A 57,671-nucleotide genomic window follows, 5' to 3' on the forward strand; every position below is an offset into this window, starting at 1 on the left:
ACGTCTTCATAATAAACATCACCAGGAACCTCTTCTAGGTATATGGTATCAGTTAGATTGGAACTTTCTTCTACCGTCTCCACAGTGGGATTTGTTTCGGCAGCATATGTATTTGTTGCAAATGGAAATAAAAATAGAGCTGCAGCAGCTAAGCCGCTTAAAAAAGATAATTTTTTCTTCATTTTCTAGATTTCTACTTACTTAGAAATCTATACACCCCCGATTAAAAAATTTGATATAGGCCTTATTAACTTAATTTAAGCACTATGTTAATAATAATAAGGTCTTTTGGCATATATGTCCAGATGAAATTACATTAATTAACCAAAATTTCCAATCTACCAACCACTTTTGTGAGATCTTTGTAGTTTGGCAGATTATCGTGGAGAATTTTGCTGGATTTTTCTATTTCCCCTATTTTTTCAAATGAAATAATTTGCAACGCAATAAGGGTAAGCTTCATATTCTTATTCTTGTTATTTTTCTTTGAATACTCGATAGCTTTGCGAAAGTCTTTCTTTAAAAAGTAAGCAAGGGAAATAAAGTCTTTAGTGGCAGGAGTGATATGAAAGTCCCGACTGTTAAAGGCTTTACCTGCATTTGTTTTATTTACTTGTGCGTTCCAGTATATTTCCTTTTTGTAATCTTCTAAAGCAGAAGATATCAGTTTATCAGCTTTAGATCTATTCTGATTCTCTATATTTTTCATAGCTGTATTCACTTTTAGGGCGATACTATCTTGATAGAGTTTTGCATTAAAATGATCAACACTTAACCCCATATTATAATAGGATAAAGCATCGTCATATAGGCCTGCCTTTTCAGATAATTTTGCTGCATGAAAAAGGACAGTTGAATTGTGCGGCTCCGTCTCTACCATTCTTTTTAAAGTATCTTTTACCTGTTGTTGGATAATAAGATCCTTGCTTGCAGTAAACTTCGTCGAGTAAATCAGACTTAAATCAGTTAGATATTTTATATTTTTTGGATCGTTAGAAACTGATTTAGTCAAATAATGCTCTTTAACACTAATTGATTTTGCCGCATTTGCTTTCTCAAACATCTGCCTGGCTGTCATAAATTTATAGGATTGAATTAAACCTATCAATAGCAACAGGGCGTATACCCCGAAAGTAATTTTAATGAAGGATTTAGAACCATAATGTTTCTTAGGGCTTTCCTTGATCGTTGTGGTGTTTGATAACCCGATTGCCAATAACCAAAAGGCAATCAACCAGACTGATCCAAATGAAAAATTAAAATCGATAAAACTATGGCTAAAAAGTATGATAAGTGCAACAATGACAGCTACAGGTAATGCAGAGTCTTTTTGAATTCGGTAAGATTTTATAAGTAAATAAAAGAAATAGAGAAAGACGAATAAAAAAATCGAAAAGCCTATCCATCCCGTATCAATGATCCACTCCATATATCCATTATGAATTTTGTTTGAGATATAGGGGGAATTTTGATACTGTTTATAAACCGCTGCCCATCCTTCGCCGCCAAATCCGAAAAAGGGGGAGGATTGACTCATACTTAAGGCGTTGTCCACGAAAAGAAAACGTTCTGTAGCTGATCCCGTTTCTAAACTGATTCCAGCAAGTCTATCCTGTAATTTATCTGGTAAACTTTTATAAATAATCCCCTCATTTTTTAAATCCAACAGTCCTACTAGGGTTATCACTAAAATAATCAGAGGCAGGATCAAGTGTCTCCGTCCTTTTGTTAAGACTTCTTTTTTGAAAAATTCATAGTTTTTTGTTAACCCTTGATTGATTAATGTACATAATGTAATAGTAATGATGATCATAAGTACAAAAATTAGTAAACCGGGGTATTTCGATTGTACCGATTCCCCAAGAAGAATAGATTGGCAAATAACTAAAGAACTAATAATTGATATGAAGCTGTATGCGACATATTTTAGTTGTTTTTGCAGTGGCAGCAGGAGGAGCCCCAAAACCCAGGCAAATGGGAAGAGGAGCATCATCCCTCTTGAATAAGATTGAATGAAGCATACCATAAATGGTACTAGTAAAAATGAGTGTAAGTATAGATATTTTCCTGCTAATTTTCCTTCAGTTAGATTGATTAATGAATAGAAAAAGAATAATGCCATCAACATTCCAAACGTATTTGGATATTGAAAGACTCCCCCAAATCGTCCCACTATTATGGCACTTGGATAATCCATCCAACCATAATAGATTAACAGCATTGAAAAGGCGAGAAATGCCCCCAGTATTGAAAATACTAGCGCAAGAAAATCTTTTATTTTGGGCTTACTTGCAGTCCATAATAAGAGGACAAAAAAGCTTGTGTATAGTATCCATCTCAGTATAGAATCCCATGTTCCTTTGGGGCTTTCCGCAAAGGGAAAGGAAAAGACATAACATAATGGCAGCAATAATACTACAAGATATCGTTTTAACAGGTATGAATCGTCTTTAATAAACAGCCTCAAAATAAAGAACAAACAACTAATAGTTAAAAGAATAATTATGGGATAGGTATTATAGCTAAAATAAAGTCCCTTTTGATAAGGTGTAATCAAAAAAATAAGGGTTAGCATGACAAAGATAAACCATTTCATTTTGTAAGCCTTCTTCCTATATAAATAGAACATTATTTCAATCTTTTAATAACATTATGAAAAAGAGTGGTAGGGCCTCCACTGCCCTCGTTTAAAATTAATTTATGATCTGGATCCACTGCATCCGGGCCTATCCAAACGGCGGCCGTATATTTCTTTGTATACCCGACAAACCAGCCATCATAGGAAGTTGTTCCTGTTTTTCCTGCAACAAACTCTCCCTCTAAATCAGCTTTATTCGCAGTACCATTGGTAACTACATTTCTCAAAAGTGCATTCATTTCATCGGCAGTATGTTTTTTTATTATTCTTTTATGCTCCACATTATTTTTATAAATAAGTTTCCCTTTGTTATCTCGTATGCTATTTATCGTATGGGCAGTTACCATATTCCCGCCATTTGGAAAAATCGTATATGCTTGCGCTAATGCCAGGGGGGAAGTTCCTTTACTGGAAAAGCCAAGCGCTAATTTATACCCATCTTTCTCATCAATATCAAATAAATCGAATTTTTTGATATAGTTTAACCCTGTATCTAGTCCAATTTTGTATAAAAGCCAGACAGTTGGAACATTGTAGGAATGCGCCACGGTATCTTGTAATGACACTTCTTTTCTGTAAAGAAAGTCAAAGTTATGTGGTTTATAACCTCCAACCCGAATGGGCACATCCTTTAGTATGCTAGTTGGCTTCCAGCCTAATTCAATGGCCGGGGCATAAACAATTAGCGGTTTAAAGGTAGATGCTGGTTGTCTTGTGATTTGGCTTGCACGATTTAGAGCATTTTTTTGATATTCCCTGCCACCCATTAAACCAAGGACTTTTCCAGTATGGTGATCAAGAATCACCATTCCACTTTCTAATTGAGGATTTTCTTGTAATGGAAAATTTTCTTTATTCTCAAACTGGGTGTAAAGGGTTTGTTGTATTTTTTTGTTTAAATTCGTGTTAATTGTGTATCCGCTTCTTATTAATTCACTCTCACTTATTTCTAATGATTTTTCTGCTTCCCAAAGGGTTTGTTCAACGTAGCTTTGTGCATACGTATGGGGGCCTTTTAGAGACTGAATGAGTGAATCCATTTCGGCTGTGCTTTGTGTATACTCCTCTTTAGATAAATACCCTTTTTTTAATAAATTCTTTAAAAAGTTTTGGCTGTCCTCTTGAATATTTCCTGTCTTCTTTTGTTCCATTTTAGCTAAGAGGTAAAACTGTTCTACCTTGCTGGTTTTATCTAAACTTTTATTTAAGTAATAGGCAGAGGCAGTGGACATCCCGACAATTCCATAATCAAAGTAGACATTGTTTACAAAAATAGTTAATAATTCATTTTGGGAATAGATAGTGCTTGTTAAAAGTCCTGTTTCTACTTGTTTTAAGTAATGATTCGGAAAAAGCATGGACGGTAAGGTTTTTATCTTTTCTTCTTTGTTAATGTAAGTTGAAATCATAGACGGGATTTCTCTGGCCGATTTTATTTCTTTCTCCGTAAAAATATTTTCTCCGCTACCATCCTTAACCATAATATGATGTTTTTGCTCGATGCTCTTTTTAATAGAAAATAATTCAATAGATACAAAAATAATGAAACAACATACAAGTACACTAATAGCAATAACGCTATATTTCTTTTTAATGGTGAACGTCTTCAAAGTAAATCTCCTAACCCTTATTGTTTTATTAGATGAATAGAAGTAAAACTATAACTATTTTACTATAAAGTGCGTAAGAAAAAACAACAATAGCGGGATTTTTGATACTTCTATAAACCTAATGATGGCTTTCTGGTAAAAGGATCTGCCTACTTTAGATGTCAATATTCGTGGATGATTCAAATAATCACTAACCAATTGAGACGTTTAAGCATATATAGTATTTAAAGGAGAGGATATGAATAAATAGTATTCAACGATTTATTCCTGCTTCTAACAAAGGGACTTGTCCGGTTATAAAAATGATCCCTAAATACATCACCATCCATGAAACAGACAACCCAGGTGCAGATGAAAACGCCCACACGACTACAAGAGAGGGGAAATGACTGTGCCGCATCATGGCACCTACAAATTGATGATCATCAAGCAATCCTTTCAATTCCGTTCGACGAAATGGCCTTTGCTGCCGGTGATGGCAGTAACGGCCGGGCAATAAGAAGTCCATTCACATTGAAATTTGAGTTAATGCTGATGGGTATTTTCAAAAGAATGTTCAGAATAAAGATGTGGTAACAAAGCAACTGATGGGGCAATTTAATATTTCAATCTCAAATGTCGTCCAGCATAATCACTGCACGGGCAAAAACTGCCCAAGAAATCTTCGAAGTGGGGAAAATGGTATAAATTAAAGGTTATTGTTGATGGATTGAATATTAGATAGGCGCCCAATTTAAGAGCAGCAGTCACAAGAAATAGCTCGTAAGGGTGAAATATTTGATGCATATGCAAATGTAAATGAGTGGCATAATGTAGGCAGACCAACTGGATTATTTGTATTAATGGACAGTGGTTATCATTGATTAGAAACTAATCAGCCCAATCCTATCTGAGAACATTAATAAGGAAAGGAGCCAAAAGGGAGTTTGTAAAAATGGTTCAACATATAGTAGGTGTGACAGCGGATGGTACATTTGGTAAGGACACAGAAGTAGCCGTAAAATCATTTCAAAAACGGCACTGGTCAAGTAATGATGGAATTGTATGACCAAATACTTGGTAGCTTAAGTTTTAGTTAAGAATACTCCTCTCCTTCACTGGAAGACCACGAAGGGGACTATACATAATTAAAAGGTTTGTGGATTTTCACAATAGAATTAGCAAGTGAAAATACGTAATAATGCTAAAAAGGGCATGGAGTTATTAATGCTTTAATTTTTTTGTAATCGTCTTAAAAGCATGATCAATCCTTGGAGGATTATACATTATAGAGAAATCAATGTTAGAGTCAAATCCAAGCTATTTTTTAGGAATATAAATCAAAACCAAAAAACTCCCCCAAATATTAATCTGGAAGGAGTTTATTTTCTTTATTTTAGTTCTAATTGTGCTTTTATATCGGTTTGAATGCGCGCCTTTTCGTCATCAGGAACGATATAATAATAAATACCGCTAATTTTTGTTCCGCTACCTTTAATACTCATTTGTTGGACATTACCAGCAGCGCTTCGGTAATTTCTTTGAATCTTATTCATTTGGTCAAAAGTAAGATTGGTTCGGACATTATTACCGAGAGCCGAAAAAATACTTTGGTATTTAGTAAGCGAAGAGAGACTAGCGCCTTCGCTCAGGATACCTTGAATAATTTCACGTTGACGTAATTGTCGACCAAAGTCACCACGGGGATCCTCATATCTCATTTGGATATAAGCTAAAGCTTTATTACCATCTAAATTGACTGGGCCTTTTGGAAAATGATAACCATCCTGAGAAAAATCTAAATCATTGTTTACAGTAATTCCACCGACAGCATCGATAATTTCTTTAAATCCATCCATGTTCACTCTTACAAAGTAATCAATCGGTATATCTAAAAAGTTCTCAACTGTTTTCATTGCCATTTCTTCATTACCATAGGCATAAGCATGATTAATTTTGTCTATTTTTCCTTTACCAATAATTTCAGTGCGAGTATCACGTGGAATGCTTATCATTTTTACTGAATTTAAATTTGGATTAACAGCCAAGACAATCATAGTATCAGACCGTCCCTTATCACCACTTCGCTGATCAACTCCCAGCATAAGAACCGAGAATGGCTGCTTACTTTCCAAGGATACTTGTTCTGTGCGTTTATCTGATTTATTTCTTTCTAAAGGTTGATGCATGGTTTCAACAGCAGTAGTCAAAGATCTATATACAGAAAAGGCGTAAGCCCCAATTCCAATTAAAAGTATTAATAAAATAATGCCTGTATTACGAAGCCATTTTCTTTTTTTCTTTTGCTTTTTTTGTTCTACCCTCATAAAGATTCCTCCTATATTTATTAGTAAAAACTATATATTAGATTAGCAGATTTTGTCGAAAGAATATACATTTATTTGAACCTGTATGAAATATTATATTGACCTATAAGGAAAAATAGAAAAATAGTCCAATACTTGGAAAGTACACCAATGTATTGATATATAGGTAAGAAATATAAAATTTCGTTGTAAAGATATGTAAATGGGAGAAATAGACTAGTTATTTTCTTTGTTTTATTGTTTAATATTAAAGGTAAACAATTTCATAAAGTGCGAAGTTTTGATTATAAGTGCCATTTATCGACAAAAACTATGATATAATATTTAATGGTATTTTTTACAGAAAATTAAAGAAAATATATTATTACCTTTCGATAAAGGTAAAAAAATACTTCATTAGTACTATACTTCTTAATTCGGGGGCGTATTTAGATTGAGCTATTCTAAAAGGGTGACAATATTAATTGTTATAGACTCACTTGTAATTTTATCTTGTGTACTTGGTAGTCATATTTTGATGCATCCCGCACTAAATCTGACTTTAGCAGATACTTTTAATATTGGAACCATTTTACTTCTAATTAGTTATCTAGTATTTGCATTTTATTATCGACTTTATAATAAGGTATGGGAGTATGCAAGTACGCACGAGTTACTTGCAGTTGTTAAGGCCGTGACACTTGCGACCCTCATACAAGGATTAGGTGAATATTTTTTTAATAACTACTTTCATTTTAGAATTCAAGTAAGTTTGTGGATGCTGCTAGTTTTATCTATTGGTGGAATTCGATTCATATGGAGAATTTATCGTGATGGCTTTTTAAGTGTTTCTAGTGACTCAAAAAAAACATTGATTATTGGTGCTGGTTCTGCCGGTGTCATGGTTGCACGCCAATTAATAAAAAGTAAAAACTCCGAACTAAAACCTATTGCTTTTATTGATGATGATTCCCAAAAATATAAGATGCAAATATTAGATATTCCAGTTGTGGGTGACTCTTCGAAGATATGCGAGGTAGTTGAAAAGTTGGAAGTTGATAATATTATTATCGCTATCCCATCATTAAGTAAAAAGAGTTTAAATCGCATTTTTGAGGAATGTTCTAAAACAAGTGCCAAAACACAGATTCTTCCGATGATTGAAGATTTAATGACTGGCAAACTTTCTGTAAATGAGTTCCGTGATGTTCAAGTGGAGGATTTATTAGGAAGAGAAACGGTAGAGTTAGATATTGAGAGTATCTCAGAGTATGTAACAGGAAAAACGGTGTTAGTTACTGGTGCAGGAGGATCAATAGGTTCTGAAATTTGCAGGCAGATTTGTAAGTTTAATCCCCAAAAAATAGTATTGGTAGGGCATGGTGAAAATAGTATTTATCAGATTGATATGGAGCTTCGTAAAAACTATGCAGACCGAATAGAAATAGTTCCAGTAATAGGAGATATCCAAGACCGGATGAGAATATTTGAAATTATGGAAGAGCATCTTCCGTTTATGGTATACCATGCTGCAGCACATAAACATGTACCATTAATGGAATATAATCCGAGAGAAGCAGTGAAAAATAATATTCTTGGAACAAAAAATGTAGCAGAAGCAGCTGAAACCTATAATGTAAATACTTTTGTATTGATATCTTCGGATAAGGCAGTGAATCCTACAAATGTGATGGGAGCTACAAAACGTTTTGCTGAACTAATTATTCAGAGTTTAGCAAAAAATAGTAATACAAAATTTGTGGCGGTTCGTTTTGGTAACGTTCTAGGCAGCCGTGGTAGCGTAATTCCACTATTTAAAAGGCAAATACAGACAGGTGGCCCCCTTACGGTTACTCACCCGGAAATGACTAGGTATTTTATGACTATACCTGAGGCTTCACGGCTCGTGATTCAAGCTGGAACACTGGCAAAAGGCGGAGAAGTATTTGTACTTGATATGGGAGAGCCAGTGAAAATTGTCGACTTAGCTAAAAACTTAATAAGGTTGTCTGGCTTTTCAGTTGAAGATATAGGGATTCAGTATAGTGGACTTCGTCCAGGGGAAAAAATGTACGAAGAGCTTTTGAATGAAAATGAAATTCATGCTGAGCATGTATTCCCGAAAATTCATATTGGGAAAACTAAAGTGATCCATGCGGAGCTATTATATCGGTTAATTAATAAGTTGTTAACAATGTCTGAGGATGAAATGTGTGAAACATTAATTGCGGTAGCAAATAATAAATATGATCGTTCACCTTTGTTATCTGTAGTAACCCAGTAAATATTTAAATGTAGTCTTAAATAGACTACAAAGTTTTGACTGACTTAGAATATTAAATACCTAAACTCAATAAAGTGAGGTTAACTAGTATGATTGGGACTAAAGCAAGAAGTATACCTTTCTCTCCGCCGGACATTACTGCATTGGAGATTGAAGAGGTTATAAAAGCTATGGAGTCTGGATGGATAACAACTGGACCCAGAACTAAAGAGTTTGAAAGAAAAATCGCTGATTATGTGGGTGTAAATAAAGCTGTTTGCCTAAATTCTGCTACAGCAGCAATGGAGCTCACTCTTCGGATTTTAGGAGTAGGTCCAGGAGATGAGGTTATAACATCAGCATATACCTATACAGCAACTGCTTCCGTAATAGAGCATGTCGGAGCAAAAATTGTACTGGTTGATACTGCACCTGATTCATTTGAGATGGATTATACTAAACTTCCTGATGCGATTACAGAGCGGACGAAGGTAATTATTCCTGTTGATCTAGGCGGAAAGATATGTAATTACGATACTATATATGAAATAGTTGAAGGTAAGAATGAGCTATTTAAAGCCAACAATGAGATCCAAAAATTGTTTAATAGAATAATAGTAATGGCAGATGCAGCCCATGCATTTGGGGCTGAAATAAATGGTTTGAAATGTGGACAAGTTGCAGATTTTACTTGTTTCTCATTCCATGCAGTAAAAAATTTGACAACAGCTGAGGGTGGTGCTGTTGTATGGGGGAGCGGCCTTGGGTTAGATGATGAGTGGCTATATAATCAATTTATGCTTTATAGTTTACATGGTCAATCTAAGGATGCTTTAGCTAAGTCTCAAAAAGGTGCATGGGAATATGACATTGTTTATCCTGCTTACAAATGCAATATGACTGATATTATGGCAGGGATTGGTTTGATTCAGATAAATAGGTATGAAAATCTTTTGAAAAGACGTAAAGAAATTATCGAAATATATGATAATGCGTTTTTGCCATTAGGTATTCAAACATTGAAGCATTATGGGGATGATTTTGCTTCTTCAGGACATCTATATTTAACAAGGATTCCTGGAATTGGAGAACCAGAAAGAAATGAAATAATTATTAAGATGGCTGAGGCTGGAATTGCTTGTAACGTTCATTATAAGCCATTACCTATGTTTACAGCTTATAAAAATTTAGGGTTTGACATAAAGAATTTTCCTAATGCATTTGATGTGTATAAAAACGAGTTAACCCTTCCTCTTCATACTTTATTGAGTGATGAAGATGTGGAGTATGTTTGCACAAGTTTTAAAATGGTAATGAAAAAGGTTCTGTAAATTTTATGGAGACTTTGGTAATACAGAAAGAGGAATAGCAGAGTGATACTAAAAAAATGGGAAAAATTACCCTATCATTTAAAAAATGATAGTGTGAAAAAATATTATGATATTTTATATAAGAAAAGATTTAGTCTTTTTGCCAAGAGAATATTTGACATCGTAGCTGCTATCCTCACCTTTATTTGTCTATCACCTGTATTCATTATTATAAGTATTGCGATAAAAATTGATTCCAAAGGTTCTGTCATGTTCCGGCAAGAACGGGTTACACAATATGGAAAATTGTTCAGAATCTATAAATTTAGAACAATGGTGAATGATGCCGATAAAATTGGTACTCAAGTAACTACTAACAATGATACAAGGATAACAAAGATTGGTAAGGTTTTAAGAAAACTAAGGCTTGATGAAATTCCGCAATTATTGAATATTATTTCAGGTGATATGAGCTTTGTTGGGACAAGGCCTGAGGTGGTAAAGTATGTTACGAGTTATACAGATGAGATGATGGCTACACTACTACTTCCAGCTGGTGTTACCTCTGAAGCTAGTATTAAATATAAAGATGAAGAACGACTTTTAAGTAATGCAAAAAATGCCGATGAGGTATATGTTAATAATGTCTTACATGAAAAAATGCGATATAACTTGAAAAGCCTAGAGAACTATAGTTTTTTTAATGATTTAAAAACGATGTTTAAGACAGTTTTTGCTGTTTTAAAAAGAGATTAGAACAATGCAATACTATTAGCGATTTGAAAATGATATGAATGAGGTAATAAATTTATGGAGGATCTAATTTCAATAATAACACCAACATATAATTGTGGTAATTTTATAGCAGAAACTATAGAGTCGGTGATTAGTCAAACGTATCAGAATTGGGAAATGATTATTGTTGATGATTGTTCCACTGATAATACAAAAGATGTTGTTAAGGAATATATTAATGAAGATAGGCGAATAAAATATCATTTGCTTCAAGAAAATTCCGGTGCTGCTGTTGCTAGAACTAAGGCGATGGAGTTGGCATCAGGCGCATATATGGCATTTTTGGATAGTGACGATTTATGGAGTAAGGATAAATTAGCGAGACAGTTATCCTTTATGAAAGAGAATAAATATGCTTTTTCTTGTACAGCATATGAACAGATTGATGAGGTTGGGAAGAAATTAAATAAAACTATTAAAACCAAAACAAAAACGAATTATAACGGTGTATTATTAAGTTGTCCTGTAGGTAATTCGACTGTTATGTATGATGTAAAAAAATTGGGTAAGTTTGTTGTTCCAAATATTAGAAAGCGTAACGACGATGCACTTTGGTTACGGATGTTGAAGAAAGAGAAGTATATCCACGGTATGTCCGATGTTTTAATGCAATATAGAATTAGAAGTAATTCAATATCTAGCAATAAAATAGACTTAATTAAGTATCACTGGTACTTATATCGAAAAATAGAAAATCTATCAGTTATACGTTCTATATTTCATTTGTCTTGTTGGGGATTTATAAAGATATTTAAAATTAAATAATTCTTATGAAAAATACATTATTTGAACAATATAAATTGAATGAAAAAAATGACGAATCCGCGCTTCCCCAAATCCATTTAAAAACAAACACTAATTAAGTGCTTGTTCATAAGTTCACAAAAAAAGAGGAAGAAGTAGAAATTCGTGAGGTGTGGAGGGATTATATGCAAATTTATAAAGTTGTTTTTTTGTTTTACTCAAGTTATTTTGTTATAAGTATGATGGGAAATATATTTATCGATTATGATAAAATCAGTTTTAGGACTATAATTATTTATTTTCTTTATATGATATTATTTACTCTATCAGCTTATTTTATGAATAAAAAAACAAAATTATCAGCTTACTTTACGAATAAGGAAAATATATTTACTGCCCTTTCTAGGAAAATTAAAATATTCAATGTAATAGGTACTTCGAAAATATTAATATCACCCAATATTGTGATTATCCCTTGGTTAATATTATTAATTATTACGATTTCGTATACTTGGGGGATTCAGATCCAAAGCTATGGTGGAATCAAATTTATTATAAAAAATGCTTATACAATTAGGGAGTCATCAATTGGCTCAAAAGCCGATATCGTAAATCCTCTTATTATGTACTTTAATAATACAGGCACTGCTTTATTAACTATAATTATGTGCATGTTCATTAAAACAAATAATAAAAAGTATTTACTTTTGTCAGGTTTAGCTTTGATATTAATTGCTTTAACTGACTTATTATCGTTTGGCAGAATAAGTTTAATTTATTCAGTGTTTATCATCGTTTCATTGTTTTTAGTTTTTAATATTCGATTGAAATTAAGTCACTTTTTAATGTTATTTTCCGTTTTTGTAATAACATTTATACCTAGATTAATTAGAGGTTCATTTGATAATTTCCAAGGAACTGTTTCTAGATATGCTCCATATTTTAATTTTCATCTTCCATCTTTTTTAAACCCTGTTATATCATATTTCATTTATTACTTTAGCTCGATTTTTGCATTAGATGATTACTTAAGTGAATATTTCGAGAATATCGGGTCAAATAATTTAACATATGGAGAAAAGATGTTTACACCCGTTTTTAATATATTCTCTAGAATATTTAATTTTAATAGAGTTAATTTAATTGAACCATCGGCCCATATACCGTTTGATTACAATATCTTTTCAATTATCAAGGATATTATTGGTGATTTTGGATTGGTTGGATTGATTATATTTCCGGTAATCTTTGGTGTTATTTTTGGTTATATTTTTAAAAAACAAACATTTTTTTACAACTGTCTAAAGGTATACTTGCTAGCTTGGTTATTTTACACACCAATATATAATGCTTTTAGTTTTGGAGCCTTTTTTATTTCGTGTGGGCTACTTTTAATTTTTAGCCTTTTATTTAAAATGAGACGTATTGATGAAAAGGGTTAGTTTTCATAATTGCTAACTTAAGGAAATATTTGTTATGTTAAAGCTGATAAAAGATTGATATTATTGTTATTTTAGGATTTAAAAGTCAATGAATATTAAAAAAATAGGATGTGATATTATGAAAATTGCTGTTGCTGGTACCGGATATGTCGGCTTAGTTACTGCTGTATGTCTCGCAGAAAAGGGCCATAACGTTACATGTGTTGATATAAATCAAGATAAAATAGATTTAATGAAGCAAGGAATTTCTCCAATTTATGAACAAGGTTTACAAGACCTAATGCTTAAGAATAAAGAAAGCCTTATTTATACATCTGACTATGTTGAAGCATATAAGAATGCAGAAGTCATCTTTATAGGTGTGGGGACACCAGAGAATAAGTCTGGCTCTGCAAACCTGGAATTTGTAAATGAAGTGGCAATACAAATTGCACATACAATTGAAGAAAATTGTGTAATAGTCGTAAAGTCTACAGTTCCCGTCGGGACAAATGATAAAATAGAGCAGTTAATTATTGAGAACTTAAAAAATGATGTGAGTATTTCTGTTGTATCTAATCCTGAATTCTTATCACAAGGAACTGCAATAAAAGATACATTATATGCAAAAAGAATGGTCTTAGGTGTCGAATCGAAACATGCAGAAATGATAATGAAAAAGGTATATGATCCTTTTAATATTCCTTATGTAGTAACGGATAGAAGAAGTGCAGAAATGATTAAATATGCTTCTAACGATTTCTTGGCATTAAAGATTTCATATATTAACGAAATAGCAAACCTATGTGAAATTGTGGATGCTAATATTGAAGATGTAGTACAGGGAATGGGCATGGATCCGCGTATAGGTGGACAGTTTTTAAATGCGGGGATAGGATACGGTGGTTCATGTTTTCCAAAGGATACTAAAGCACTTCATTGGCTTGCAAACTTTAATGATTATGAAATAAAGACAATTAAGGCAACAATTGAAGTAAATGAAAATCAAAAAATAAAATTAATTAAAAAAGCTAGAAAGTATTATGATAGTTTTAATAATCTTGAAGTTGCAATATTGGGCTTAACATTTAAACCTGGAACAGATGATTTAAGAGAAGCTCCTTCATTAGTGAACATTCCTATTTTACTTGAAGATGGAGCGAATGTTCGAGTATGGGATCCTGTAGGGGCGGATAATTTCCGAAAGAATTTCTCTACTCAAGTAAGATATTGTCAGTCTATAGAGGAAGCTATTACCAATGCAGATTTATGTTTTATTTTCACTGAATGGCCCGAAGTTAAGCAGTTTGATATAAGTAATTATTCAAAGCTAATGAACTGTCCAATCGTTATAGATGGAAGAAATTGTTATAGTTTGGAGAGCGCTGAAGAAGCCGGAATTGTTTATGATTCTATCGGCAGGAAAAAGGTAAATAATATGGAATACTCTACCGGTATGAAACTCTCAGTAATGAAATAATAAAATATTGAATTCTGGAAAATTTCATGTATCAGTAATTAGGGCATATTGTTTTAGTTATTTCTAAAGTATTAAATGCAAATAAACTTATGATGAGGGATATGTGTTGAATAATAAGGCAGTAACATTCTTGAAAAATTTTTCATATACTCTATCATCTAATTTAATATCATTGATCATTTCAACAATAGTAATACTTATTGTTCCCAAGTTATTAGGTGTAGAAGATTATGGTTATTGGCAGCTATACCTATTTTATTCTTCCTATGTTGGTTTCTTGCATTTTGGCTGGAATGATGGGATATATCTTAGATACGGTGGCAAGGAATATAATGATTTAAATAAAAATCTATTCTTTTCGCAGTTTTGGATGCTAGTGATTTTCCAGATTATAATAAGTGTTTTTGTAATTTGTCTTTCAATAACCTTTAGCACAGATACTAATAGGTCATTCATACTTATAATGACTGCACTTTGCTTATTGATAGTTAACGTTAGATTTATGTTAATTTATATCCTACAAGGTACAAATAGAATTAAAGAGTATGCACAAATAACAATGATGGAAAGGGTACTATATTGCTTATTGATTCTGTTGTTCTTATTAGTGGGTGTTAGAGAGTATAAGATACTGATAGTAGCGGATTTAGCAGGAAAGTTTATTTCTTTATTTTACTCAATATATTCTTGTAAAGATATTGTATTTAAAAAAGTAACTACGTTTTATTTTGATCTTAAAGAAACTTATGAAAATATTAGAGTTGGAATAAAACTGATGTTTTCAAATATAGCTAGCATGCTGATTATAGGGATTGTTCAATTTGGGATTGAACGCACTTGGGACGTTGCAACATTTGGAAAAGTTTCGCTGACTCTTGTAATTTCTAACCTAATGATGGTATTTATCAGTGCTGTTGGAGTAATAATGTTCCCAGTATTAAGACGGACGAATCAGGAGATGCTTCCAAACATATATAAAACGATGAGAACTACATTAATGGCTCCTTTGCTTGGGTTACTCATGGTTTACTTTCCGTTAAAAGTAATATTATCTGTTTGGTTACCTCAATATGAAGTAAGCTTAATGTATATGGCTCTCCTCTTTCCAATGTGTGTATTTGAAGGGAAAATGTCGTTATTGATCAATACCTATTTAAAAACATTGCGTAAAGAGAAATGGATGCTTACCATTAATATAGTCTCAGTCCTATTTAGTTTGGTTCTAACGGCCTTTTTCACAATTGTGTTTAAAAATCTGTCATTTGCCATTGTTTCAATTGTCATACTTTTAGCGTTTCGATGTGCAATAGCTGAAGTTTATTTATCTAAGATACTTAATATCTCTGTTCAAAAAGATATAATACTTGAGCTAGTGATGACTCTAGTATTCATTTTAACAGGTTGGTTTTTGTCGCCTGGAATTGGAATAGTTTCCTATTTATTTGGGTATTTATTATATTTATTGATTAAAAGAAAAGATATTAATACAACATTTATAAATGTGAAACAATTGGCAAGGGGTTAAGAGGGCAATAAAGGTTTTAATCTGGTGATAAAATTATATTAAATACTTTAAAAGGATTTAAATGGATGGAAAAAATAATAGAATTAATTGCACTGATAGTAAATAATATTCACGACTTTATTTTGGCTCTAACTAGTTGGTTTGGATATCAATTCTCTGATAAAGACCTTCATTTCTGGGTTATTGGAATAATAGGAATCGTTATTTTCCTATTTACACAGTTTATTTTTAAAATTATTGCAAAATGGAGTATAACTGCAATTTCATTTATATATACTTTTACAGTATTATTAGTGATAGTGTTTGCAATAGAAATTGAACAGAAAATCACTGGCAGGGGTAATATGGAGTTTAAGGACATTGTTGTAGGGCTTTACGGATTTTTATTATTTTTATTCATCTATCTTGCAATTAAATTTGCTATAACTTTTCTCTATAAAAAGACAAAAAAGAAGACCCGACCGGAAAGATGGAGTCGATAAATTCTCCTTTTCTTAATCTTTTCATGGAGGGAGTATTTATAATTTGATCTGCCACAGTCCTTCAACTGTGGCATTTTTGTTGAATGGATATGAAATTTAATTATTTTTTTACAAAGTCCATAATTATCTTTAAACAACTATGTTGCTTTCCTTTATTTTCGAAAGGTAGAAAATAAATTCCAATTTCGATTTTTATCTACAAAAATTTACAAAAAGGTGTAAAATGAGTAAGAGTTAAGATAAAAATCTGACTAAAAACACCAAACTTTAACAAAATTCTATGTTATAATAGTTTTTTTTATAATGAGGATTCCTTACTAAATTGTTAAATATATTTTTTAACACATTTAACCGTATCGTTTTTTGGTAACTTTATAATAATTCCTTTTAATTTGTGCATTATACGCTTTTTGTTTATAGTTTTTGGTTTTAAAAATATAAGTTAAGGTTGGTTCGAATAATCATGGAAGTTAAAATTTCAATTATTTTGCCAGTATATAATGGAGAAAAATTTTTACCAGATTGTATTAATAGTGTACTTAATCAAACCTATAATGATTTTGAATTAATAATAGTAAATGATGGTTCTAAAGATAAGAGCGAGTTTGTTATTGAACAAATTAAATCTTCTAAAATTAAGTATTATTATAAAGAAAATGGTGGTGTAGCTTCAGCCAGGAGTTATGGAATTAATAAAAGTAATGGTGAATTTATATGCTTCATTGATCAGGATGATATGTGGGAAAATAATTACTTGAAAAATGTTGTTCAGGGACTAGAGACATCGGACTTTGTGTATACAAATGGGCATATTATTTTAAATAAAATCGTAAATGGGAAAATCTATGATAATAAACAAACGGAAATAAATAATGAGAATAATGGTTTAAAACGACTATTAGAGCAAAACTTTATTATTTCCCCTTCCCAAATAGGCATAAGAAAATCAATTGTTGATAAAATTGGATTATTTCATGAATCTTTAAGTGGCAGCGGTGCAGATGACTGGGACTATTGGATTAGAGTGTTTACAATTGAAAATATAAGAATTAAATATATAGAGGATCCTTTAATTCGATACAGACTGCATGATAGCAATAATAGTTATAACTATGACAAAATGTATCAGTGTAAGATAGAAATCATTGAAAAACATAAGGAAATTATAATCAAAAAATACAGTATTTATTTCTATAGAAGAATTAAAGCATATAACACTTTTCTTTATAGTTATTACAATCTTAAAGATAGAAAATTTAAAAGATCATTTGAACTTTTAAAAGGTTCCATAGCAGTCAATCCGCTTATTTTAGTAGATTATTGGGTTCTTAGATTGTTTGTTAAAAAAATCATAGGGTGAGGTAAATATGAAAAATATATTAATAATAGGAGCTTCTGGATTTATTGGTAAACACCTATTACCAGTTTTATATAACTTAGGTCATAATATTACAACAATAGATAGAAGTAAGAATCATTATGATGGGTTATTGGATAATGTGAATTTTAATTATGGAAACCTTCAAGACCTAGACTTGGGCGAGTTTCTATGTGAAAAGGATATTGTTATTCTTCTCGCAGGAAAGTCTGGGGCATTAGATAGTTACACAAACTACAAGAATGACCTGGATAATAATTCGCTATTAGTACTAACCCTTTTAGATGCAATTAGAAAATTAGATAAAAAACCAACTGTCATATTTCCTAGTTCAAGATTAGTTTATGGAAAGCAACAAAACGGATGTGTTTCAGAGGATGGAGATATTTTTCCTATGAGTCCTTATGCTATTCATAAGTTATCCTGTGAACATTATTTAAAGGCGTACCACAATATGTATGATATAAATTATATTAATTTTAGAATCTCAATACCATATGGTTATGATAATGTTTTTAGAAATGGTTTTGGTATTGTTAATTCATTTATAAAAAAGGCCTTTGATAATGAAGAAATAAAGCTATTTGGTGATGGTTCACAACTTAGAGATATTATTTATATCGGAGATTTGGTAGAAATACTGATACGAACTATTGATAATGTTGAAGAGGTGTGGAATGAAACATACAACCTAGGCGGGACAGAGGTTTTAAGCCTATATGAGATTGCTAGTAAAGTTGTAAAGCTTATTGGAAGCGGAAAAATAACTTTTCAACCTTGGCCTAAGGAATACTCTTTAATAGAAACCGGGGATTTATTTTTAGATTCTCAGAAAATATATAAAAAGATTAATTACATCCCCCAATTTACGCTTGAAGAAGTTTGTTATAAACTATTGATGGAAAAAAGCAGCGAAATGGATGGAATTAATAATGTATATAAATAAACACAGAGTTATTGAAACGGTATCGAGTTTTTTACCTTATAGTGCGAATTGGTTATATGAATTATTTAATATACAACTAGATAAACCTCTTTTTATTGCAGAGTATAGGGAACAAAAAGATAACTTTAAATACGATAATTTGATTTATTTGAAAGAAAAGGGAAATAAAGATATACGGTTAATAACTGAGTTGAAATATTATTATTTATTAAATCGAAAGTTTCATAATGAAAATATTATAATTCACAGCCATTTTGGTCCAAAGGGTTACTTCGATTATTTGTTCTTTAAAAAATGGAATAAGAAATCAAAGCATATTGTAAGTTTTTATGGCTATGATTTAAGTACACTCTTAACCCAAGAAAAATGGAGAAACCGATATTTAAATTTAAGCAAGGAAATTGATCTATTTTTGGTATTAGGGAAAAGTATGAAAAATAAACTTCTGAAAATTGGAATAGCCGAAGAGAAAATAAAAATTTTTCATCTAGGAGTAGACCTAACAAAGATGCCTAGGGTTATAAGAAGTATAAATCAAGAAAAAACTGTAAAATTTATTACGGTGGGAAGGTTTACTGAAAAAAAGGCAATCCCTTTAACAATTGAAGCTTTTAAAAGATATCTAAAATTTAACCCGAATGCACAATTAATAATTGTAGGTGAGTCTGATGGCTCACTAGAGCAAGAAAATGAAAAAGCGAAAATATTAAAGGAAATAACCCCGGATATTGAAGAAAAAGTAATATTTAAGGGTATTTTAAATTATGAGCGATTAATAAATACAATGGGGGAATCTGATATACTATTGCACCCAAGTGTTACTTCTAAAGATGGTGATGAGGAAGGTACACCTCTAGTAATAATTAATGCAATGGCACTAGGTATCCCAGTTATATCAACGCTTCATAGTGATATTCCTGAAATAATTACTGATGGATACAGTGGAAAGTTAGTTGAAGAAGGTAATCTTAGTAGATTAATTGATGCTATGATTATGCTGTCATCTGATAGCAAGCTTTATACTAAGATATCTGAATCAAGTAGAATAGTAATAGAAAATCAATTTAACTTAAAGAAACAATCGGCTGCATTAGTTAATATTTATGAAGAAATTACAAAACCTTAAATTAATCTACAATTTTAAGAAGACCCTTGCGATGTAAACTGTATAAAGACATCAAAATGTCACAGTTGTGACATTTTTCATATCCAGCTATTTCTAAGTTAAGAGTTACCAGGGCATTCAATGAATCATATCCTGTTCGCAATTTTAATTGAGGGTGTCCCAAAAGTAACTAGGGGGCACCCCTTTTTTTTGAATGAAAAGAGGAAAATCATTTCTTTTCTTCCTTAATCATAAAATGTTTTTTCCAGCAAATCATATTATTTGATAATATGTTCGTAGACCGAAATTATGGAGGTTATTTATTTGTTAGAAAAGCAGAATAGGATTTTTGGTCTAGATTTAGCCAGGAGCATAGCAATAATTTTTGTGGTAATTGCTCATGGATTAGACATTTTTATCTCACCAATCCTACAGGAATCGAATATCGGTGGAGAGGTTGAGAGAATTTTTAATTACCCATTAGGATTTATTGGGGTAGAAATTTTCTTTATTCTAAGCGGCTTTTTAATCGGTAACATTATTATTAGAGAAATTGTGGAGAATGGAAGTGTAGGAAGTTTAGTTAATTTTTATATTCGTAGATGGTTTAGAACATTGCCATTATATTATTTAGTAGTAATAGCACTAATTATATATCCAACAAGAGAAGGTTTCTCGTGGGCAAATTTATACTTTTTCCAAAACCATTCTTCGAAAGATCTTGCCTTTAATCCTGTATCTTGGTCTTTGTCCGTAGAAGAATGGTTTTACCTAACAATCCCATTAATTATGCTTTGTTTTTTCAAAATTAAAAAGGTAAACAGGCAAAAAGCATTCCTAATAATCTGCTTCTCGATCATTGTAGCATCATTATTTGGTCGGATTGCTTCAGTAGTGCTTTTCAATCCTACGTTTGATTTTGGGACACGAAAACAAATATTTTTTAGATTAGATAGCATAACTGTTGGTGTAATTTTAGCGGGGATAAAGTTCTATTATAGGGATATCTATAATTATCTGATAGCAAAACGCAAAGTAGTATTTATGGTCGCTTTAACCGGATTATTGTTGTGCGAACTATGGTTCGTTGCAAATAGCAGTGAAGCCCTCGATGCTTCATTTTTCAGTAGAACATTTTTCTTTAACTTGATTTCATTGTTTTGTGCAGCACTTGTCCTGTCATTAGAGACGGTAAGACTAAATACATTGCGGATTTTAGTTAAACCAATTACTTTCATAAGCGTCATTAGCTACGGTCTTTATTTGCTTCACTTCCATGTTTACTTGATTTTTAAAGACGCATTTAAACTGAATAATATTGCAACTGGTACTGCAGTCTTCTTATTGGCGACTGCGTTTACAATTGTTATAGCATATTTTATTTACAGGTACTATGAATTGCCTATGATGAAACTTAGGGATAAATTTAACTTATTAAAAAGAGAGAGTAAACAAAATGAAATTAAAAAGGTAAGCTAGGTTAAACAGAGTCGTTTCGACTTTTTCTTCTACATTTGGAAAAACCAAACCAAAAATTTGTCGAAATTAAATTGTCTAATAAATAATTGTTTGATATTATTAATCTGTATTGTTACTAAACTATTGTAGAGAGGTGAACGTCATAAAAAGCAAAGTAACAAAATATATACTACTTGCTTCCTTTTTTATTATTTTAATAATGTTTAATAATAGTAAGGTTTTTGCAAACAATGGAATCCTGATTCCTAAAGGATATATTGATACTCCATCAAATGGTGTTGCAATTAAAGGGGAAATGGTTGTAAGTGGCTGGTTCTTAGATGCTAGCGGCGTATCTAAGATTGAAGTATTAATTGATGGGAAAAGCAAGGGTGAAGCCCAATATGGAGATACTCGTAACGATGTAGCTAAAGCTTATCCGGAATATCAAAATACAAACTCGGGATACAAATTTACCCTAAATACTAAGGACCTAACCAACGGTCAGCACACCCTAACAGTTAGAGAGACCGGAAATAATGGAGCTGAAAATCTCGAAAGTGTAATGGTGAATGTTCAAAATCCACCGGTAAAGGGATATATTGATACTCCTACGAATGGTTCTATGATTAAAGGTGAAATGGAAGTAAGCGGTTGGTATTTAGATACTAGTGGAGTATCCAAGATTGAAGTATTAGTAGATGGGAAAAGCTTGGGGCAAGCACAGTATGGTGATCCTCGTAGCGATGTAGCTAAAGCATATCCAGAATATCAAAATACAAACTCAGGCTATAAATATACCCTAAATACAAGAAAACTAAACAATGGTCAGCACACTTTAACAGTTAGAGAGACCGGAAAGAACGGAGCAACGAATCTCAAAAGTGTAATGGTGAATGTTCAGAATCCACCAGCAAAAGGGTATATTGATTCTCCGAAGAATAGTTCCACGATTAAAGGCGAAATGGAAGTGCGCGGCTGGTTCTTAGATGTTAGCGGTGTATCTAAAATTGAAGTATTGATCGATGGGACAAGTATAGGTGAAGCGAAATATGGCGAACCACGTAACGATGTAGCCAAAGTTTATCCAGAATATCAAAATGCAAATTCAGGCTATAATTTTACCCTAAATACAAAAAATCTAACCAACGGGCAACATACTTTAACGGTTAGAGAGACCGGGATTAACGGTACCACAAATCTCCAAAGCATTACGGTGAATGTTCAAAATCCACCAGCTAAAGGATACATTGATACTCCAAAGAATGGTTCCACGATTAAAGGTGAAATAGATGTAAACGGCTGGTTTTTAGATGCTAGCGGTGTATCCAAGATTGAAGTATTGGTCGATGGGGAAAGCATGGGGGAAGCAAAGTACGGAGATGCTCGTAACGATGTAGCCAAAGTTTATCCAGAATATCAAAATACAAACTCAGGCTATAAGTTTACCCTAAATACAAAGAATCTTATTAACGGACAGCACACTCTAACAGTTAAAGAGACAGGAAATAATGGAGTTATGAATCTTGAAAGTGTAGTGGTGAATGTTCAAAATCCACCAGCTAAGGGGTATATTGATACTCCAAAGGTTGGTTCTGCGATTAAAGGAGAAATAGAGGTAAGTGGTTGGTACCTAGATTTAAGTGGTGTATCCAAGATTGAAGTATTGGTAGACGGAAAGAATATGGGTGTAGCTAAGTATGGGGATACTCGTACCGATGTAGCCAATGTTTATCCGGAATATCAAAATGCAAACTCGGGATATAAGTTTAACCTAAATACAAAGATGCTAACCAATGGTCAACACACTCTAACAGTAAGAGAGACTGGAAATAACGGTGCTACAAATCTCGAAAGCATAAAGGTGAATGTTCAAAATCCACCAGCAAAGGGATTTATCGATACTCCTAAGGATGGTTCTTCAAGTAAAGGTGAAATAGAAGTTAGTGGCTGGTTCTTAGATGTAACCGATGTATCAAAGATAGAAGTATTTGTAGATGGAAAGAGCATGGGGGTAGCCCAATATGGAGGGCTTCGAACCGATGTAGCGAATGTATATCCAGAATACCAAAATACTAACTCAGGATACAAGCTTACCTTTAATAGTCTACAGTTTGCTGAAGGCCAGCATACATTAGCAGTAAAAGAAACTGGAGGCAATGGAACTACTTCTACAGTCAATAGCATCATATATATCTATAATGGTAATCCCTACCTTCAAATTGATTTAAGGAAACCAGCAAATATCACAGCAAACGATATCATTAATTTCTTTAATCAAAAACGTCCGGATAGTCCTTTAAAAAATTATGCGCAAAGTTTTATTGATGCTCAGAATAAATATGGTGTTAACGCACAGTATCTCGTTGCACATGCTATATGGGAAACAGGATGGGGAGGTTCTAATCTAAAGACCTATAAAAATAATTTATATGGATATAGTGCCTACGACTCCTGTCCATTCACATGTGGATATTATTTCCCTACGGGTGGAGATAGTATAAACTTTGAGGCATTTATTGTAAGAAGAGATTACCTGGATGGAAATGGAATCTATTTTAATGGCTCAACATTGACAGGCATGAATGTAAGATATGCCACCGATCCCAATTGGGCAAATGGTATTGCAAATTTGATGCAGTCAATAAAACCATTTAATGCCGGTAGTTACTTCCAATCAGATATTTTACCTACATCATCTGTATCTGCACCAGTATTTGGAAGAAATATACCTTTAGGTCAACCATATCCCACTAGTATTATTATAAACTACAGAGAAGCAACTTATGCTAGAGTAATATCGGATGGTTTAGCATTTAGATCAATTCCGTATGTTTTAACTTCAACATTTTTGAAAGCTTTAGATTCAGGAACAACTGTAAGGGTTTTAGGATACAACACTGATGTCAGAGAGGATTCGACATACCCATACGATAATCGTTGGTATAGAGTCTTGGTTAATGGCCTGGAAGGTTGGGTGTATGGCGGAGGAATCCAATTTTAAATTAATTAAAATTGATTCTTTGACCATAATCGGAAATTCTTGATAAAAAGGATAACTCACTTAGTGGGTTATCCTTTTGTATGTCAGGTAGAAAGAATCGGAAAAGTTACCTATAAAAAGAGGGTATAAGGTGAAGAAGGTTTAAATGATTATATTCCGTTTACTGGACATAAGCCTTCATATCGTATATATATATTGATAATGTGGTTTAAGCGATGGGAGTAATTCAAATGAAAAAAGCGCAAATATTATTATCTACATATAACGGTGAAAAGTTTGTGGAACAACAATTGGATAGTTTAATGAATCAGGATCACAAAAATTTAGAAGTATTGATTCGCGATGATGGATCTAAGGATAATACGATACAAATTTTAGAGACCTATTCTAAGCAATATCCAAATATTAAGCTAATAAAAGGAGCAAACAAGGGTGTTATTGCAAGTTTTTTTGAATTGGCTTTAAATGCATCTGACACGTCAGATTTCTTTGCTTTTTGCGACCAAGATGATTATTGGAGGCCGACAAAAGTTTCTAGAGCAATTGCCTTATTGGAGAAGGAAGATGCAAATATTCCATTATTGTATTTTTCTCGATTAGATATTGTTGATGACAAGCTACAATTTATTAAGCATTCTCAAATACCTCCACAGGAGGTTGGATTAAAAAACGCCATCATTCAGAATGTTGCTACAGGTTGTACTATTGTGTTTAACAGAGCCATGCTGGAATTATTTAAGTCACATATACCGGCAAAAGAAAATATCACCATGCATGATGCTTGGTTTTACCTATTAGGTGCAGCATTTGGAAAATTAATATATGATAAGGAATCACATCTCCTATATCGTCAACATTCATCCAATGCTTTGGGAATGGCGGACAATAAAGTAAAAAGCGCAATGATTCGGTATAAAAACTTTAAGAAAGAAGGTAAAGAAAAACCTTTTACCAAACAGGTAGATGAGTTTTATCGACTATTTAAAGGAGACCTAACAAGCGACCAAAGGAAATTAATTGAGGATTTTTTACTAAAAAGAAATTCCCTCTTGAATCGATTCTCTTATATCCTGAATACACCCCTTTATCGGCAAAATCAAAGAGATACAATTATCTTTAAGATACTATATTCCTTTAATAGTTACTAATAAAAAAAACGCAAAGCACTTTGCGTTTTTTTTAATTCATTGGCCCCTTTTTACCTAAAAGGGCATCAAAAACTCCCTTAAACATGCTTCCCAATTTTTTACCTCTATCTTGTTCGAACAGAAGAATGATGATAAATTCTTTGGCAGTCGCAATAAAATCTCCTTTTATCCACTCTTTTTCAGTACGGAAATATTTTTTATATGTGTAAAGACGATTCCTTGTAATGTAATATCTGCGAATATAGTTATGGTTTGTTGCCATGACATTCGACCCCAACAACCTATGCTGTTGGGTGTTTCCAAGGTTATGAACCATATAAACCTGAGGCGATATAAATATTTTATATCCTCGAGTCCTTACACGTAAACAAAACTCATGATCGAGGAAGTCAATAAAGTAATCTTCTTCAAATAGTCCAATCTCAGTAAAGATTTTCTTCTTCACTAAACTTCCAGATGTTATTACAGTCTTTTGCTCTTGTAGTTGTGTTTTGTCAATTTGTGATGATACTTTATTGATAAGCTTTTCTTCAATCCAATTTGGTGCCAGGATAGCTACTTCTTCTTTATTTAGATGTGCCTCGTATGAAGCCAGCATTTTTGAAAAATAATCCTTGTCTACCTTACTATCCTGGTCAAATGTGGCAATCCAATCAAAATGAGGGGGTTCCGGTGATTCTAATAAGCAATTAATTCCTTGATTTAAGGCGTGACCGAGTCCCATATTTTGGGGATTATAAATTATTGTTATTTTTTCTTCGTTTTCTATGTCATGTAAAAACGCCTTAGAATTTGGAGAAGAACCGTTATCGATAATTACCAGCCGTTCACATGATTGGATGATTGATGTTGCATTGTCTACAACATCTGCTTCGGGATTATACGTGACCATAATCGATGCTACTTTATCTTTAATCGTCATGACTTATTCCTTTCCTAAACCCTTTAATTATTCCCTTCAATTTCCATACATGAATTCCCTTTTTCCATAAGAATATAGCCATTAGAAGAGTGGCGAAGGCTTCGGTTATGAGTGCATTCCAGGCAGTGCCAACTTCTTTATAAGTAGGAATAAGAAGAATCATTAGTATGATACTTAAGATACCGGCCAAAATATAAATTCGCGATAACTCTTTTTTATAATCGAAATTAATCATCGTCAGAATGCCAAGTACACTGGCCCAGCCAAGGATTAACGGCAGAGCAGCTAGGATTTGTAAAAGAGGAATAGTGGATACGTATTCTTTCCCTAAAGCAAGATCAACAATTTCCTTTGCAAAAATACCAACAAATAATGATAAAATACCCATAACAAGGGTGATTACCAAAAAGATTTTATTAATCATATTTAATGCGGCATGCTTTGACTCATGCAAAGCCTTGCTCAAAAATGGATAAACGGCCTGGATTAGCGGCCCGACTACACTTGAAATAGCTTTTACAACCTTTTCTGCACTAGAATAATATCCGACAACCGTATTGCTTGCAAAAAAGCCAAGAATAAATGTATTGCTTGTTGTGTACAAGCTTGTGACAAGATTAGATACGAATATATCCCATCCCTCTTTAAGTTGGTATTTAATATTTTCCAGTGAAGGCCTAATAAGTTTTATACGATACCGAAAGATGACCAAGTAGATTCCAATTACACCGATGGCAATATAGCCAAGAGAATTTAATACAGGAACGTATAAATAGTCAGCTTGATTCTTTACAAAAACAAAAATTCCTAATGTGAAAATTAATTTAGAAACAATATTAAGGATAGAGATAACTTTCATTTGTTCTATACCTTGGAAAAACCATACAGGGAACAGGACGTTTCCAACTACCATTCCGAAGGTTAAAAGATAAATTTGGCTATCGTTTTGGAACTTTGGGATAAATAAGATCAAAACAACCATTACTAAAAAACTAAAGACTAGGAGCAAACTTCTAACCAACATGACAGTAGAAAAAATAACCGAAAGCTTTTCCTTATTTTCACGGTTTAATGAAATTTCCTTTGTGGCAACTAAATTAAAGCCGTAATCCGTAAAAAGAATAAAATATTGAATAAGTGCTTGGGCAAAACTGATAAGTCCAAATTTTCCAGGTCCCACTACCTGTAATAAGTAAGGCAAGGTGACTAGGGGGAGAATGAAATTTAGCCCTTGCATACTTGCTAATGAAAGAAAGTTAGTTATCAATCGTTTTTTATTAGACATAACTGTGATAAGAGTCTCCTTTTCCTTAAACCTTTGGATAACTACTAATATGTATACCATAACTATGCGCTAAACAAAAAGGACCGGGCGTTTTTGCCCGGTTTTTCGAAATAATTAATCATTACTTTTAATTGAAGCTAAAGATTCTTGCGGTAAATCAAGTTGTGAGCGTAATTCATCAGAAAGACTTTGTCTAGTATCATCATCTACTATAAAATACCAAATACGATTTATCATTTGACCTTCCCCTTCAATTTCCAGCTTGTCCACTGTTTCAACCGCTGGTTTGTAGGAAGATTGGATCCCAACCATTTCATTTAAAGTAAGATTAGTTTTAATATTATTTTCTAGGGCACCAAGGATATCATCATACTTCGTCAAGGTGGATAATGATTTTCCTTTATCAATGATCTTGGAGATTACTTCGCGTTGTCGTTCCCCACGTCCTAGATCCCCACGTGGATCCTGTTTCCGCATACGGGCATAGGCTAACGCTTTTGTTCCATTTAAATGCTGTGGACCTTCTTTTAGGGTAACACCATCCAGTTCAAATTCAATTTGATTATCCACGTTAATACCACCTACAGCGTCGACGATATCTTTAAATCCCTCCATATTGACCTCAACATAATAATCAATGGGAATATTCAAGAAGTGTTCAACTGAATCAATACTCATTTCAATTCCGCCATATGCATAGGCATGGTTGATTTTATCAGTTCTGTTCTTTTTTGGATTATTGTTATTAATTAATTGTGTACGAGTATCTCGGGGAATGCTTAATATTTTTGTCGTTTTCTTTTCAGGATTGACCGTAATCACTAGCATGGAATCAGTACGTCCGCTATCTTCTTCCCGTTCATCTATCCCAACCATTAAAATAGAAATCGGATCTTTTCGATGAAATTCTACTTTTTCTTCCCGCTTTTCCGAAACTTCCCGTGAAATTGGCTTATTCATTTTAGTAACAGCACTTGCAACGTTACTATATACATTATAGAAATAAAAACCTCCGCAAATAAGTACCACTAATAAAGTAAAAAGGCTTAAGCGGAGCCACCTAATTTTCCTTCCTTTTTTACCGGATCTTGAAGAATTCATATAATATAGATCCTTTCTTAAAACATATTAATTTGATATTGGACAACTATAACCTAAATTATAATATTGACCAAGACTTAGTTCAACTGAAAATAACAAATTTCAACTGTAAAAGAACAAAATTTGACATAAACACGCAATAATTGATAGGAAATCAAATAGATTATAAGTCTATCAAATTATACTTTAGTTTTTGATGAACCAAGATTTCAATAGATGATAAATGCTATTAGGAAATATAGAGCTCCTGTAAAAGGGTGTTGAAAATTCAACACCCTTTTTTGTATGGATTTTTTAATCATCGTTCTATAAAGAATTGGTTAATATATGTTTGTGTATTCAAATGATTATTTTAATTACATGATCTGGAGAGAAGACTAGATGAAAAAAATAAAGTCGTATTTATTATTGTTGTTTTTTAGTATTTCCTTTTCATGCTATGGAAATGGAATGAACGCAGAAGAAGCTTTCGTGGCTTTGGTGAAAGGAAAAGAGAATCAGGAGTCTGTATTCACTAGTTTACCACAAGTTGTACATGGCCTTGGACATATAGAGGGGCATTATATAACAAATTCTCTTGACGCTCTTTTATTAAATTATGAACGTGGATTTCGTGTATTTGAAGTCGATCTCAACATGACTTCAGATAATCGATTAATTGCCCGCCATGATTGGACCCCCGAGCATTATCAATTTTTGGGTCAAGAATATCCACCTACTAATGGACCTATTTCCTTTGACACTTTCATGTCATTAAAAATACACGATAAGTATAATCCCCTTTCATGGGAACACATTTTAGAGGTAATGCAGAAATATCCAGATATTTATATTGTTACTGATACAAAGGAGAAAGATGAAGAAAACGTTCGAAAAACCTTCTCTTATATAGTAAATACAACGAAAAATTTTAATTCGAATTTACTAGATCGGATCATTCCACAAATTTATAATCAACCTATGCTCAGTTTTATAGAATCCTATCATGATTTTAACGATGTTATTTTTACATTGTACCATTTTAAGAATGCTGACATCCCAACTCCTGAGGAACTGGCTGACTGGTGTGCAAATAACAAAATTACCGCTATTGCGGGTTTTCCTTTCCGGATTACGGACGAACTACGAACATTATTAATTAAAAGAAATATCGCTGTCTACACCCATACCATTAATAATCCAGTGGAAGCAACCGCATATCAGGCTAAAGGAATAGGTATTTATACCGACTATCTCTTTTACGATGGGAAAAATTTTGTTGGTTTGGATCAATAAGGATATTTTACTTGTGTTGCTTGTCCTAAGCGAACGATATTTGAACTTCACCAATACATTTTGTATAATAGTGTGCGAACTCTGGTTAAAAAGAGGAAAGTTTTAAGCCAACAAAATAATATGGATAAAAATTGATTTTAACCGTAGATTTACATATCTGTTTAATTAATAGAAAGAAGGAACTTTTATGATAAAAAATGTATTAATTACTGGTGGAGCAGGATTTATCGGTAGTAGCTTAGCTTTGAAATTATTGGATAAAGGATATAAAGTAACAGTTCTAGATAATTTATCACCGCAAATTCATGGAGAAGATGGGACATCATCAGAATTGTTCTTGAAAATAAGAGATAAAGTAACATTTTATCAAGGCGACGTTATAAATAGTGATGACTGGAGAAAAGCGTTAAAAGGGCAGGATGTAGTCGTTCATTTAGCTGCTGAAACCGGTACAGGTCAATCTATGTATGAAATTAATAAATATATTGATGTAAATGTTAAAGGTACATCAAATTTATTAGATATCTTAACAAATGAAGAGCATCAAGTAAAAAAAATCGTTATTGCAGCTTCTAGGGCGATTTATGGGGAAGGAATGTATCATTGTACTAAGCACGGAACTGTATTCCCTGTAGAAAGAACAGAGGCAGATATGAGTAAAGGTGATTTTGAAGTAAAATGCCCAATTTGTAATCGTGATGCAGAAGTTATGGCAACGACAGAAGAAACGAAAATTCACCCAACCTCTATATATGGTATTACAAAACAAATGCAGGAACAAATGTGTATGGTTGTTGGAAAATCATTAAATATTCCTGTAGTTGCATACCGTTATCAAAATGTTTATGGACCAGGCCAATCATTAAAAAATCCATATACTGGCATCCTTTCGATTTTCTCAACTATTATTAAAAACAACAATAACATTAACATTTTCGAAGATGGAAGAGAATCAAGAGATTTTGTATTTATCGACGATGTAGTGGATGCGACGATTTTAGGAATCGAAAAGGATGAAGCCAATTTTGAAAGTTTTAATGTAGGGACAGGTGTGGCAACTACTGTTGTAGAAGTAGCCAATGTCTTGAAAGAAAAGTATCAGTCCGATACGGTAATTGAAATTAGTGGAAATTACCGCTTAGGTGATATTAGACATAACTATGCAGATTTGACAAAAATTCATGAAAAATTAGGTTTTACTGTAAAGGTAAGTTTTGAGGAAGGGATCAGTAAATTTGTAAATTGGGTTAATCAACAAGAGGTAGTGGAAGACAAATATCAAAAGTCAATTGATGAAATGAAGAAAAAAGGATTATATAAATAATGGAATGCCTTCTCAAAAATAAAAAGATTTTGTTTTTATGTCCTTTGTTTTTTAATTATCACAAAAAGTTAATAAATGCGATGGAATCATTGGGAGCGGAAGTAGATTTCTTTGATGAGCGCCCCTCTAATACAGTTATATCAAAGGCATTATTACGAATCAATCGCAATTTGGTTACGGTACAAATTAAAAAATATTATGAAGAAATCTTTGCAGCGATTAAAGATAAAAAATATGATTATATCTTCATTTGTCAAGCTGAAGCGACACCAAAGTCATTTTTAATAAATATCAAAATGCTGAATTCAAATGCCAAAATGGTGCTTATGCTTTGGGATTCTGTTGCAAATAAAGTGAATACAATAGAAAAATTAGAGTTATTTGATGAAGTCTTTTCCTTTGATAAAAAAGATTGTGACCAATTTGGTTTGACATTCAGACCTCTATTTTTTGATGAAGAATATGAACGGATTGCCAAAGAAAAGGCAAAGCTAGTGTATGATCTATTTTTTGTAGGAACTGTACATAGCGATCGCTATAAAATTTTAATGGACGTTAAACAACAATTTGAAAAAAATAAATTACAGGTTTTTTACTTTTTATATATCCCTAGTAAATTAATGTATTATCAAAGAAAATTATTTTCTAGTGAATTAAAAGGTAGCCAGATCAATGATATTTCATTTGTAGGTATGCCGAGCGGCCAATTGACTGATAAATTAATACAATCTAAGGCAGTAGTTGATATTCAGCACCCTAAACAAACTGGTTTGACAATGAGAACGATAGAAATGCTTGGTGCAAATAAAAAAATGATTACCACTAATACAGATATTCAATATTATGATTTTTATCATCCTAATAATATTTGTATTGTAGAGCGTGAAAATGTTGTAGTGTCGACTGAATTTATGACAACTCCATATGTAACAGTCGATGAAAAAGTAAAAGAAAGATATTCAATCACCTATTTTATTCTTAATGTATTAGGATTAACAGGAAATGAAAAGCATAATTTTTATATAGAAAAAAGTGGTGGAGGTCAAGAATGAAGATTTCTGTAGCAATGGCCACTTACAACGGGGAGAAATATCTCGAACAGCAGATTGATAGTATTCTCTCTCAATTAAATAAAGAAGATGAATTGATTATTTCAGATGATCACTCTTCCGATCGGACAGTTCCTATTATCGAAAAATACACGAGCACAGATCCTCGGGTGAAGCTGTTCATGAATGACGAATCAGGTGTGACATCCAATTTTGAGAATGCTATTAAGCGTACCAAAAATGATATTATTTTCTTAAGTGACCAAGATGATATTTGGAAACCTGAAAAAGTTACAACAGTTAAATCCTACTATGGAAAAAATCCAAATATCCAGATGATAATGTCCGATATTACGGTGGTCGATAATGAACTAACACCAACCATAGATTCATTTTATGAATTTAGAGGTAGCCGTTCTGGAGTGATAAAGAATATCATAAAGAATAGTTATATTGGCTGTGCCATGTCATTTAGAAAAGAATTGAAAGCACAAATTTTGCCGATACCAAGAAATGTACCTATGCATGACATGTGGATTGGTTTGGTTGCTGATTTAAATAAAGTGGCATTGTTGATCCCGGAAAAGTTAATTTATTATCGAAGACATGAAGCGACAGTGACTACTGTCGAAAATTCTTCTTCTTTAAAACAAAAACTTCTTTGGAGATTTCAAATTTCTGCCTTACTCATGAAAGCTTTTTTTAAGAAAAAATAACTTTTCCTATATTATGACGGTAAGCGATTCAAATTTATTAATTCAATGCGTGAGTTAGGATTTATGACTCATGCATTTTTTTTTAGAATAGTGGAAAAATGAATGTAAGTTTTTAATAATTACATCAAAGAATAAATTATGGGGTATGATTTTAAGTGAAAAACCAACTTTTTAATAAAATTTTCTATTTAACTGTAGGTAATTTGATATTTTCATGTCTATTATTATTTATTTATAAAATGTTTCGATATCACTTCGATATTGTTCCTCTCATTCAATCGATGCAGCTAGTTACAAAAAGATTTGTTTTAGAAATCTTTATTTTATTTTTGATCTTACTAGTAACATCAAAGTTACAGCTAAGAGTATTTAATCAAATTAAAATTAGTAAACCCTTGCTAGTAACTCTGCTGAAACTTACTTTTATTTTATTGGTTTCGTTGGTTGCATCGTTGATAGTAAATTATTATTTTCAATACTTTCAACATTTAAAGGATCCAATCGTTACTGTTAAATGGATCATGGACAATACAAATATTTATTTTGCAGGAGTATTATATTTATTTTTTCTATTTTTATTTTCTTTTGCCTTGATTGGAAATGTTTTTATTAGTACCATTCTCACCAGTATTGTATTTATAGGAATCGGTTTTATTCATTACAATAAATTAAACCTTCGTGCAGAACCGTTATATCCATATGATTACAAGCAGTTCTATCAAATGAAGGATGTTATTCCGATGATTTCTGAATATGTTTCCTATTCGCAAGTCATTACAGTAATTATAGTACTTTCTCTTGTTATTACGGCCATATTGTTATTTCTTCGAAATATTGGTATAGCACTCTGGCTGAGAGGATGTATATTCCTTCTTTCTTTAATAATGGTTTACTCTTACTCGAATTTTCCTAAAACATTTATGAAATCTTTTGTGGAAAATAATAAGATAACCATTGTGAAATGGGATCAAATTGACAATTATGAAGTAAATGGATTCCTATTTGGCTTTATCTCAAACCTTCAGAATGATAACTATCAAAGACCTAAAGGATATTCTAAGCAGAAGGTTCAGGATACTGCTCGAAAATATGTTAGTAGCTCGGAAAGATCAAGTAACAAAGGTTCAACTCCCAATATTATTTTTCTCATGAGTGAGTCATTTTGGGATCCAACAAGACTGAATGTTGAGTTTAGTGGAGATCCACTTCCCCATATTCGGCAACTTATTACTGAACATTCGGGAGGTAATGTTCTTTCCCCCGTATTCGGAGGAACGACAGCAAATGTCGAATTTGAAGCATTAACAGGCTTTACAACATCATTTTTAAATAGTGGGGTAATTGCCTACCAGGATATTATAGATAGAAAACCGTTCGTTCCTTCCATTGTCAGTGACCTAGAGGAAAAAGGATATAGCACACTAGCTATTCATCCTTATAAAAAGGTATTTTATAAACGAGATATTGCCTACCGCACGTTTGGTTTTAATCAGTTTTTAGACGAAGATACTATGAAGCACAACAAGAGAAAGCCTGGAGGGGTTATTTCAGATTTATCATTGACCCATGAGATACTAGACAATATTAAGGAGCAAGACAAGCCCCTTTTTATTCATGCAGTATCAATGCAAAACCATATGCCATACAATCCTGGTGCATATAAGGAAAACCAAATTAAAGTATCTGGTCTTACGCCGGAATCAACCGATACATTAGAAGTATATTCAGAAGGAATTAGAAGATCGGATGAAGCATTACAAGTGTTAGTGGAGGGATTGCAAAAATTAGATGAGCCGACAATAGTGGTATTTTGGGGGGATCATCTTCCTATCCTTGGCGCTAATATGGCCATCTATAAAGAAGCTGGATATGATGATGAAAATCCAGATATAAATGAGTATAAATATTCGGAAACACCCCTTCTGATTTATTCTAATTTTAAGATGAAAAAGGAGCAATATGAATTTATTAGCCCATTTTATTTAGGGCCGATTATATACGAATTAAGCGGAATGGAACCACCGCCGTTTTATAATTTATTGGAAAAGCTGCGAAAGGAAATGGGTATCTCAGCTCTTAAAGGCCAAATAATCATGCAAAGTGACCGTAAGTTTGTAACGAAACCAACAAAGGAATTAAAACAAGTATTAGAAGACTACCGTTTGCTTGAATATGATTTATTAAAAGGGAACCAGTATAGTTTAGATTTGTTATATCATTAATGAGTTAAATCAAAAAGCACATTGTTTTATGACCTTTCTTCCTGCTTTAATTGGGGAAAGGTCTAAAATAATGTGCTATTTTCATCAATTAGAATAATAATATGAAAAGAAAACAGGAGTATTATAAGATACAAAAATTGACTAGTTAATGCTATAATCGTCTTTGTGCAAAATAAGTAAACTCTATTATAATTGTCAATGGGGAAATTACATATAAAAGTGCATTAGGTTGAATAATCTTAATGAATAGGTGATGCTGAATGTTAAGTGGTAAAAATATAGATCAATGTATTAGTTCCCGTAGGAATAATCTGGATATAATTAGATTCTTCGCAGCTACATTGGTGCTGTTCTCACATTCCTTTCCATTAACAACTGGGAATAACGGGTCTGAACCATTTGCTGTTTTTACAAATGGGCAAATGACGTTTGGGGAACTGGCAGTTAGTATCTTTTTTATGATAAGTGGATTTTTGATTACACAAAGTTTTGATAGGTCTAAGGATCCTGTTTATTATTTCAAGGCCAGGATATTAAGAATTTTTCCAGGTCTAATAGTATGTGTATTATTGGCTGTTTTCATACTAGGGCCAATTCTTACAGAACTAAATGTATTCGACTACTTTAAGAACCGTGAAACGTATGATTATTTTAAAACGATTACTCTATACTGGCTTCAGTTTGACCTGCCTGGAGTATTTTTAACAAACGTATGGCCTGGAGCAGTAAATGGTTCTTTGTGGACTTTATGGTTCGAATTTTTCTTTTATATAGTAGTTGCCTTACTGGGTATTACAAAACTACTTGATAAGAAAGTTGTTTTATTCAGTTTTATCCTTTGTACTGGTATATATTATCTAGGAAGAGGAGGATTCTATACCGATTTATATCGTTACTTTAGTGCAGGTATGGTTTTTTATCTTTACCGAAAACAAATTACCCAAAATGGATGGCTTGCTATTTCTTCCTTAATCATATTGGCCATTACTGTCAAATATGGCTACTTTGATTATTCGATGCCAATTTTCGGAACGTATTTGATATTCTATTTAGGTTTTGAAACAAGATTAGGGCTACATAACTTTGGAAAGTACGGTGATTTTTCCTACGGAATATATATTTATGCATTTCCGATTCAGCAAATAATGGTTCATATATTTAACAATAAATTGACACCATTGGAGAATTTCTCATTATCTTTCCCGTTCACACTGTTGTGTGCTATTGGTTCGTGGTACCTTGTTGAGAAGAAAGCCTTAAAATACAAAAATAGTTCTAATAAGAGGAAGGCTGTTATGGGAAATCAACTTAACGCATAAGCTAACTTATAAAAAGAAGGTGGTCTATACTCATTTGGAAATGTGTATTGGAATAGGAGAGATTTATTTATGAATAAATTTGAAAAAATAGTACTAACGATTTTTTTCATTGAGGTATTCGTTGGCGGCGGTGGAAGGCTTATTGACTTTGGTATATTATCAATCCGCCAAGTTTTATTTTTGCTTATTATATTAATGCTCGTAATCCGGATTGTGAAAGAGAGGGCTTTTCTTGATAAAGGTATTAATACTTTTATTCGATTTAATCCGGTTACCATCGGTATTTATGCTTTATTAGTTTGGTTTGTTGCAAGTGCAGCCATCGGATTTGTAAATGGTCATCCGGTATCAATAATTGTTATGGACTTTTTTAGAGTGTCTTTCTTTTTGGTCTATTTTCCGCTGGCGTATTATATTTCTAAGGAAAGATTTCCTAAGGAACGCATTATTTCCATTTTAAAATACAGTGCTGTAGCTGTATCTATTTTTACCATTGCGATTTCTATTCTAGGAAAAACCATCTTTAGTGGAAACTTTAACTCCTTTTACGATTTTATGAATTTTATTATGAATGATGACTTGTTTTTTAGGCCAAGTAGAAGTGTCTTCTATAAAAGCCATTTCTTTGTTTTTATTGGGCTAATCATTTCCCTAAATGATGTTTTAAATAAGAAATATACCAAAGTAGATGTAGCGCTTGTTGTATTTGGCTCCATATCTATTATATGGTCTGAGACAAGGGGATTCCTTATCGCTATTATTGCGAGCTTACTCATGATTATTTTGCTGGATGCTAAATTAGTTACAGATATCTATAAAAAGTTAAGCGAAAAGTTTAAAAAACTATTCCAAACTAAATGGTTTTTGAAGAAAGCTTCAGTTTTGATATTGATTATGATTTTAGTTCCATTTCTATACAAATATATGACTTTGGAAAGATTTCAGATAGGTACCGAAAGCCATTACAGTCAGAATGAAAAACAGTCAAAAAATAATCGAGATAATAAAATCAACGATGTGAGTGTAAACTCTCGTCTTGAGTTTCTATTGGATTCGAAAGTTATTCTTTTTGATAACCCTGCTAATTTTGTTTTTGGGTCGGGATACGGTACTGAAATAGCAGGCAGACTTGATGGAATAGAAATGAGTTTTCTTGATATTTTGGTTGAGCAAGGATTAATTGGTTTAGCGACATGGCTATTCCTGTGCCTCCTCGTTTTTTATAATTATTATTCTGGGTACAAAAAGGGGCGAAAACTGGGTACATTGGAAATTTCATTTATGGCGGCATTTATAGGGCTATTATTAGTTACGAATATTAATCCATTCATTAACAATTCTATAGGAATTACCTTTTTCCTAGTGATATTAATTCTTTCACAAGAGTGGAAGGAATCGACAATGAATGGGGAAGGAATATGAAGAAAACAATTATCGTCGTTTTATATAAACAAAAGGTTGAAGAAAGTAAAACGTTTATTACTCTAAAGAAAACACTGTTTACTGATAATCAGCTATTAAAGCAAGTCGAACTCATTATTTATGATAATAGCCCCGAAGAGCAGGAAATAAACTTCCACCTATATAAAAATGTGAATTTGACGTATAAGCATGATGGCCGCAATCTCGGAATCGCAACAGCATATAACTATGCTTGGTCTATCGCAAAGAATAACGGGAGTGAATGGCTACTTCTTTTCGACCATGATACAGAAATAACAAGTGAATATTTGAACCAAGTCATCAATCACAATGAACTGGATGAAAGTATTGCAAGTGTGGTTCCGAAAATCAACAGCGAACATACGATGATTTCACCGGTTTACAGTAATACATTAAGACCGCTTCAGAGTAAAAGACCTGTTGAAGGTATTCAAATGCTACCAGTAATGGCGATTAATTCAGGTTCAATGATTCGGGTTTCCTTTTTGAATGAAGTCGGCGGATTCAATACAGATTTTCCTCTTGATTATCTCGATCATTGGTTATTTTACGAGATTTATGAAAAAGGGTATAAAGTATTTGTGCTGAATGTTTACTTAGAACATGAATTATCTGTAATGGATTACAATAGGGTTTCTTTTGATCGTTATAAGAGTATTATCGATTCGGAAATACACTTTTATCAAAATTATAAGAAAGAATTATATTCATCCTATAAGGCACAGATAGCTAAACGCTTTTTAAAACAAATTTTGACCGTGAAAAACAAGCAAATAGCGATGTATTCACTCAGAAAGTTGTTCTCAATGTAAAAACAGGTTAATCCAACTGAAAAGAACCTCCCTTTTCATAAGGAGGGAGAGGTTCCTTTAATTACAGCTTCTTCGAATAACAATTACTATAAATCATAAAAAAAGGTTACTTTGGGGATATTTTAAATAACTTAAAAATTGGATTAAATTTTTATTACATTTTATGATTATGTTTGTCATTTCCTAAGAACTTTCTTTATAATGAGGAAGGTTGTTTATGACGATTTTTGTAGAAAAATACATATAAGAGGAGTTGCTACAATGAAAGGTATTATTCTTGCAGGAGGAAGTGGCACGAGACTTTATCCTTTGACAAAGGTGGTTTCAAAACAATTATTACCTGTATATGATAAACCGATGATTTACTATCCGCTATCTGTCTTGATGTTAGCTGGAATTAAGGATATTTTGATTATTTCTACACCAGAGGATACAGAGCGTTTTGAACAGATCCTTGGCGATGGAACAGATCTGGGCATGAATTTTACATATAAAATCCAGCCACATCCAGGCGGATTAGCACAGGCATTTATTTTAGGCGATGAATTTATCGGTGATGATAATGTGGCACTAGTACTTGGAGATAATATCTTTTATGGCCACGGGTTAACCAACTTGCTTGAAAAGGCTGCTAGTCGTGACACTGGTGCGACTGTTTTTGGATATTATGTTAATGATCCTGAACGGTTCGGAGTAGTCGAGTTTGATGAATTTGGCAAAGCTGTTTCAATTGAAGAAAAACCAGAAGTGCCAAAATCAAATTATGCGGTGACAGGTCTTTATTTTTACGATAATCGCGTAATTAATATTGCAAAAAGTATACAGCCATCACCACGTGGAGAATTAGAAATTACTGATATTAATAAAGCCTACTTAGAAATGGGTGAGCTAAGTGTAGAACTACTTGGCAGAGGTTATGCATGGCTTGATACTGGAACACACGCTTCCTTGCTGGAAGCATCTCAATTCATCGAAACTGTAGAGAAAAGACAATCATTAAAAATTGCCTGTTTAGAAGAAATTGCCTACAAAAAAGGTTATATATCGAGAGAAAAAGTGTTAGAACTAGCTGAGCCACTCAAAAAAAATCAATATGGACAGTACTTAATTAAAATTGCGGGACAAGCAAAGTAATCCATAAGTGAGGTAATACTATGAATATTAGAGAGACTAAATTATCCGGTGTAAAGATTTTAGAACCAAAGGTATTTGGTGATCACCGCGGCTATTTTATGGAAAGTTATAATAAAGAGTTATTTGAACAATTAGGGTTACATTATGACTTTGTTCAGGACAACCAATCTTTATCTGCAGCTGTTGGAACACTGAGGGGCTTGCATTTCCAATTAAATCCAAAGGCGCAAACAAAGGTTGTACGCTGTGTAACAGGTGCGATCTATGATGTTGCGGTTGATATTCGGAAAGGCTCGCCGACATACGGTCAATGGGTCGGTGTGATTTTAAGTGAGTATAATAAACGTCAGTTGCTAGTTCCTAAAGGATTTGCTCATGGTTTTTGCACCTTGGTGCCTGACACCACGGTTGCGTATAAAGTGGATGAATATTACTCACCTGAGCATGATGGCGGGATTCTTTGGAATGACCCGGATTTAGGGATTGATTGGCCGACAACAAATCCAATCCTTTCAGATAAAGATACGAAACATCCAACATTAAGTGAAGCAACACAGCTTAATTTTGTGTTCGAGAAATAGGAGGAAAAACATGAAGTTATTAATTACAGGCGGTGCTGGTTTTATTGGCAGCAATTTCGTCCGCTACATGGTAAATAAATATCCAAATTACGAAATAGTTAACCTTGATTTATTAACGTATGCAGGTAATCTTGAAAATTTAAAGGATATCGAAAATGCACCAAACTATAAGTTTGTTCGCGGTGATATTGCTGACCGTGAATTTGTTCAAGGTTTATTTAAAGAAGAAAAGTTTGATTATGTAATAAATTTTGCTGCTGAATCACATGTTGACCGCAGCATCACTGATCCTGGAATCTTTGTTCAAACAAATATTCAAGGCACTCTTGCTCTTTTGGATGCAGCAAAAAACTTTGATGTCACTAAATACCTGCAAGTATCTACTGATGAAGTATATGGCACTTTAGGTGAAACGGGCTACTTTACAGAGGAAACACCATTAGCAGCCAACAGCCCATATAGCGCAAGTAAGGCGGGGGCGGACTTGCTTGTTCGTGCCTACCATGAAACATTTAATCTGCCAGTTAACATTACGCGCTGCTCAAATAATTATGGACCATACCATTTCCCTGAGAAGCTAATTCCATTGATGATTATTAATGCGCTAAATGATAAGGAACTTCCAATATACGGCGATGGCCTTAATATTCGCGACTGGCTTCATGTAGAAGATCATTGCCAGGCGATTGATCTTGTTCTTCACAAGGGCCGCAATGGGGAAGTGTACAATGTTGGCGGAAATAATGAACGGACAAATATTGAGATCGTTAAGACAATTTTAGAGCAGCTTAACAAACCTGAATCATTAATGAAATTCGTTAAAGACCGTCCAGGTCATGATCGCCGTTATGCAATTGATGCAACAAAGCTTCGTACAGAATTGGGCTGGTCACCAAAATATTATTTTGAAACAGGGATTAAGCAAACGATTAATTGGTATTTAAGCAATCAGGAGTGGTGGGAAAATATCATCTCTGGTGAATATCAAGAATATGTAAAATCACAATATGGTGATAGATTAGAGGTAGAGTAATGAGGGTAGTTGTAACGGGTGCAGCGGGTCAATTAGGACAGGATGTTATGTTGGAATTGGCTCGCAAAAATCATGAGGCAATTGGTACTGACCGAACCAAATTGGATATTACCAATGAAGCAGACGTTTTTGCCTTTATTGGTGAAGTAAAGCCTGACGTTATTCTCCATTGTGCTGCCTATACGAATGTGGATGCCGCTGAGGAAAACGAGGAACTTGCCTATCAGATCAATGCCTCTGGTACGGAGTATCTTGCTAAAGCCGCAGCACAAGTTGGTGCTAAAATTCTTTATGTTAGTACAGACTATGTTTTTGATGGGACAGCATCGGAGCCCTATGAAGTGAATCAGCAAACTAAGCCTCTAGGAGCATATGGCCGGACAAAATTAGCCGGTGAAGAGCTGCTGCAGAAAAACTTAAAGGAATTCTTTATCGTGCGGACTGCTTGGGTTTTTGGTATTCACGGAAATAATTTCGTTAAGACCATGCTTCGTCTTGGGGCTGAACGCGGAGAAGTAGGCGTTGTTCATGACCAGGTCGGGTCACCAACCTATACTGTGGATTTAGCTAGGTTTATGGTTGAATTAATGGATACTGACAAATACGGAATTTATCATGCGACAAACAGTGGTGTGTGTTCATGGTATGAATTTGCGGTTGAGATCTTTAAACAGGCTGTTATGAATGTGACGGTTAACCCATTAACGAGTGACCAATTTCCACGTCCAGCCGCACGTCCACAATATTCAGTGCTAAATAAGAATAAAATTAAGGAGAAGGGTTTAACTCCTCTTCGTGATTGGAAGGAAGCACTTGCTGCTTATTTAGATGAATCAAAAAGATGAGAACAGGTATTTATACCCGTTCTTTTTTAGTATTAGGTTCAATGGAAAAATAATGCGTAAGTTTTTGTGAATTATTTTTCATAAATGAAACCTTCCTGAGGTTTTATCGTCTATAAGATGGGAAGCATAAATCAACTTAGAAAGGGTACATAATAAAAAATATGTAATTAAGAAAAGATAGTAATTTGTAAGAGGGCTCATTGCTTGTTGTTATTATGTGAATCCATTGAACCTTTATTTATAGAACTGTCTATGCTATAATCCAATGGGGTATAGGATTCCTTAGTTTTATTAATTAATAGTCTTAAAAAATATTAACTTACAATAAAGGGTTCGTTTATTATGGAGGGCTTATGTTTTATCTAACTCTAGTAATCTGTTTTTTTTCGTCAATACTCCTCACTCCGCTAGTAAAAAAGCTGGCATTTATAATTGGGGCAACTGATAAACCAAACCATAGAAAAGTACATTCTCGCATAATGCCCAGATTAGGCGGCTTAGCTATTTTTTTAAGCTTTATCATTGGCATATTAATCTTTCACCCTGCGGATGAATACCATCTGCCAATAGTGATTGGCGGTATCATTATCTTGCTTACAGGAATGCTTGATGATGTGAGGGAAATTTCACCCAAATTGAAATTGGCTGGTCAAATTGCTGCTGCAGCAGTTGTTGTTATATATGGTGGCCTAAAGATTGAGTTCATCAATCTTCCATTTGGAGGTATCATTGATTTTGGATACTTAAGCATACCATTTACGATGATTTGGATTATTGGGATTACAAATGCGATTAACCTGATTGATGGCCTGGATGGATTAGCAGGAGGAGTTTCCTCAATAGCGCTAATTTCGATTGCTGGTATGTCATTTGTAATGGGAAATGGATATGTTACCGTAATGTCTTTAATAGTAGCTGCAAGTACAATAGGGTTTCTTTTTTATAACTTTCATCCAGCTAAGATCTTTATGGGTGATACCGGAGCGTTATTTTTAGGTTATATAATTGGGGTATTATCACTCCTTGGATATAAAAATGTAACCTTTATTTCATTGGTTATTCCAGTAATTATCCTTGGTGTACCAATTTCTGATACATTTTTCGCGATTATTCGACGATTTGTTAACAAGCAGCCATTAACAGCACCGGACAAATCACATCTACATCACTGCTTATTAAGAAATGGCTTTTCCCATCGCCAAACAGTCTTATTAATTTATGCAATGGCGGCTGTATTAGGACTTGCTGCCTTCATTTTCTCACAAGCGACCGTATGGGGGTCATTAATTATGATTTTGGTTCTGTTAATTGTTGTTGAGGTATTTGTTGAAAAGATCGGACTCATTCGTGATGACTATAAACCGCTCTTGACTTTCATGAAGGGTCTTAAGCCGATTAACATTAGGAATCGATAATAATTTATGATAAAGGTCTAAAAGACATCCGTCTTTTAGACCTTTTATTTATAGATGTTGGAATTTAGCGGTTTTATTTTTACCGTTTTTTTACTATCCTTTCTTTGTTTCATTTTGCCTATAATGGACAAACTGACTAACAAGGAGGATGTTTGATGCTGTATCTTACCTTGATAGTTTGTTTTGTTATTTCCATCCTTATTACACCGCTAATCAAAAAATTAGCATTTGTCATTGGTGCCACCGATCAACCAAATCAGCGAAAAGTACACCTGTCGATTATGCCAAGACTCGGAGGCTTATCCATATTTATTAGTTTTATGGTTGGAATTATCCTTTTGAGGCCTGATAATCAATACTTTTTTGCTATTTTAATCGGCTCCCTAATTATCATTACAACGGGGATTTGTGATGATTTATTTGAATTACCTGCAAAATATAAGCTTCTTGGTCAATTAGCTGCAGCGTTCACAATTGTTTTTGTAGGGGACTTACAAGTGGTGTTCATTAACTTGCCTTTTGGTGGCCAGCTTCAATTTGGTCTTTTAAGTATTCCCTTTACAATACTTTGGATTGTTGGGATTACCAATGCTATCAACTTAATTGATGGTCTTGACGGTTTAGCCGCTGGTGTATCTTCGATTGCATTGATTATAATTTCAGCCTTGGCACTAATTCAAGGGCAAATATTTGTTGCAGCGGTTGGTTCCATTGTGCTAGCCAGTACGCTTGGCTTTTTGATTTACAATTTCCACCCAGCAAGTATTTTTATGGGGGATACAGGAGCACTTTTTTTGGGATTTATCATTTCAGTCCTATCGCTTCTAGGTTTTAAAAATGTAACTTTTATTTCATTTGTCATACCTGTTCTTATTCTTGGAGTACCTATTTCCGATACCATTTTCGCGATTATAAGGAGAATCATTAATAAGCAACCCTTATCGGCTCCGGATAAATCTCATTTGCATCACTGTATGCTCCGTTTGGGCTATTCACACCGGCAAACTGTTTTGCTTATTTATGCGATGTCAGCGTTCTTTGGGTTAGTTGCGGTTATCTTTTCTCAGGCACGAATCGGGGGAGCTATTGTTTTAATTGGAATCATCATCCTAATCATTGAAATTATTGCTGAAAAGATTGGCTTGATGGGGCAAAACTTTCGACCGCTTTTAAATATGCTCCGCACTTTAAGAACTTCTACTGAAAAAAATCGATCATAATAAAAAGGGGCTCATTATGAGGCCCTTTGATTTTTCTATTTACAAGGCAAACGCTTTTAAGTTTCCCTCACATAATCCTCTTCAAGATAAAGGATCTCGCCCTTTTCCATGCCGCACTGCCCATTAGTAAGTTCAACCATCCAATCCATAAATGACTGGACAAGGTTTTCCGCAACATAAACTTCAACTTCAACAGTATCTAAGTAATGAATATCTTTTATTTTATACTCGGAGGCACGGATCTCTTTTTCAATTTTCCCAAGCCAGGTATAGTCAATTTTCACATGGATAATTTGCGCGAGTTTCCGTTCGACGATGCCAACTGCATCTAAACCCTCTGATGTTGCCTTCCCGTAGGCTCGAATCAGCCCGCCTGCACCTAATTTAATCCCGCCAAAGTAGCGCGTTACCACGACGACTGTATCCTTCAGCTTTCTTTTCTTCAACACCTCAAGAATGGGAACACCGGCGGTTCCGCTTGGTTCGCCGTCATCATTGGCTTTTTGAATGTGATCATGCTCACCGATGAGATAAGCAGAGCAGTTATGGGTGGCACTCCAATGCTGCTTTTTTATGGCTTGAATGAACTCCTGGGCTTCACTTTCTGTTTCGGCTCGTTTAATATGGGCAATAAAACGGGACTTTTGGATGTTGATTTCATTTTCTCCCATTTGTTTAACTGTATAGTATCGAGGCAGCATTATAAGCTCCTTCCTTTTTTTAAAAAATATAGATGTAATATACCTTTAATATGGCAGTAACGTTCGAATGATATAATAGACATGGTTCAACTATAACATTTAATTAAAAATGAAAGTTGAATTGATGATATACTACTATTATACTACCTTTCATCCAAGTTTAAGGCCACCCATGAGTGTAAGATTAGCATTTTAGTTTAGCGTAAGGTAAAATATGTTAATAGGCCTTAAGGAATAAGGGAAACTATGTCCCTCCTGGAGGAATGATATGGAAATTATGCAGATGAATGTGAAGTCAATTGATGAAATTCGTGAAGAAATGATTGAAACTGTAACATGTAGTAAAAGTGATATTTTTCAAATTGGTGAGCAATGCCGCCAAGATTATGAAAATATGACAACTGAACTTACGAATATTAAGCAAATGATGGTTAAACTGATTGAAGAAGGCGACAAGCTTGAAGATCAGGTTCAAGAAGCGCGGGCTATGTTATCGGAAGTCAGTATGAATTTTAAAAAGTATTCAGAGGAAGAGGTCAGGGAAGCCTACGAAAAAGCTCACCAGCTGCAAATGGACTTATCGATTAACTGGCAGTATAAAAAACAGCTGTTGGAAAAACGGGATGATCTCGAAAGAAGGTTAGTCGGATTAAATGATACGATTGATCGTGCCGATCAGCTCATTTCGCAGATTTCAGTGGTGATGAATTACTTGACCAGCGATTTAGAGCAAGTAGGTAAAGCATTACAAAACGCCAAGGCCAAACAAGACTTCGGCTTAAAAATTATTGAAGCACAGGAAGAAGAGCGGAAGCGACTATCAAGGGAGATTCACGATGGACCAGCGCAAATGCTGGCAAATGTGATCATGCGCTCGGATTTAATTGAGCGAGTATACCGGGATCAGGGGCCGGACGAGGCTTTTTCTGAAATCCATAACTATAAAATCATGGTTCGTTCTGCCCTTTACGAGGTCAGGCGGATAATCTATGACCTGCGGCCGATGGCATTGGACGATTTGGGGCTCGTTCCTACCCTCAGAAAATATTTGCAAACTATCGAAGAATATCATAAACAATCGAAGATCAATTTTGTGAATATGGGCCTAGAGCACCGACTTCCGGCTAAGTTTGAGGTTGCCCTGTTCCGAATCATTCAGGAGTCCGTGCAAAATGCCATCAAACATGCAAACGCCTGTGAAATTGCCGTGAAAATGGAAATAACCAAAACCGCTGTTACAGTTTTGATTAAGGACAACGGCGTTGGATTTGATCTCACGGAGCGCAAACCTGAGTCTTTTGGTATGATAGGGATGAGAGAGCGTGTAGACCTGCTTGACGGGGAAATTACCTTCCATTCAAAAATTGACAAAGGAACCGAGGTATTCATTCGTGTTCCATTACTTAACTAAAGAAAAATTCGTAACGTATGATAAAATTGAAATTGAAGAATGAGGGGGCGTAGCATTTGACTACCAAAATTGTCATTATTGATGATCACCAACTATTCAGAGAAGGCGTTAAGAGAATACTAGAATTTGAGAAAGCCTTCCAAGTCGTGGCTGAAGGTGATGACGGCAGCGAGGCGTTAGGACTTGTGCAGGAGCACCAGCCGGATGTGGTCATTATGGATATTAATATGCCGCAAATGAATGGTGTCGAGGCAACCCGTGAGCTAATTGAAAAGTTCCCGAACACAAAGATTATCATCTTATCGATTCATGACGATGAGAATTATGTGACACATGCATTAAAAACTGGTGCTTGCGGCTATCTTTTAAAAGAAATGGACGCAGATGCCTTGATTGAAGCTGTCAGGGTTGTCGCTGACGGCGGCTCGTATTTACATCCAAAGGTCACGCACAACCTGGTTAATGAATATCGAAAGCTGGCAGCGGGTGTTGCACACGGTGGCGGCTACGTTCCAACAGTCGAAATTCGCCGCCCATTGCATCTCTTAACACGCCGTGAATGTGAAGTCCTGCAAATGCTTGCTGATGGAAAAAGTAACCGCGGGATTGGCGAATCCCTTTTCATCAGTGAAAAAACTGTGAAAAATCACGTCAGCAATATTTTACAAAAAATGAACGTCAACGATCGTACACAAGCGGTAGTTGTTGCGATTAAAAATGGCTGGGTGGAAGTAAGATAAATTTTTGGGAAGGGCACGCTCATGAGGGCGTGTCCTTTTGTAACGACTAGTTAATGCAATTTATATCTTTTTCATTTAAAATAACATAGTGCAGGAATAAGACAAGGATGGTAAAACTTTATGAAAACGGCCATTGTCACGGATAGTACCGCGTACATACCGAAAGAATTACGAGAAAAGTGGAATATACATATGATTCCGTTACATGTCATTTTTGGGAATGAGGTTTATCAAGAAGAAATTGATCTTACGTGGAGTCAGTTTTATGAAGAAGTGAAAACAAAAGAGCTTCCAACGACATCACAGCCGCCGATTGGCCAATTTGTCGAACTGTTTGAGCAGCTCTCGGCAGACCATGATGCAGTCATTTGTGTACACCTTTCAAGTGGAATCAGCGGGACGTATCAGGGGGCTGTCACCGCTAGTACGATGGTAGAGGGCATCAAGGTTTACCCGTTTGATTCCGAAATCAGCTGCATGGTTCAGGGCTTTTATGCTCTAGAAGCAGCTAAAATGGCCTCTCGGGGCGAGGATGCCGATGTAATCATGAACAGGCTTGAAGGGTTGAAGCGTTCTGCTCGTGCTTATTTTATGGTCGATGACTTGTCACATCTGCAGCGCGGCGGCCGCCTCTCAAGTGCCCAAGCCTTTATCGGCAGCCTGCTGCAGGTTAAACCACTGTTACATTTCGAAAACAAGGTCATTGTTCCTTTTGAAAAAATTCGCACCCGGAAGAGAGCAATGAAACGAATGGTCGATTTGCTTGCTGAAGATGTGTCGACTGGTGAAGCCTTTCAAGCCGTCATCATTCACGCTAATCGTGAGGAAGAAGCAGTGGAGTGGCGGAAGGAGTTATCTGCCATGTATCCAAAAGTCGAATTCTCCATTGGTTACTTCGGCCCCGTCATCGGAACCCATCTAGGCGAAGGTTCAATGGGCATGGGATGGATGAAAAAATACTGAAGTTAGCTGCCATTCCGGCCTTTGGGTCGGAATGGTTTTTATATTTGGGTTGATACCTCGGTGAAAATGGAGTTTGGCGGAATTAATTCATAGTTTGGCGGGATCCATCACCGACATAAAAAAGTCACAAAATCCTCGACAAATAAGCAGGAAACTCTCCATTATTTGAAGTATTTCTTCAAAGTAAGAAATTTCATTAGAAAAAAGGAGTGACAAACCAATTGAATAAAAAGGAACTTACCCGCATGCGTTTTATCATAAAAGATGAACTTTTAATTCCAAGCAACACTGCTGAATACTCCCTCCCCATCACGAAAATCCCAACCATCCCACAGCCGCCGCTTAATCCAAACTTTGCCTACAACCCTGATCTTCAGCAGCTCCTTTCCGGAAAACAACTCCTCATTGATGATATCCCATTCAGCATCGCAGATATCCAAACACATTATCAACATGGATATGTCACTTACCGTAAAGGAATAGCATACAACGGAAAACAGCCCATCTGCGCACGATGCGGCAACAAGGATCCAATGTGGTTTGCAACCTTTCCATGCGCTCGATGCGGTGAAACCTGCCTCTATTGCCGTCAGTGTCTCATGATGGGCAGAATCAGTGAATGCACACCGCTGATTGGCTGGAATGGCCCGGTGCCTGACACCCTTTCCCCTATGAAGCCATTGGAATGGCGGGGAATGCTATCAGAGGGGCAAAGGGTGGCGTCGAGGCATGTGGTGGAGGCAATCCTTGCAAACCAGGAGCACCTTATTTGGGCGGTTTGCGGTGCTGGGAAAACTGAGGTTCTTTTCGAAGGAATCGAGGAAGCATTAACCGCCAAAAGAAGAATCTGCATCGCAACACCAAGAACAGATGTAGTTTTAGAACTCACACCTAGATTAAAAGCAGCATTCCCTAATATCCCAGTTGCCTCCCTTTATGGCGGGAGCGAGGATCGCCATCTGTACGCCCCCCTCACCATTGCCACCACCCATCAGCTACTGCGGTTTTACCAGGCCTTCGACACCGTCATTTTGGACGAGGTCGATGCCTTTCCATATACCGTGGAGAAATCGCTCCAGCATGCCGTAAAACAGGCACGCAAACCCACCTCAGCGATGATTTATCTTACTGCAACACCAAATGAAAGATGGCAAAGAGAATGCCGCAGCGGAAAAAGAGCCTTTACCACAATCCCTGCCCGATTCCATCGCCACCCGCTGCCGGTGCCCGGATTTGTTTGGTGCGGCAATTGGCAAAAGCGGCTTCAAAAAAACAAATTGCCGCCAAATGTTATCCAATGGATCCATCATCGAATTCTGGCAAATAAACAAGCCTTACTCTTTTTCCCGCGTATTCCCATGATGGAAAAAGCACTTACCATTCTTCGACAGATTTCGCCCGACATCGAAGCAGTCCATGCCGAAGACCCCGACCGAAAAAACAAGGTGCAAAAAATGCGCGCAAAAGAAATACCCATCCTGTTAACAACTACTATCCTTGAGCGCGGGGTTACCTTTCCCAATATCGATGTGGCCGTCGTCGGAGCGGAGGATACCATCTTTACCGAAAGCGCGCTTGTCCAAATCGCCGGAAGGGCAGGGCGGAGCAAGGATCATCCTGAGGGGGGCGTAACGTTTTTTCATTATGGAAAAACCGACGAAATGATCAAGGCAAGAAGACAAATTGTTTCGATGAACCAGGAAGGGATTAAAAAAGGAATGATTAATCAATAAGAAAAGGAGCCCTTAACAAAATGAATCTCTTTCAACAAAACCAATGTTTAGTCTGTAATAATGTTATCCAGCCAGACATAGGCTGGAGAGCTATCTTTTCCATAGAAAAGGGACATTTCCTTTGCGCCGCATGCGAAGGAAAGCTTGAGAAAATCGAAGGTGAAACCTGCCGGATTTGCTGTCGGCCATTTGCTCAGCTCGATGAGAAATTTCGCAAGGGGGATTTGTGCAATGATTGCTTTCGCTGGGAGGAGGATCCGGAGTGGCAAGGATTTCTTGATAGCAATCATTCACTCTTCCACTATAATGAGTTTTTAAAAGAAGTCATTGCAACATATAAGTTTCGTGGAGATTATGTACTCGCCAAGGTATTTGCGCCATTTTTTAAAGAAGAACTCACAAAAATGTGTCCGGAATTACTTGTCCCAATACCATTGAGCGATGAACGCTTGTATGAGCGCGGCTTTAATCAAGCAACAGCACTGATACATGTTTCAGGTTATACCACTGCTGATATACTCTCCCGGATTCACTCTGAAAAGCAATCGAAAAAGTCAAGATCTGAGCGGATTCATCTGCCACAAGTATTTAATCTTGCCCAAGATACTAATATACAAGGAAAAAGGGTCGTCTTGATTGATGATATTTACACAACTGGTTCCACATTGAGGCATGCTGCCAAGCTGTTAAAGTTGGCAGGAGCGGCGAGTATTCAATCGCTTACACTTGCGAGATAGGAAAGGGAGACAAGCAAATTCCGCCGCCCCCCAACTACGATCAAAGCTTCATCCGAAGTGCTTTTTGTGCATTTTCGATATCATGTCCCAGCAAGTGCCCCAAATCATATGCAGGATAATATCCGTGCTTATGCATATAATTAAAGACTCGTTCATGGCCATGGATCGCACCCATCAATTGATTGGTGAAGGTTTTTCGCAGTGCAGGTGTCGCCGTTTCCGTTATCGCTGCGGCCAAACAGCGGACTAATTCTTTTGAAAGGCCTAGCAGATCCGCGGAGAAAAAGCCCATATCCTCGCGTAAATCTTCTTCTTCTCTTGCCTGGTAGCCCTGTGCGGATGGATAAAATTTAAGCAATTCTTTCAAATTTTTTTCTAGGTCGTGAATACACATGGTGTAGAGTTCTTTTAAGTCATGGTCAGTTACCTTTTTAATGGACATTTTTAGCTTCATTAATCCCACGGATTGGAAGGCAACAATCTCGTGCAATTCTAATGTTTCATGCCAGGCAAGCAATTTACGTTCTTCGTGCTCCATATGAAGAAATCCCCCATTCATTTTTGCATCCATTTACCCTATTCTGTGAGCATAGTAGTGGCAAATTGTCCTATTTAATAATATAATAAATATGAACAACCATTCATTTTAGTAAAAATCACCTAGCGTTGTCAAAGGTGGTGCCAAACATTGTCACTATTTGCCCGATGTATTTGTCAATAAATCGACAAAATTTTTGTTCTGATTTAGCAGGATAATCATAGGGTAAAATAGAAATGTTATTACATAGCCTTAATAAAAGGAGGAGTCCACTAATGAAATATAACGTTCGTGGTGAAAACATTGAGGTAACTCCAGCAATTAGAGAGTATGTAGAAAAGAAAATTACAAAATTGGAGCGCTATTTTACTGAGGCACCAGATGCAATGGTACATGTGAATCTTAAATTCAATCAAGATAAAACGTCCAAGGTAGAGGTAACTATCCCGCTGCCGCAATTGGTTCTACGTGCTGAGGAAACAAACTTAGATATGTATGCTGGAATTGACTTGATTACTGATAAGCTAGAGCGTCAAATTCGCAAACATAAAACAAAGGTTAACCGTAAATTCCGTGAAAAAGGGGATTTTCCCGTTACATTTGCTACCACTGAAAGCTCAGAAGCGCACGATGTGGATGAAGACGATCTTGAGTTAGTTCGTACAAAGCGTTTCGATTTGAAACCAATGGACAGTGAAGAAGCTATCCTGCAGATGAACATGCTTGGTCATAGCTTCTATGTTTTCACTAATTCAGATAGTAACCGTACAAATGTTGTTTATAAGCGTAAAGACGGCCGTTACGGCTTAATTGAAGCACATTAACAAGAAGGAGAACGCCGCCCCCGCATTAACAAAGGGCGGCGTTCTTTCCTATTTATTCAGCTAAAAAAAACATTCTCAAGCAGCCGGAGTTATCCCCATGTGGATAACTCTATATTTAGTTGTTTTTCCACAAAGTGGTGGAAAATATCCACAAAGTCCAAAGAACCCGTCCTGAATATCAACAGAAATACCTCATATTTTCAAAAAGGCTTAAGCTTCTACACATAAAAAGAGCCGGCGATTAAACACTCGCCAGCCCTAAAAGCCTTTTTAAGGTGATATGAATGTATAAATTTTGACTTTGAGAATTGTCTATCGCAAGGCGCTTGCGCTTTTCTTATTTCCCCGCTCCACAGCAGTTCTTGTATTTCTTGCCGCTGCCGCAAATACATGGGTCGTTGCGTCCAACATCAATTTGCTTCACTTTCGGCTTTTTCTTAACAGGTTCGCCGTCTTCTTTCGGATTCACCGCTTGACCTTTTGCAACCTCTTCACGCTCAAGATTGCTGCGAATTTCAGCCTTCATGATGTACATAGCTGTTTCATCCTCAATCGATTGAATCATCGCCTCGAACATGGCAAAGCCTTCATGCTGGTATTCACGAAGCGGGTCAATTTGTCCGTATGCACGTAAATGGATTCCCTGGCGCAATTGATCCATAGCATCGATATGATCAATCCACTTAGAGTCAACCGCCCTTAACGTCACAACTTTTTCAAATTCGCGCATTTGCTCAGGGTAAAGGATTTGCTCCTTCTCCTCATAGCGCTCATTCACTTTTGCAAAAATAGTATCGACGATCTCCTCTGGGTCTTTGCCCTTCAGGTTATCCACAGAAATGTCACCTTCATGAAGTAAGGCGCCATGAACATATTCGACAATCGCTTGCAAATCCCAATCTTCCTCATCTTCGTGACGTGACGCATGTGCATCGACATTACGCTGAATTGCATTTTGAATCATTTTTTGAACGATCTCGCGAAGATTTTCCGATTCTAATACTTCATCACGCTGGGAGTAAATAATCTCGCGCTGCTGACGAAGAACATCATCATATTGCAATAATTGTTTACGGGCATCGAAGTTGTTGCCCTCAACGCGTTTTTGCGCAGATTCAACAGCACGTGACACCATCTTACTCTGAATGGGCTGGGTATCATCCATTCCGAGCTTTTGCATCATCGCTTTCATGTTGTCAGAACCGAAGCGGCGCATCAGCTCATCTTCCATTGATAAATAGAACTGGGTAATACCAGGATCCCCTTGACGTCCGGAACGTCCACGGAGCTGGTTATCAATCCGCCTGCTTTCGTGGCGCTCAGTACCGATAACGGCAAGCCCGCCTACCTCAATAACCCCTTCACCAAGCTTGATATCTGTACCACGACCAGCCATGTTGGTTGCAATCGTAACAGAGCCGCTATGACCAGCTTCGGCAATAATCTCTGCTTCACGTTCATGGTTTTTCGCATTCAGAACATTATGAGGAATCCGTTTTTTTGTTAGATAGTTTGAAATTAGCTCGGACGTTTCAATTGCTACTGTACCAACCAAGACTGGCTGACCCTTTTGATAACGCTCCGCAATATCTTCAACAACTGCACGAAACTTCCCGTCCATCGATGAGTAAATTAAATCGGCACGGTCATCACGGGCAATCGGTCTGTTCGTTGGAATGACAATAACATTCATATTGTAAATGTTGCGGAATTCCTCTTCTTCCGTTTTTGCAGTACCAGTCATACCGGCTAATTTTTCATACATCCGAAAGTAGTTTTGGAACGTAATCGTCGCCATAGTCATACTTTCGTTTTGAACTTCAAGACCTTCTTTTGCCTCAATCGCCTGATGCAGACCTTCACTGTAACGACGACCCTTCATTAGACGGCCGGTAAACTGGTCAACGATGACGATTTCGCCTTCCTGCACGACATAATCAACATCAAGGTGCATGCTGACATTCGCTTTTAATGCCTGGTTAATATGATGGTTCAATGTCACATGCGACATATCAAAAAGGTTTTCGATGCCAAACGCCTTTTCAGCTTTGCTGATTCCTTCTTCTGTCAGCATAACACCCTTTGTTTTTTCATCATACGTATAATCGGTTTCCTTTGTCAGCATCCGCACAAAGGCATTTGCTTGAATATAAAGGACAGCTGACTTTTGCGCTGAGCCTGAAATAATCAGCGGAGTACGCGCTTCGTCAATTAAAATCGAGTCAACCTCGTCAATGACCGCATAAAAAAGCGGACGCTGTACCTTTTGCTCTTTATAAAGCACCATGTTATCACGGAGATAGTCAAAGCCAAATTCATTGTTTGTTCCATACGTAATATCGCAGGCATATGCTGCTTGTTTTTCATCCTTATCCATGCTGTTCAAATTTAAGCCAACTGTCAGACCTAAAAATTGATACAGTTCACCCATCTCAGTGGCGTCGCGGCTTGCCAAATATTCGTTGACGGTAACAACATGAACGCCTTTGCCTGAAAGAGCATTCAGATAAACCGGCATGGTGGCTGTTAAGGTTTTACCTTCACCAGTCTTCATCTCCGAAATATTCCCTTCATGGAGAGAAATCCCCCCCATTAGCTGAACGTGGTACGGATATAAGCCAAGCACACGGCGGGCACCTTCGCGGACAACCGCAAATGCTTCAACAAGCAGGTCATCCAGGGTTTCGCCTTTTTGATAGCGCGCCTTGAACTCTTCGGTTTTTTCACGAAGCTGATCATCTGTTAACTTCTCAGTATCAGCAGCAAGGGCATCAATTTTCGTTGCAAGCTTGTCTAACCTCTTCAGCTCACGTTTGTTCAGATCAAACACTTTATTTAAAATCCCCATCATCTGATGAACGCTCCTTTTTATCGAGACTAAAGTAACTATTTTTAAAAAAATCATGTCCAAAAAATTCGATAATTTCCCTTATCATCTTACCATTTCCACAATTCAGTGACAACAATGTTGGCAGGCAAGGAAAAATTGTCATTCTACTATTATATATCTTTGGTTTTGAATGTTCGAATTTTAGTCAAATATGACAAACTTATGGCATTTTAGCTGAGAATACATGTCAATCGAAGAATATGCAAATATCATCGATTGACATATGAATAAATAGTGCTATTTTTGAATAAAAATACACCTGGGGATCCATTTGCACTACATGAATAGTAGATACCTAGCCTTTAAATAACAACGTTTCTATGTTGTTTTTAGGGAAAAGGTTGGCTTACGTTTGAATGAAAAAATATTCACAAATTGTACATTGGAATATACTCTTACAATGTTAGATACTACCTTTAGAGAGGTTAATATGGAAAATAAATAGAGAAAGAAATCCAAAATGGGAAGGGTGAGTTAAGTGGCCATTTGGGGGAAAAAGAAACCTAAAGATATAGATCCCGAAACGAGAGAAGATAGAAAAAAAGTTGGCCCGATTCGCAGGCTTTGGCAAAAATTCAGAGGAATTGACTGGAAAAACCCAGTTAACAGGTGGAAATTATTATTTATTTCACTTGTTGGTTGTATCGTTGTGTTTGGCGGTGGATACGGAGTACTTTCTTTAACCAACTCGCCTTCATTTTGCGCCAGCTGCCATGAAATGGCACCGGAGTATTCGACGTATACAGCCAGTGCCCACAACAATATTTCATGTGTTCAGTGTCATATCAAGCCTGGGTTTGTCAATATGGTAACCCACAAAATGAAATCCATGAAAGAAGTGTACTACCATGTAACCGGGGTTCCTGAGCAAATTGTTCAAACGGAAGAGGAAGCTGTTTCAAATGAAAACTGCTTACAATGTCACTCCAAAAACCGGCTTGTCACGGCATCCGGTGACTTGAAAGTTAACCATAAAGGACATATCAAAGAAGGTATTCCTTGTATTTCCTGTCACGCAGGTGTGGTTCACGCTAAAATCGTCAGCCGCGGGATCAATACAGAAGAAGTCCGCGGACATTGGACTAAGGAAAACGCTGAAAAATTAATGGAAAAGAAATACTTGAGACCTAATATGGGTTCTTGTATTGACTGTCATGACAAAGTTAACAACGGTGAAAAGCCATGGGAAGATGTGGCCTATAATGTGCCGCCAAACCCGGAAGAAATGGAGAAAAAACTCGAAGAAAAAACAAAAGAAGCATCAGGTGATGCATCTACAGCAGCAACAGCAACCGGTGAGGCAACTACAGAAGGTGAAAATAAAGAAGCAAACGCCGCTGTTCATGATGAAAAAACGCAGGCACTCATTTTACAAGCCATTGGCAAGCAGCAGAAGGACGTTAAGATTTCAATGGAATGTAAAACATGCCACAAACAAACAGAAATTCCTAAAACACATAAAAATATCGATTGGGGCAATAATCACGGAAGCACCGCTGTTAAACAGCTTGATAAATGTGTCAACTGTCACCAGGATTCAAAATGGGTAAGAGAAATACCAAAAGAAGATATTATGTCCCTGCTAAAAATGGGCAATCAAAAAGAAAAATATGTACCTAATATGACTCTTGTTAAAGAACAAGCAAGAACGAATAAATTCTGCAGTGCCTGTCACGCAGATCGGCCAGATAGTCATGGTGAAAGTAATCAATGGCTAACAGGTCACGCTGATAAGGCTAAAACTGGTGATATGAAAGCTGAATGTTTTATCTGCCATGATCGTGAAAAGCCAAAAGCTGAATCTACAGATGCAAAAGCACCAACAGATGTTTATTGCCAATATTGC

General features: G+C 35.2%; 47 protein-coding genes (1 of these 47 running past the window's edge). 37 read left to right on the plus strand and 10 right to left on the minus strand.

Translation table 11 applies throughout. The features are described from left to right. From BABA_RS01505 to BABA_RS01515, 3 genes are all read right to left on the minus strand, one after another. Positions 1-182 (minus strand): hypothetical protein (locus tag BABA_RS01505; protein ID WP_040344881.1); only part of this gene is annotated, 182 nt, incomplete at its 3' end. Between the two features lie 134 nt (positions 183-316). Continuing rightward, entirely contained in the window at positions 317-2,596 is a 2,280-nt protein-coding gene (locus BABA_RS01510; RefSeq protein ID WP_007083350.1) for an O-antigen ligase family protein, read from the minus strand. A gap of 32 nt (positions 2,597-2,628) precedes the next feature. Next, complete coding sequence (locus BABA_RS01515; RefSeq protein WP_007083351.1) at positions 2,629-4,248, minus strand: transglycosylase domain-containing protein; 1,620 nt, start codon at positions 4,246-4,248, stop codon at positions 2,629-2,631. A gap of 345 nt (positions 4,249-4,593) precedes the next feature. Here BABA_RS01515 and BABA_RS27475 point away from each other — a divergent pair, with 345 nt between their 5' ends. Together BABA_RS27475 and BABA_RS26295 are read left to right on the plus strand one after the other, a co-directional pair. Further along, the gene (locus tag BABA_RS27475) at positions 4,594-4,824 is read left to right on the plus strand and encodes a hypothetical protein (RefSeq protein ID WP_211214149.1); all 231 of its coding nucleotides are present in this window, start codon (positions 4,594-4,596) and stop codon (positions 4,822-4,824) included. Between the two features lie 358 nt (positions 4,825-5,182). After that, entirely contained in the window at positions 5,183-5,296 is a 114-nt protein-coding gene (locus BABA_RS26295) for a peptidoglycan-binding domain-containing protein (RefSeq protein WP_007083353.1), read from the plus strand. Between the two features lie 322 nt (positions 5,297-5,618). On the opposite strand, the gene tagU is transcribed toward BABA_RS26295, so the two are convergent. Beyond that, positions 5,619-6,554 carry a polyisoprenyl-teichoic acid--peptidoglycan teichoic acid transferase TagU gene (gene tagU / locus BABA_RS01525; protein WP_007083354.1) on the minus strand — a complete coding sequence of 312 codons (936 nt, stop codon included), beginning with the start codon at positions 6,552-6,554 and terminating at the stop codon, positions 5,619-5,621. 433 nt (positions 6,555-6,987) lie between these two features. On the opposite strand from tagU, the gene BABA_RS01530 reads away from it, so the two are divergent. From BABA_RS01530 to BABA_RS01595, 14 genes are all read left to right on the plus strand, one after another. Continuing rightward, positions 6,988-8,817: a polysaccharide biosynthesis protein gene (locus BABA_RS01530; RefSeq protein ID WP_040344883.1), complete on the plus strand. Its 1,830-nt coding sequence runs from the start codon at positions 6,988-6,990 to the stop codon at positions 8,815-8,817. An 89-nt stretch (positions 8,818-8,906) separates the two neighbouring features. Next, entirely contained in the window at positions 8,907-10,127 is a 1,221-nt protein-coding gene (locus tag BABA_RS01535) for a DegT/DnrJ/EryC1/StrS family aminotransferase (protein WP_007083356.1), read from the plus strand. A gap of 42 nt (positions 10,128-10,169) precedes the next feature. After that, complete coding sequence (locus tag BABA_RS01540; RefSeq protein ID WP_007083357.1) at positions 10,170-10,862, plus strand: sugar transferase; 693 nt, start codon at positions 10,170-10,172, stop codon at positions 10,860-10,862. A 54-nt stretch (positions 10,863-10,916) separates the two neighbouring features. Beyond that, a complete protein-coding gene (locus BABA_RS01545; RefSeq protein ID WP_007083358.1) occupies positions 10,917-11,666 on the plus strand; it encodes a glycosyltransferase family 2 protein in 750 nt (249 codons plus the stop codon). Positions 11,667-11,830: 164 nt separating this feature from the next. Further along, a complete protein-coding gene (locus BABA_RS01550; protein WP_007083359.1) occupies positions 11,831-13,087 on the plus strand; it encodes an O-antigen polymerase in 1,257 nt (418 codons plus the stop codon). 118 nt (positions 13,088-13,205) lie between these two features. Further along, entirely contained in the window at positions 13,206-14,546 is a 1,341-nt protein-coding gene (locus tag BABA_RS01555; RefSeq protein ID WP_040344884.1) for a UDP-glucose dehydrogenase family protein, read from the plus strand. Positions 14,547-14,652: 106 nt separating this feature from the next. Further along, complete coding sequence (locus BABA_RS01560) at positions 14,653-16,071, plus strand: lipopolysaccharide biosynthesis protein (RefSeq protein WP_007083361.1); 1,419 nt, start codon at positions 14,653-14,655, stop codon at positions 16,069-16,071. A 65-nt stretch (positions 16,072-16,136) separates the two neighbouring features. Beyond that, on the plus strand, positions 16,137-16,553 hold the full coding sequence (locus BABA_RS01565) for a hypothetical protein (RefSeq protein ID WP_007083362.1): 417 nt from the start codon (positions 16,137-16,139) through the stop codon (positions 16,551-16,553). 463 nt (positions 16,554-17,016) lie between these two features. Then, positions 17,017-17,913, plus strand: coding sequence for a glycosyltransferase family 2 protein (locus BABA_RS01570; RefSeq protein ID WP_007083363.1), 897 nt, complete (start codon positions 17,017-17,019; stop codon positions 17,911-17,913). Between the two features lie 7 nt (positions 17,914-17,920). Beyond that, positions 17,921-18,877: an NAD-dependent epimerase/dehydratase family protein gene (locus BABA_RS01575; RefSeq protein ID WP_007083364.1), complete on the plus strand. Its 957-nt coding sequence runs from the start codon at positions 17,921-17,923 to the stop codon at positions 18,875-18,877. Beyond that, the gene (locus BABA_RS01580; protein WP_083865232.1) at positions 18,852-20,003 is read left to right on the plus strand and encodes a glycosyltransferase; all 1,152 of its coding nucleotides are present in this window, start codon (positions 18,852-18,854) and stop codon (positions 20,001-20,003) included. The genes BABA_RS01575 and BABA_RS01580 overlap by 26 nt, the downstream gene beginning before the upstream one ends. A gap of 303 nt (positions 20,004-20,306) precedes the next feature. Further along, complete coding sequence (locus tag BABA_RS01585; RefSeq protein ID WP_007083366.1) at positions 20,307-21,461, plus strand: acyltransferase family protein; 1,155 nt, start codon at positions 20,307-20,309, stop codon at positions 21,459-21,461. Between the two features lie 133 nt (positions 21,462-21,594). Beyond that, on the plus strand, positions 21,595-24,444 hold the full coding sequence (locus BABA_RS01590; RefSeq protein WP_007083367.1) for an Ig-like domain-containing protein: 2,850 nt from the start codon (positions 21,595-21,597) through the stop codon (positions 24,442-24,444). A gap of 230 nt (positions 24,445-24,674) precedes the next feature. Further along, on the plus strand, positions 24,675-25,592 hold the full coding sequence (locus tag BABA_RS01595) for a glycosyltransferase family 2 protein (RefSeq protein WP_040344886.1): 918 nt from the start codon (positions 24,675-24,677) through the stop codon (positions 25,590-25,592). Positions 25,593-25,623: 31 nt separating this feature from the next. Here BABA_RS01595 and BABA_RS01600 read toward each other — a convergent pair whose 3' ends face one another. The 3 genes from BABA_RS01600 to BABA_RS01610 all read right to left on the minus strand — a co-directional run bounded on the left by BABA_RS01600 (position 25,624) and on the right by BABA_RS01610 (position 28,900). Continuing rightward, positions 25,624-26,514, minus strand: a complete 891-nt coding sequence (locus BABA_RS01600) for a glycosyltransferase family 2 protein (protein WP_007083369.1) — start codon at positions 26,512-26,514, stop codon at positions 25,624-25,626. Further along, complete coding sequence (locus tag BABA_RS01605) at positions 26,504-27,799, minus strand: flippase (RefSeq protein ID WP_007083370.1); 1,296 nt, start codon at positions 27,797-27,799, stop codon at positions 26,504-26,506. The genes BABA_RS01600 and BABA_RS01605 overlap by 11 nt, the downstream gene beginning before the upstream one ends. A gap of 114 nt (positions 27,800-27,913) precedes the next feature. Then, positions 27,914-28,900 (minus strand): LCP family glycopolymer transferase, encoded by a 987-nt coding sequence (locus tag BABA_RS01610; protein WP_007083371.1) that lies wholly within the window; start codon positions 28,898-28,900, stop codon positions 27,914-27,916. Between the two features lie 381 nt (positions 28,901-29,281). Here BABA_RS01610 and BABA_RS01615 point away from each other — a divergent pair, with 381 nt between their 5' ends. From BABA_RS01615 to BABA_RS01680, 14 genes are all read left to right on the plus strand, one after another. Beyond that, positions 29,282-30,175: a phosphatidylinositol-specific phospholipase C/glycerophosphodiester phosphodiesterase family protein gene (locus BABA_RS01615; RefSeq protein ID WP_007083372.1), complete on the plus strand. Its 894-nt coding sequence runs from the start codon at positions 29,282-29,284 to the stop codon at positions 30,173-30,175. 187 nt (positions 30,176-30,362) lie between these two features. Next, the gene (locus tag BABA_RS01620) at positions 30,363-31,499 is read left to right on the plus strand and encodes an SDR family NAD(P)-dependent oxidoreductase (RefSeq protein ID WP_007083373.1); all 1,137 of its coding nucleotides are present in this window, start codon (positions 30,363-30,365) and stop codon (positions 31,497-31,499) included. Beyond that, positions 31,499-32,551, plus strand: coding sequence for a WaaS/CpsH family glycosyltransferase (locus BABA_RS01625; RefSeq protein ID WP_007083374.1), 1,053 nt, complete (start codon positions 31,499-31,501; stop codon positions 32,549-32,551). The genes BABA_RS01620 and BABA_RS01625 overlap by 1 nt, the downstream gene beginning before the upstream one ends. Then, entirely contained in the window at positions 32,548-33,264 is a 717-nt protein-coding gene (locus tag BABA_RS01630) for a glycosyltransferase family 2 protein (protein ID WP_007083375.1), read from the plus strand. Before BABA_RS01625 ends, BABA_RS01630 begins: the two co-directional genes overlap by 4 nt. Before the next feature lie 155 nt (positions 33,265-33,419). Next, positions 33,420-35,486: an LTA synthase family protein gene (locus BABA_RS01635; protein WP_007083376.1), complete on the plus strand. Its 2,067-nt coding sequence runs from the start codon at positions 33,420-33,422 to the stop codon at positions 35,484-35,486. Between the two features lie 260 nt (positions 35,487-35,746). Continuing rightward, a complete protein-coding gene (locus tag BABA_RS01640) occupies positions 35,747-36,805 on the plus strand; it encodes an acyltransferase family protein (RefSeq protein ID WP_007083377.1) in 1,059 nt (352 codons plus the stop codon). Between the two features lie 69 nt (positions 36,806-36,874). After that, on the plus strand, positions 36,875-38,227 hold the full coding sequence (locus tag BABA_RS01645; RefSeq protein WP_007083378.1) for an O-antigen ligase family protein: 1,353 nt from the start codon (positions 36,875-36,877) through the stop codon (positions 38,225-38,227). Continuing rightward, a complete protein-coding gene (locus BABA_RS01650) occupies positions 38,224-39,060 on the plus strand; it encodes a glycosyltransferase (protein WP_007083379.1) in 837 nt (278 codons plus the stop codon). The genes BABA_RS01645 and BABA_RS01650 overlap by 4 nt, the downstream gene beginning before the upstream one ends. A gap of 261 nt (positions 39,061-39,321) precedes the next feature. Then, positions 39,322-40,194, plus strand: a complete 873-nt coding sequence (rfbA, locus tag BABA_RS01655; RefSeq protein WP_007083380.1) for a glucose-1-phosphate thymidylyltransferase RfbA — start codon at positions 39,322-39,324, stop codon at positions 40,192-40,194. A 20-nt stretch (positions 40,195-40,214) separates the two neighbouring features. Then, positions 40,215-40,775 carry a dTDP-4-dehydrorhamnose 3,5-epimerase gene (gene rfbC, locus BABA_RS01660; RefSeq protein WP_007083381.1) on the plus strand — a complete coding sequence of 187 codons (561 nt, stop codon included), beginning with the start codon at positions 40,215-40,217 and terminating at the stop codon, positions 40,773-40,775. A gap of 10 nt (positions 40,776-40,785) precedes the next feature. After that, complete coding sequence (gene rfbB, locus BABA_RS01665) at positions 40,786-41,808, plus strand: dTDP-glucose 4,6-dehydratase (protein ID WP_007083382.1); 1,023 nt, start codon at positions 40,786-40,788, stop codon at positions 41,806-41,808. Beyond that, positions 41,808-42,653: a dTDP-4-dehydrorhamnose reductase gene (gene rfbD, locus BABA_RS01670; RefSeq protein WP_007083383.1), complete on the plus strand. Its 846-nt coding sequence runs from the start codon at positions 41,808-41,810 to the stop codon at positions 42,651-42,653. The genes rfbB and rfbD overlap by 1 nt, the downstream gene beginning before the upstream one ends. Before the next feature lie 353 nt (positions 42,654-43,006). Further along, positions 43,007-44,068: a glycosyltransferase family 4 protein gene (locus BABA_RS01675; protein ID WP_007083384.1), complete on the plus strand. Its 1,062-nt coding sequence runs from the start codon at positions 43,007-43,009 to the stop codon at positions 44,066-44,068. A 155-nt stretch (positions 44,069-44,223) separates the two neighbouring features. Beyond that, positions 44,224-45,288 (plus strand): glycosyltransferase family 4 protein, encoded by a 1,065-nt coding sequence (locus BABA_RS01680; RefSeq protein ID WP_007083385.1) that lies wholly within the window; start codon positions 44,224-44,226, stop codon positions 45,286-45,288. Between the two features lie 56 nt (positions 45,289-45,344). Here BABA_RS01680 and BABA_RS01685 read toward each other — a convergent pair whose 3' ends face one another. After that, positions 45,345-45,989 carry a YigZ family protein gene (locus BABA_RS01685; RefSeq protein WP_007083386.1) on the minus strand — a complete coding sequence of 215 codons (645 nt, stop codon included), beginning with the start codon at positions 45,987-45,989 and terminating at the stop codon, positions 45,345-45,347. Between the two features lie 268 nt (positions 45,990-46,257). Between BABA_RS01685 and BABA_RS01690 the strand changes: the two genes are divergently transcribed. The 5 genes from BABA_RS01690 to BABA_RS01710 all read left to right on the plus strand — a co-directional run bounded on the left by BABA_RS01690 (position 46,258) and on the right by BABA_RS01710 (position 51,573). Continuing rightward, positions 46,258-47,400, plus strand: coding sequence for a sensor histidine kinase (locus tag BABA_RS01690; RefSeq protein ID WP_007083387.1), 1,143 nt, complete (start codon positions 46,258-46,260; stop codon positions 47,398-47,400). Between the two features lie 56 nt (positions 47,401-47,456). Then, positions 47,457-48,140, plus strand: coding sequence for a response regulator (locus tag BABA_RS01695; RefSeq protein ID WP_007083388.1), 684 nt, complete (start codon positions 47,457-47,459; stop codon positions 48,138-48,140). A gap of 120 nt (positions 48,141-48,260) precedes the next feature. Continuing rightward, positions 48,261-49,103: a DegV family protein gene (locus BABA_RS01700; RefSeq protein WP_007083389.1), complete on the plus strand. Its 843-nt coding sequence runs from the start codon at positions 48,261-48,263 to the stop codon at positions 49,101-49,103. A 245-nt stretch (positions 49,104-49,348) separates the two neighbouring features. Further along, a complete protein-coding gene (locus tag BABA_RS01705; RefSeq protein WP_040344899.1) occupies positions 49,349-50,836 on the plus strand; it encodes an ATP-dependent helicase ComFA in 1,488 nt (495 codons plus the stop codon). A gap of 20 nt (positions 50,837-50,856) precedes the next feature. Next, positions 50,857-51,573: a ComF family protein gene (locus BABA_RS01710; protein ID WP_007083391.1), complete on the plus strand. Its 717-nt coding sequence runs from the start codon at positions 50,857-50,859 to the stop codon at positions 51,571-51,573. 40 nt (positions 51,574-51,613) lie between these two features. Here BABA_RS01710 and BABA_RS01715 read toward each other — a convergent pair whose 3' ends face one another. Then, positions 51,614-52,111, minus strand: a complete 498-nt coding sequence (locus BABA_RS01715; RefSeq protein ID WP_007083392.1) for a spore coat protein — start codon at positions 52,109-52,111, stop codon at positions 51,614-51,616. Between the two features lie 275 nt (positions 52,112-52,386). Here BABA_RS01715 and hpf point away from each other — a divergent pair, with 275 nt between their 5' ends. Further along, positions 52,387-52,935, plus strand: a complete 549-nt coding sequence (hpf, locus tag BABA_RS01720) for a ribosome hibernation-promoting factor, HPF/YfiA family (protein WP_007083393.1) — start codon at positions 52,387-52,389, stop codon at positions 52,933-52,935. A 337-nt stretch (positions 52,936-53,272) separates the two neighbouring features. Here hpf and secA read toward each other — a convergent pair whose 3' ends face one another. Further along, complete coding sequence (secA, locus tag BABA_RS01725) at positions 53,273-55,786, minus strand: preprotein translocase subunit SecA (RefSeq protein ID WP_007083394.1); 2,514 nt, start codon at positions 55,784-55,786, stop codon at positions 53,273-53,275. A 517-nt stretch (positions 55,787-56,303) separates the two neighbouring features. Here secA and BABA_RS01730 point away from each other — a divergent pair. Continuing rightward, positions 56,304-57,671: the 5' portion of a cytochrome c3 family protein gene (locus tag BABA_RS01730; protein WP_007083395.1), read on the plus strand. The gene runs 36 nt beyond the window's last position; the window shows 1,368 of its 1,404 coding nt (coding positions 1-1,368); it begins with the start codon at positions 56,304-56,306; its stop codon lies off the right edge, out of view.

Origin of the sequence: Neobacillus bataviensis LMG 21833, from assembly GCF_000307875.1 — a bacterium.
GTDB classification, from domain to species: domain Bacteria; phylum Bacillota; class Bacilli; order Bacillales; family Cytobacillaceae; genus Neobacillus; species Neobacillus bataviensis.

Bases quoted from the DNA above. Each gene is read 5' to 3' on its own strand.
- BABA_RS01510 (WP_007083350.1), bottom strand. From the start codon at position 2,596: ATGAAATGGTTTATCTTTGTCATGCTAACCCTTATTTTTTTGATTACA.
- BABA_RS26295 (WP_007083353.1), top strand. From the start codon at position 5,183: ATGGTTCAACATATAGTAGGTGTGACAGCGGATGGTACATTTGGTAAG.
- tagU (WP_007083354.1), bottom strand. From the start codon at position 6,554: ATGAGGGTAGAACAAAAAAAGCAAAAGAAAAAAAGAAAATGGCTTCGT.
- BABA_RS01535 (WP_007083356.1), top strand. From the start codon at position 8,907: ATGATTGGGACTAAAGCAAGAAGTATACCTTTCTCTCCGCCGGACATT.
- BABA_RS01545 (WP_007083358.1), top strand. From the start codon at position 10,917: ATGGAGGATCTAATTTCAATAATAACACCAACATATAATTGTGGTAAT.
- BABA_RS01550 (WP_007083359.1), top strand. From the start codon at position 11,831: ATGCAAATTTATAAAGTTGTTTTTTTGTTTTACTCAAGTTATTTTGTT.
- BABA_RS01555 (WP_040344884.1), top strand. From the start codon at position 13,206: ATGAAAATTGCTGTTGCTGGTACCGGATATGTCGGCTTAGTTACTGCT.
- BABA_RS01565 (WP_007083362.1), top strand. From the start codon at position 16,137: ATGGAAAAAATAATAGAATTAATTGCACTGATAGTAAATAATATTCAC.
- BABA_RS01570 (WP_007083363.1), top strand. From the start codon at position 17,017: ATGGAAGTTAAAATTTCAATTATTTTGCCAGTATATAATGGAGAAAAA.
- BABA_RS01575 (WP_007083364.1), top strand. From the start codon at position 17,921: ATGAAAAATATATTAATAATAGGAGCTTCTGGATTTATTGGTAAACAC.
- BABA_RS01580 (WP_083865232.1), top strand. From the start codon at position 18,852: ATGGAATTAATAATGTATATAAATAAACACAGAGTTATTGAAACGGTA.
- BABA_RS01595 (WP_040344886.1), top strand. From the start codon at position 24,675: ATGAAAAAAGCGCAAATATTATTATCTACATATAACGGTGAAAAGTTT.
- BABA_RS01600 (WP_007083369.1), bottom strand. From the start codon at position 26,514: ATGACGATTAAAGATAAAGTAGCATCGATTATGGTCACGTATAATCCC.
- BABA_RS01605 (WP_007083370.1), bottom strand. From the start codon at position 27,799: ATGTCTAATAAAAAACGATTGATAACTAACTTTCTTTCATTAGCAAGT.
- BABA_RS01610 (WP_007083371.1), bottom strand. From the start codon at position 28,900: ATGAATTCTTCAAGATCCGGTAAAAAAGGAAGGAAAATTAGGTGGCTC.
- BABA_RS01615 (WP_007083372.1), top strand. From the start codon at position 29,282: ATGAAAAAAATAAAGTCGTATTTATTATTGTTGTTTTTTAGTATTTCC.
- BABA_RS01620 (WP_007083373.1), top strand. From the start codon at position 30,363: ATGATAAAAAATGTATTAATTACTGGTGGAGCAGGATTTATCGGTAGT.
- BABA_RS01625 (WP_007083374.1), top strand. From the start codon at position 31,499: ATGGAATGCCTTCTCAAAAATAAAAAGATTTTGTTTTTATGTCCTTTG.
- BABA_RS01630 (WP_007083375.1), top strand. From the start codon at position 32,548: ATGAAGATTTCTGTAGCAATGGCCACTTACAACGGGGAGAAATATCTC.
- BABA_RS01640 (WP_007083377.1), top strand. From the start codon at position 35,747: ATGTTAAGTGGTAAAAATATAGATCAATGTATTAGTTCCCGTAGGAAT.
- BABA_RS01645 (WP_007083378.1), top strand. From the start codon at position 36,875: ATGAATAAATTTGAAAAAATAGTACTAACGATTTTTTTCATTGAGGTA.
- BABA_RS01650 (WP_007083379.1), top strand. From the start codon at position 38,224: ATGAAGAAAACAATTATCGTCGTTTTATATAAACAAAAGGTTGAAGAA.
- rfbA (WP_007083380.1), top strand. From the start codon at position 39,322: ATGAAAGGTATTATTCTTGCAGGAGGAAGTGGCACGAGACTTTATCCT.
- rfbC (WP_007083381.1), top strand. From the start codon at position 40,215: ATGAATATTAGAGAGACTAAATTATCCGGTGTAAAGATTTTAGAACCA.
- rfbB (WP_007083382.1), top strand. From the start codon at position 40,786: ATGAAGTTATTAATTACAGGCGGTGCTGGTTTTATTGGCAGCAATTTC.
- rfbD (WP_007083383.1), top strand. From the start codon at position 41,808: ATGAGGGTAGTTGTAACGGGTGCAGCGGGTCAATTAGGACAGGATGTT.
- BABA_RS01675 (WP_007083384.1), top strand. From the start codon at position 43,007: ATGTTTTATCTAACTCTAGTAATCTGTTTTTTTTCGTCAATACTCCTC.
- BABA_RS01680 (WP_007083385.1), top strand. From the start codon at position 44,224: ATGCTGTATCTTACCTTGATAGTTTGTTTTGTTATTTCCATCCTTATT.
- BABA_RS01685 (WP_007083386.1), bottom strand. From the start codon at position 45,989: ATGCTGCCTCGATACTATACAGTTAAACAAATGGGAGAAAATGAAATC.
- BABA_RS01690 (WP_007083387.1), top strand. From the start codon at position 46,258: ATGGAAATTATGCAGATGAATGTGAAGTCAATTGATGAAATTCGTGAA.
- BABA_RS01700 (WP_007083389.1), top strand. From the start codon at position 48,261: ATGAAAACGGCCATTGTCACGGATAGTACCGCGTACATACCGAAAGAA.
- BABA_RS01705 (WP_040344899.1), top strand. From the start codon at position 49,349: ATGCGTTTTATCATAAAAGATGAACTTTTAATTCCAAGCAACACTGCT.
- BABA_RS01710 (WP_007083391.1), top strand. From the start codon at position 50,857: ATGAATCTCTTTCAACAAAACCAATGTTTAGTCTGTAATAATGTTATC.
- BABA_RS01715 (WP_007083392.1), bottom strand. From the start codon at position 52,111: ATGGAGCACGAAGAACGTAAATTGCTTGCCTGGCATGAAACATTAGAA.
- hpf (WP_007083393.1), top strand. From the start codon at position 52,387: ATGAAATATAACGTTCGTGGTGAAAACATTGAGGTAACTCCAGCAATT.
- secA (WP_007083394.1), bottom strand. From the start codon at position 55,786: ATGATGGGGATTTTAAATAAAGTGTTTGATCTGAACAAACGTGAGCTG.